The sequence below is a fragment of the Delftia sp. WSY_10 genome (assembly GCF_043104705.1).
In the GTDB taxonomy this organism is placed as follows: domain Bacteria; phylum Pseudomonadota; class Gammaproteobacteria; order Burkholderiales; family Burkholderiaceae_C; genus Comamonas; species Comamonas tsuruhatensis.
Window position 1 is genome coordinate 56,688 of record NZ_JBICKY010000056.1, and the last position, 54,988, is coordinate 111,675.

Annotated in this window: 52 protein-coding genes (1 of these 52 running past the window's edge); 26 read left to right on the forward strand and 26 right to left on the reverse strand. The window is 63.7% G+C overall.

The window, feature by feature from the left end:
* The 3 genes in view from purB to ACF8ML_RS22845 are tightly spaced (at most 27 nt apart) and all read left to right on the forward strand, a layout consistent with a single transcriptional unit that may run on beyond the window.
* A protein-coding gene (gene purB, locus ACF8ML_RS22835) for an adenylosuccinate lyase (RefSeq protein WP_016449379.1) crosses the window boundary here: on the forward strand, positions 1–597 show its end. It extends 783 nt beyond the left edge of the window; only the last 597 of its 1,380 coding nucleotides appear in the window; its start codon lies off the left edge, out of view; it ends in the stop codon at positions 595–597.
* Positions 560–1,681, forward strand: a complete 1,122-nt coding sequence (locus ACF8ML_RS22840) for an acyltransferase (RefSeq protein ID WP_047328053.1) — start codon at positions 560–562, stop codon at positions 1,679–1,681. Before purB ends, ACF8ML_RS22840 begins: the two co-directional genes overlap by 38 nt.
* Positions 1,682–1,708: 27 nt before the next feature.
* Positions 1,709–2,269, forward strand: coding sequence for a YaeQ family protein (locus ACF8ML_RS22845; RefSeq protein WP_017404069.1), 561 nt, complete (start codon positions 1,709–1,711; stop codon positions 2,267–2,269).
* A gap of 29 nt (positions 2,270–2,298) precedes the next feature.
* Here the strand turns inward: ACF8ML_RS22845 and ACF8ML_RS22850 are convergent, their stop codons facing one another.
* The 3 genes from ACF8ML_RS22850 to ACF8ML_RS22860 all read right to left on the reverse strand — a co-directional run bounded on the left by ACF8ML_RS22850 (position 2,299) and on the right by ACF8ML_RS22860 (position 3,797).
* Positions 2,299–2,988, reverse strand: coding sequence for a hypothetical protein (locus ACF8ML_RS22850; RefSeq protein WP_047328054.1), 690 nt, complete (start codon positions 2,986–2,988; stop codon positions 2,299–2,301).
* A 140-nt stretch (positions 2,989–3,128) separates the two neighbouring features.
* Positions 3,129–3,308: a hypothetical protein gene (locus ACF8ML_RS22855; RefSeq protein ID WP_047328055.1), complete on the reverse strand. Its 180-nt coding sequence runs from the start codon at positions 3,306–3,308 to the stop codon at positions 3,129–3,131.
* Between the two features lie 57 nt (positions 3,309–3,365).
* Positions 3,366–3,797 (reverse strand): DUF3717 domain-containing protein, encoded by a 432-nt coding sequence (locus ACF8ML_RS22860; protein ID WP_017404072.1) that lies wholly within the window; start codon positions 3,795–3,797, stop codon positions 3,366–3,368.
* A gap of 508 nt (positions 3,798–4,305) precedes the next feature.
* On the opposite strand from ACF8ML_RS22860, the gene ACF8ML_RS22865 reads away from it, so the two are divergent.
* The 3 genes from ACF8ML_RS22865 to ACF8ML_RS22875 all read left to right on the forward strand — a co-directional run bounded on the left by ACF8ML_RS22865 (position 4,306) and on the right by ACF8ML_RS22875 (position 6,139).
* Complete coding sequence (locus tag ACF8ML_RS22865; protein WP_016449385.1) at positions 4,306–5,046, forward strand: TerC family protein; 741 nt, start codon at positions 4,306–4,308, stop codon at positions 5,044–5,046.
* A 134-nt stretch (positions 5,047–5,180) separates the two neighbouring features.
* Complete coding sequence (locus tag ACF8ML_RS22870) at positions 5,181–5,639, forward strand: hypothetical protein (protein ID WP_016449386.1); 459 nt, start codon at positions 5,181–5,183, stop codon at positions 5,637–5,639.
* A 152-nt stretch (positions 5,640–5,791) separates the two neighbouring features.
* Complete coding sequence (locus ACF8ML_RS22875) at positions 5,792–6,139, forward strand: phage holin family protein (protein WP_012202791.1); 348 nt, start codon at positions 5,792–5,794, stop codon at positions 6,137–6,139.
* Here the strand turns inward: ACF8ML_RS22875 and ACF8ML_RS22880 are convergent.
* The gene (locus tag ACF8ML_RS22880) at positions 6,113–7,738 is read right to left on the reverse strand and encodes a M48 family metalloprotease (RefSeq protein ID WP_047328056.1); all 1,626 of its coding nucleotides are present in this window, start codon (positions 7,736–7,738) and stop codon (positions 6,113–6,115) included. The two genes, ACF8ML_RS22875 and ACF8ML_RS22880, sit on opposite strands and share 27 nt — an antisense overlap.
* Before the next feature lie 152 nt (positions 7,739–7,890).
* On the opposite strand from ACF8ML_RS22880, the gene moaC reads away from it, so the two are divergent.
* The gene (gene moaC, locus ACF8ML_RS22885) at positions 7,891–8,379 is read left to right on the forward strand and encodes a cyclic pyranopterin monophosphate synthase MoaC (protein ID WP_043790898.1); all 489 of its coding nucleotides are present in this window, start codon (positions 7,891–7,893) and stop codon (positions 8,377–8,379) included.
* Between the two features lie 14 nt (positions 8,380–8,393).
* Here moaC and ACF8ML_RS22890 read toward each other — a convergent pair whose 3' ends face one another.
* Both ACF8ML_RS22890 and ACF8ML_RS22895 read right to left on the reverse strand, forming a co-directional pair.
* Entirely contained in the window at positions 8,394–8,810 is a 417-nt protein-coding gene (locus ACF8ML_RS22890; RefSeq protein WP_043790895.1) for a divergent PAP2 family protein, read from the reverse strand.
* On the reverse strand, positions 8,807–9,700 hold the full coding sequence (locus ACF8ML_RS22895; protein WP_392408099.1) for a decaprenyl-phosphate phosphoribosyltransferase: 894 nt from the start codon (positions 9,698–9,700) through the stop codon (positions 8,807–8,809). The genes ACF8ML_RS22890 and ACF8ML_RS22895 overlap by 4 nt, the downstream gene beginning before the upstream one ends.
* Positions 9,701–9,723: 23 nt before the next feature.
* Here ACF8ML_RS22895 and ACF8ML_RS22900 point away from each other — a divergent pair, with 23 nt between their 5' ends.
* From ACF8ML_RS22900 to ACF8ML_RS22910, 3 genes are read left to right on the forward strand one after another with little or no spacing between them, the layout of a single operon-like run.
* Positions 9,724–10,137, forward strand: coding sequence for a GtrA family protein (locus tag ACF8ML_RS22900; RefSeq protein WP_043790892.1), 414 nt, complete (start codon positions 9,724–9,726; stop codon positions 10,135–10,137).
* Positions 10,134–11,441 (forward strand): FAD-dependent oxidoreductase, encoded by a 1,308-nt coding sequence (locus tag ACF8ML_RS22905; RefSeq protein ID WP_392408101.1) that lies wholly within the window; start codon positions 10,134–10,136, stop codon positions 11,439–11,441. The genes ACF8ML_RS22900 and ACF8ML_RS22905 overlap by 4 nt, the downstream gene beginning before the upstream one ends.
* A gap of 1 nt (position 11,442) precedes the next feature.
* Positions 11,443–12,195: an SDR family NAD(P)-dependent oxidoreductase gene (locus ACF8ML_RS22910; RefSeq protein ID WP_043790887.1), complete on the forward strand. Its 753-nt coding sequence runs from the start codon at positions 11,443–11,445 to the stop codon at positions 12,193–12,195.
* A 678-nt stretch (positions 12,196–12,873) separates the two neighbouring features.
* Here the strand turns inward: ACF8ML_RS22910 and ACF8ML_RS22915 are convergent.
* The 7 genes from ACF8ML_RS22915 to sucC all read right to left on the reverse strand — a co-directional run bounded on the left by ACF8ML_RS22915 (position 12,874) and on the right by sucC (position 20,540).
* Positions 12,874–14,766 (reverse strand): hypothetical protein, encoded by a 1,893-nt coding sequence (locus ACF8ML_RS22915; protein WP_392408102.1) that lies wholly within the window; start codon positions 14,764–14,766, stop codon positions 12,874–12,876.
* A gap of 55 nt (positions 14,767–14,821) precedes the next feature.
* Positions 14,822–15,349 (reverse strand): pilin, encoded by a 528-nt coding sequence (locus tag ACF8ML_RS22920; RefSeq protein WP_392408104.1) that lies wholly within the window; start codon positions 15,347–15,349, stop codon positions 14,822–14,824.
* A gap of 222 nt (positions 15,350–15,571) precedes the next feature.
* The gene (locus ACF8ML_RS22925) at positions 15,572–16,282 is read right to left on the reverse strand and encodes an FHA domain-containing protein (RefSeq protein ID WP_392408105.1); all 711 of its coding nucleotides are present in this window, start codon (positions 16,280–16,282) and stop codon (positions 15,572–15,574) included.
* A gap of 248 nt (positions 16,283–16,530) precedes the next feature.
* Complete coding sequence (locus ACF8ML_RS22930) at positions 16,531–17,313, reverse strand: PP2C family serine/threonine-protein phosphatase (protein WP_017405117.1); 783 nt, start codon at positions 17,311–17,313, stop codon at positions 16,531–16,533.
* A gap of 294 nt (positions 17,314–17,607) precedes the next feature.
* The gene (locus tag ACF8ML_RS22935; RefSeq protein WP_046238649.1) at positions 17,608–18,300 is read right to left on the reverse strand and encodes a TerC family protein; all 693 of its coding nucleotides are present in this window, start codon (positions 18,298–18,300) and stop codon (positions 17,608–17,610) included.
* 165 nt (positions 18,301–18,465) lie between these two features.
* Positions 18,466–19,359, reverse strand: a complete 894-nt coding sequence (gene sucD / locus ACF8ML_RS22940; protein ID WP_016449394.1) for a succinate--CoA ligase subunit alpha — start codon at positions 19,357–19,359, stop codon at positions 18,466–18,468.
* 20 nt (positions 19,360–19,379) lie between these two features.
* A complete protein-coding gene (gene sucC, locus ACF8ML_RS22945) occupies positions 19,380–20,540 on the reverse strand; it encodes an ADP-forming succinate--CoA ligase subunit beta (RefSeq protein ID WP_016449395.1) in 1,161 nt (386 codons plus the stop codon).
* Positions 20,541–20,975: 435 nt separating this feature from the next.
* Between sucC and argC the strand changes: the two genes are divergently transcribed.
* The 3 genes from argC (at position 20,976) to yddG (ending at position 24,731) form a co-directional block, all read left to right on the forward strand.
* Positions 20,976–21,908: an N-acetyl-gamma-glutamyl-phosphate reductase gene (gene argC, locus ACF8ML_RS22950; protein WP_338498906.1), complete on the forward strand. Its 933-nt coding sequence runs from the start codon at positions 20,976–20,978 to the stop codon at positions 21,906–21,908.
* Positions 21,909–21,976: 68 nt separating this feature from the next.
* Positions 21,977–23,788 carry a hypothetical protein gene (locus ACF8ML_RS22955; protein WP_392408107.1) on the forward strand — a complete coding sequence of 604 codons (1,812 nt, stop codon included), beginning with the start codon at positions 21,977–21,979 and terminating at the stop codon, positions 23,786–23,788.
* 22 nt (positions 23,789–23,810) lie between these two features.
* Positions 23,811–24,731, forward strand: a complete 921-nt coding sequence (gene yddG, locus ACF8ML_RS22960) for an aromatic amino acid DMT transporter YddG (RefSeq protein ID WP_392408108.1) — start codon at positions 23,811–23,813, stop codon at positions 24,729–24,731.
* On the opposite strand, the gene recX is transcribed toward yddG, so the two are convergent.
* Positions 24,728–25,207, reverse strand: a complete 480-nt coding sequence (recX, locus tag ACF8ML_RS22965) for a recombination regulator RecX (protein ID WP_047218927.1) — start codon at positions 25,205–25,207, stop codon at positions 24,728–24,730. The two genes, yddG and recX, sit on opposite strands and share 4 nt — an antisense overlap.
* Positions 25,208–25,409: 202 nt before the next feature.
* Positions 25,410–26,513 carry a recombinase RecA gene (gene recA, locus ACF8ML_RS22970; protein WP_016449400.1) on the reverse strand — a complete coding sequence of 368 codons (1,104 nt, stop codon included), beginning with the start codon at positions 26,511–26,513 and terminating at the stop codon, positions 25,410–25,412.
* A gap of 147 nt (positions 26,514–26,660) precedes the next feature.
* Between recA and ACF8ML_RS22975 the strand changes: the two genes are divergently transcribed.
* From ACF8ML_RS22975 to ACF8ML_RS22985, 3 genes are all read left to right on the forward strand, one after another.
* Positions 26,661–27,161, forward strand: a complete 501-nt coding sequence (locus tag ACF8ML_RS22975) for a MarR family winged helix-turn-helix transcriptional regulator (protein ID WP_016449401.1) — start codon at positions 26,661–26,663, stop codon at positions 27,159–27,161.
* Between the two features lie 100 nt (positions 27,162–27,261).
* Entirely contained in the window at positions 27,262–27,936 is a 675-nt protein-coding gene (locus ACF8ML_RS22980; RefSeq protein WP_012202808.1) for a response regulator transcription factor, read from the forward strand.
* Positions 27,937–28,031: 95 nt separating this feature from the next.
* On the forward strand, positions 28,032–29,531 hold the full coding sequence (locus ACF8ML_RS22985; RefSeq protein ID WP_016449402.1) for a sensor histidine kinase: 1,500 nt from the start codon (positions 28,032–28,034) through the stop codon (positions 29,529–29,531).
* Here ACF8ML_RS22985 and ACF8ML_RS22990 read toward each other — a convergent pair.
* Positions 29,515–30,495, reverse strand: coding sequence for a LysR substrate-binding domain-containing protein (locus tag ACF8ML_RS22990; RefSeq protein WP_016454232.1), 981 nt, complete (start codon positions 30,493–30,495; stop codon positions 29,515–29,517). The genes ACF8ML_RS22985 and ACF8ML_RS22990 overlap by 17 nt on opposite strands.
* A 109-nt stretch (positions 30,496–30,604) precedes the next feature.
* Here ACF8ML_RS22990 and ACF8ML_RS22995 point away from each other — a divergent pair, with 109 nt between their 5' ends.
* Entirely contained in the window at positions 30,605–31,573 is a 969-nt protein-coding gene (locus tag ACF8ML_RS22995; protein WP_026062916.1) for a tripartite tricarboxylate transporter substrate binding protein, read from the forward strand.
* 175 nt (positions 31,574–31,748) lie between these two features.
* Positions 31,749–32,681 carry an N-formylglutamate amidohydrolase gene (locus tag ACF8ML_RS23000; protein WP_017407048.1) on the forward strand — a complete coding sequence of 311 codons (933 nt, stop codon included), beginning with the start codon at positions 31,749–31,751 and terminating at the stop codon, positions 32,679–32,681.
* Between the two features lie 74 nt (positions 32,682–32,755).
* Here the strand turns inward: ACF8ML_RS23000 and ACF8ML_RS23005 are convergent, their stop codons facing one another.
* From ACF8ML_RS23005 to ACF8ML_RS23015, 3 genes are read right to left on the reverse strand one after another with little or no spacing between them, the layout of a single operon-like run.
* On the reverse strand, positions 32,756–33,487 hold the full coding sequence (locus ACF8ML_RS23005; protein ID WP_047218929.1) for a hypothetical protein: 732 nt from the start codon (positions 33,485–33,487) through the stop codon (positions 32,756–32,758).
* A 34-nt stretch (positions 33,488–33,521) separates the two neighbouring features.
* Positions 33,522–34,352, reverse strand: coding sequence for a biotin--[acetyl-CoA-carboxylase] ligase (locus ACF8ML_RS23010; RefSeq protein WP_016449407.1), 831 nt, complete (start codon positions 34,350–34,352; stop codon positions 33,522–33,524).
* Complete coding sequence (locus ACF8ML_RS23015) at positions 34,349–34,999, reverse strand: SET domain-containing protein (protein WP_016449408.1); 651 nt, start codon at positions 34,997–34,999, stop codon at positions 34,349–34,351. Before ACF8ML_RS23015 ends, ACF8ML_RS23010 begins: the two co-directional genes overlap by 4 nt.
* 128 nt (positions 35,000–35,127) lie before the next feature.
* Between ACF8ML_RS23015 and ACF8ML_RS23020 the strand changes: the two genes are divergently transcribed.
* Together ACF8ML_RS23020 and ACF8ML_RS23025 are read left to right on the forward strand one after the other, a co-directional pair.
* Positions 35,128–38,043: a DNA topoisomerase III gene (locus tag ACF8ML_RS23020; protein ID WP_392408109.1), complete on the forward strand. Its 2,916-nt coding sequence runs from the start codon at positions 35,128–35,130 to the stop codon at positions 38,041–38,043.
* A gap of 218 nt (positions 38,044–38,261) precedes the next feature.
* Entirely contained in the window at positions 38,262–39,041 is a 780-nt protein-coding gene (locus ACF8ML_RS23025) for a tyrosine-protein phosphatase (RefSeq protein WP_392408111.1), read from the forward strand.
* 626 nt (positions 39,042–39,667) lie between these two features.
* Here the strand turns inward: ACF8ML_RS23025 and ACF8ML_RS23030 are convergent.
* Together ACF8ML_RS23030 and ACF8ML_RS23035 are read right to left on the reverse strand one after the other, a co-directional pair.
* Complete coding sequence (locus ACF8ML_RS23030; RefSeq protein WP_392408112.1) at positions 39,668–42,193, reverse strand: penicillin-binding protein 1A; 2,526 nt, start codon at positions 42,191–42,193, stop codon at positions 39,668–39,670.
* A 163-nt stretch (positions 42,194–42,356) separates the two neighbouring features.
* Complete coding sequence (locus ACF8ML_RS23035) at positions 42,357–42,926, reverse strand: bacterioferritin (RefSeq protein WP_016449875.1); 570 nt, start codon at positions 42,924–42,926, stop codon at positions 42,357–42,359.
* Positions 42,927–43,158: 232 nt separating this feature from the next.
* On the opposite strand from ACF8ML_RS23035, the gene ACF8ML_RS23040 reads away from it, so the two are divergent.
* From ACF8ML_RS23040 to ACF8ML_RS23050, 3 genes are all read left to right on the forward strand, one after another.
* A complete protein-coding gene (locus ACF8ML_RS23040; RefSeq protein WP_013804566.1) occupies positions 43,159–43,665 on the forward strand; it encodes a glutathione peroxidase in 507 nt (168 codons plus the stop codon).
* A 109-nt stretch (positions 43,666–43,774) separates the two neighbouring features.
* On the forward strand, positions 43,775–44,839 hold the full coding sequence (locus ACF8ML_RS23045; RefSeq protein WP_016449874.1) for an asparaginase: 1,065 nt from the start codon (positions 43,775–43,777) through the stop codon (positions 44,837–44,839).
* A gap of 113 nt (positions 44,840–44,952) precedes the next feature.
* Positions 44,953–45,411 (forward strand): RDD family protein, encoded by a 459-nt coding sequence (locus ACF8ML_RS23050; protein ID WP_392408113.1) that lies wholly within the window; start codon positions 44,953–44,955, stop codon positions 45,409–45,411.
* Positions 45,412–45,513: 102 nt separating this feature from the next.
* On the opposite strand, the gene ACF8ML_RS23055 is transcribed toward ACF8ML_RS23050, so the two are convergent.
* From ACF8ML_RS23055 to sbcD, 3 genes are all read right to left on the reverse strand, one after another.
* Positions 45,514–46,122 (reverse strand): hypothetical protein, encoded by a 609-nt coding sequence (locus ACF8ML_RS23055; protein WP_392408114.1) that lies wholly within the window; start codon positions 46,120–46,122, stop codon positions 45,514–45,516.
* A 94-nt stretch (positions 46,123–46,216) separates the two neighbouring features.
* Complete coding sequence (locus ACF8ML_RS23060) at positions 46,217–49,714, reverse strand: AAA family ATPase (protein ID WP_392408115.1); 3,498 nt, start codon at positions 49,712–49,714, stop codon at positions 46,217–46,219.
* Positions 49,711–50,988: an exonuclease subunit SbcD gene (sbcD, locus tag ACF8ML_RS23065; protein ID WP_252653481.1), complete on the reverse strand. Its 1,278-nt coding sequence runs from the start codon at positions 50,986–50,988 to the stop codon at positions 49,711–49,713. Before sbcD ends, ACF8ML_RS23060 begins: the two co-directional genes overlap by 4 nt.
* 139 nt (positions 50,989–51,127) lie before the next feature.
* On the opposite strand from sbcD, the gene ACF8ML_RS23070 reads away from it, so the two are divergent.
* Positions 51,128–51,514, forward strand: a complete 387-nt coding sequence (locus ACF8ML_RS23070; protein WP_012202828.1) for a VOC family protein — start codon at positions 51,128–51,130, stop codon at positions 51,512–51,514.
* 139 nt (positions 51,515–51,653) lie between these two features.
* On the opposite strand, the gene ACF8ML_RS23075 is transcribed toward ACF8ML_RS23070, so the two are convergent.
* Positions 51,654–52,055, reverse strand: a complete 402-nt coding sequence (locus tag ACF8ML_RS23075) for a hypothetical protein (RefSeq protein WP_392408116.1) — start codon at positions 52,053–52,055, stop codon at positions 51,654–51,656.
* 32 nt (positions 52,056–52,087) lie between these two features.
* Positions 52,088–52,729, reverse strand: a complete 642-nt coding sequence (locus ACF8ML_RS23080) for an N-acetylmuramoyl-L-alanine amidase (protein WP_392408117.1) — start codon at positions 52,727–52,729, stop codon at positions 52,088–52,090.
* A gap of 368 nt (positions 52,730–53,097) precedes the next feature.
* Between ACF8ML_RS23080 and ACF8ML_RS23085 the strand changes: the two genes are divergently transcribed.
* Complete coding sequence (locus tag ACF8ML_RS23085) at positions 53,098–53,709, forward strand: class I SAM-dependent methyltransferase (protein WP_016449866.1); 612 nt, start codon at positions 53,098–53,100, stop codon at positions 53,707–53,709.
* The gene (locus ACF8ML_RS23090; protein WP_392408119.1) at positions 53,706–54,563 is read left to right on the forward strand and encodes a tRNA-uridine aminocarboxypropyltransferase; all 858 of its coding nucleotides are present in this window, start codon (positions 53,706–53,708) and stop codon (positions 54,561–54,563) included. The genes ACF8ML_RS23085 and ACF8ML_RS23090 overlap by 4 nt, the downstream gene beginning before the upstream one ends.
* The last annotated feature ends 425 nt before the right edge of the window (positions 54,564–54,988 follow it).

The window sequence follows — 54,988 nt, forward strand, 5'->3', positions numbered from 1 at the left end:
TTCGACGCCATCGCGCGCGCCAACACCATCCTCATCGACTTCTCGCGCGATGTCTGGGGCTATGTGTCCCTGGGCTACTTCAAGCAGCGCCTGAAGGCCGGCGAGATCGGCTCCTCGACCATGCCGCACAAGGTCAACCCCATCGACTTCGAGAATGCCGAAGGCAACCTGGGCCTGGCCAACGCCCTGCTCAAGCACCTGGCCGAAAAGCTGCCCATCTCGCGCTGGCAGCGTGACCTGACCGATTCGACCGTGCTGCGCAATATCGGCGTGGCCATGGGCTATGCCACGCTGGCCTACAGCTCGCTGATGACCGGCCTGAACAAGCTCGAACTCAACGAAGAGCGCCTGCAGGAAGACCTGGACAACGCCTGGGAAGTCCTGGCCGAGCCCATCCAGACCGTCATGCGCCGCTACGGCGTGCAGGGCGCCTACGAAAAGCTCAAGGAAGTCACGCGCGGCAAGACCGTGCAGGCCGAAGACCTGCACCGCCTGATCAACGGCCTGGAAATCCCCCAGGCCGACAAGGACCGCCTGCTGGCCATGACGCCTGCCTCCTATGTGGGCAAGGCGGCTGAGCTGGCGCGCCGCGTCTGAGTTGGTGCAAGTGGCCCTAGGGGCTGGGACTGCCCTGCGCTCCAATAATTTCGACGCATTCAGGCTGCTGGCAGCCTTGCTGGTCATCTGGAGCCACCAGTTCGCGGTCCTTGGGTTACCGATCCCAAAGCTGCTTTACGACGAGCCTGGGGCCGTGGGCGTCGTCATCTTTTTTGCCATCAGCGGCTATCTGGTGACGCTATCCTGGCTGGCAGATCCCCATCTGGGTCGATTCGCTACTCGCAGGGTGCTGCGTATATGGCCGGGTCTGACCGTGGCTGTGGCCCTGTGTGCCCTGGTGCTGGGGCCGCTGGTGAGTTCGATCCCCTTGAGGGTGTATCTGGAGCAGCCGCTGACCTGGGGATATTTCAGCAATCTCTGGCTGCAGATTCGATATGAGCTGCCTGGCGTATTCGAGATGAATGTGATCCGCGCCGCAGTCAACGGGCCGCTGTGGACCATTCCACTGGAGGTCGGCTGCTATGTGATGCTGGCTGTGGCGGGCGCTCTGGGCTTGCTGCGTTGGCGCTATACCGCACCCTTGGTCTTTGTGGCATTGATGGTGGCGCTGTGGCGGCGTTACAGCATCGAGCCTGGCGAGCCCATTCCTGAATGGTCGTTCGCGCTGCAGTATGCGATGGTGTTCTCGCTTGGCGCCACGCTGGCGTGCTGGCGCCATCTCTGGATCTCCCGGCGGATGCTGGCCCTTGCCTTATTGCTGGCCGGCTGCGTGCTGCTGCATGCCAAAGGACCTCTGATCCTGGTGCTGCAAGCGCCTTTGCTGGCAATGGCCGTGCTCGCGGTGATACTGGGCTCCGCCAGCACACCCCTGCTGCGACAAGCTGGTCGCTTTGGTGATTTGTCTTACGGCCTGTACATTTACGCCTTTCCCGTTCAACAGACAGTGGTCTGGTACTTTTCAGGCCGGATCGGTTTTGGAGCGGCGCTGGCCTGCAGTCTTGTGGGGGCTGGCCTATTGGCGATGCTGTCCTGGCACCTTGTTGAAAAGAAGGCGCTGGTCTTCAAGCCACGCAAGCCGGCTGTCTCATCCTCCCTCGATATTCCTGCGCATCTGTCCTCCTGATGGCCATGCGCTGTCCCTGGTTTTCTCATGGCCCTCAAATCCACCATCTTCAAGGCGAACCTGTCCATCGCCGACATTGACCACGGCTACTACGCCGACCATGCGCTGACCCTGGCTCGCCATCCCAGCGAAACGGACGAGCGCATGATGGTGCGCCTTGTGGCCCTGGCCCTCAATGCCCACCAGCTCAGCGACATGTGCAACGGCGACGGCACGCTGGCCTTTGGCGCGGGCCTGTCCGATCCCGAGGACCCCGATGTCTCGCTGACCGACTTCACGGGAGCCAAGCGCCTGTGGATCGAGGTCGGCCAGCCCGAGGAAAAGCCCATCGCCAAGGCATGCAACAAGTCCGATGCCGTAGTGCTCTACGCCTTCCACCATGCGGCGGAAGTCTGGTGGAAAGGCCTGGAAGGCAAGCTGGCACGACTGAACAAGCTGCAGGTCTGGCGGATTCCCTCCGAAACCTCCCAGTCGCTGGCGGAGCTGGCCGAGCGCAGCATGCAACTGCAGGCCACCATCCAGGAAGGCGCATTGACGCTCAGCAGCAATCTAGGCACGGTCTTCATCGAGCCGCTGCGCTGGAAGTAGCCGGGCACTGGCCCAAGCAAGCCACTGTCTCAGTCAGGCAACTGCATCCGGACGGCCTGGGCGAAGGACTCCACCGTCCAGCCCGCGCCCAGCAGCATGCGGCGAGTGGACAGCCGGTCCATGACATCGTCGGGCACATTGCAGCCCAGATGGATCAGCGACTTGCTCTCCGTGATGCCCACATAGCGGCCGTCATAGCTGCGCGCCAGATGGTTCCACAGGCCGTGGGCACCCGGCGACTGGCGTGCGCCGCTGACGAGGCAGGTGCCCGTATCGAGCACGCTGCGGTAGACGGCGCTGGCGATGCCGCGCCGCTGGTAGTCCGGCGCAAAGCGCGAATGGGGCGAGCGCACGCGGCGGTCGGTGCGCTTGTCCACTTCGACCAGGCGATTGAACACCGTGTAGCCGGCCAGGCAGCGCCGCTCCATATCCTCCACGTAGGCAAACCATTCGCCGTCGGCCTCCCGCCAGTGCAGCTGGAACTGCGGATCGTGAAGCGGACGTCGCTCCAGGCCGTGCAGCTTGTTGCCGGGCTGGTACAGGCGCTCATGAATGGCTTCGAGCTCGCCCTCCACCAGCGGCTGCATCACGTCGATGCGCAGTTCGGTGACGTGGTGCGGCCGCAAGCGGGCCGAGGCGCGATGCGCCACGGCATCACGCAGATGGCGCCAGAGGGAGGAAAACGAGGGCCCGGCTGGGGCAAAGGCTAGACAGGTCACGGCAAAGCTCGTTTTGTCGGCAGGCCTTGTGGCCCGGCAGACGCGTGAAAACCCAACCGCCTTCAGTTTCAAGGTGAAGGCGGCGCAAGAAGAGCGGATTCAGTGAAGCGACGCTGCCCGGTTCCGCGCAGGGCAGCGCATCAAGACCGTGCGGCCTGTCTGGGGCCGATGTTCAGCCGCGCTGCATCGCGCTCGCGCAGGCGAGCGGCCGTGGCAGGCCAGGCCTTGCCGGCCGGCACGCGCGCGCTCCCCGCATCACTTGCCGTGAGGCGCATGCAGGGGCGGGGGCGGCGGTGGCTGGAAGCGGCGGTCTGCAGCATGGGGACTGATGTTAGGCCGCCTGCAACATCGCACTGGTTCGGTGCGATATACGGCAATCAGCCGGGTTTGCGCGATATGTCCGCGCGCTCGGCCGCACGCTCTGCATAGCGGGTAAAGCGCCAGGAGTCGCCTTCTGTCGTGATCCTGCGCCATACGGCACGCTTCTGTGGTGGCTCCATGGCGGTCCACATCTGCACTTCGTCGAAGCTGCGGCCACAACCCTTGCATTTCTCGTCGCCCTGGCTGGTGGAGCAGATGGCGATGCAGGGCGTATCGGGGGTCGTGTCGTACCAGGCCAGCCAGGCTGCCATGGCGTGCGAGGGAAAGCCCTCAACCTGCACTTCGGTCTCATGCCAGAAGATCATCAGCGCGTACACCTCGGCCAGGGCCCGTACTTCGGGCTGCAGCAACACACCATCCGGGGACGGGTGGCGCTCTCGCCAGTAGTTGATGGCGGCTTCGATATCGGTGATGTGCAGTGCGGTCATGGACGGGCAAGGGGAAGGGACAGCGATGATAAGGCGCATGCCAGTCCTCGGCCGGGCACTGCTGCAACACTCCATCAGCTTCAGGGTTGCTATGAATAGTGAAGCGTTAGGGGCAGATGTATAAAAGGAGTGCGGGATATGTTGCTTGTGCTTTCCGTGGAATTGAAGGGTTTTTTCACTTGCGCGCCGCAGCGGCTTTGTGTTGCAATCCGCAGGTTCGAAGGGGAGTAGCTCTCTGCCGGCAGGGGTGGTTGCAAAGCCACCGCGCCGACATCGGAATGGTCGTCAATACGAAGCGCAAGCTTCCGGCCTTCCGGGCTGCGGTGCATACCGCAGCCGAGCAAGACCTTTGATGGACCTGATGACGGTCGATCAAGGTGTTCTCCCCTGAGCCAGGCATGTCCTTGCCCGGGTAGGCGCTGTGTCGTCGCATCGGTCTTTCTGTGCTGGTGGGTGTTTCTCCAGGAGGGAGGAGTTCTCGCCGGCCGTACTCAACAGCGAGGACCTTATGGACTTGGACTTTCTGACTCACGCCCCGTTCTGGGTGGCCCTGGGCCAAATCATCATCATCGACATCCTGCTGGGCGGGGACAACGCGGTCGTGATCGCGCTGGCCTGCCGCAAGCTGCCGCCCGCGCAGCGCAAGAAGGGCATCATCTGGGGCACGGCTGGCGCCATCATCCTGCGCGTCATCCTGATCGCCTTCGCGATGACGCTGCTGGCGCTGCCCTTCCTGAAGTTTGTCGGCGCACTGCTGCTGGTGTGGATCGGTATCAAGCTGATTGCGCCTGATGAAGATGGCCATGACAACATCCAGGGCAGCGACAAGCTGCTGGCGGCCATCAAGACCATCATCGTTGCCGACCTGGTGATGAGCGTGGACAACGTGATCGCCATCGCCGGCGCCGCACAGAGCTCGGGCGAGCACCAGCTGCTGCTGGTCGTGCTGGGTCTGTTGATCTCCATCCCCATCATCGTCTGGGGCTCGCAGCTCGTGATCAAGCTGATGGAACGCTTCCCCATCATCATCGTGGCCGGCGGCATGCTGCTGGGCTGGATTGCCGGCGGCATGCTGGTCACCGACCCCGTCTTCGCCAATACGGAGAAGTGGGACTGGATGGTCAAGCTGCCCCAGACCGACATGCTCAAGTACGGTGCCAGCGTGTTCGGAGCCCTGCTGGTGCTGGCACTGGGCAAGTACATCGCTTCGCGCCGTCCTGCTCCCAAGGCGGATGCCCACGGAGCTTGATTTCCTGAAAAGTTGAGGTTGGCGCCGGGTTGGCCTGTCTGGCCTCCCGCGCCGATTCGCGACAATCCAGTGCAAGGGCGGCTTTGACCGCCCGCCTGTCCCACCCCGCAAACCCAGTTCGACAAGGACTTGCTTTGAACCCCATCATCGTCTACGTGGATGACGCTTCCTACGCTCTGCCTCTGGTCCAGGCCCTGGCCGCCTCGCCGCAGGCCCAGTCCTCGCACTGGTTGCTGGTGGCCTGCGCACCGCGCATAACCCACCGTGTCAGCAAATGGGTGAGCCACAGCGCACGCGAAAGCTGGCGCGGCAAGTGGGCCGACAAGCTGTTTGCCCAGTTGCTGCCGGTGTTCGGTGACAGTGCAGGCCGAATCACGCCGGTGCTGGCCAAGGGGCCGCTGGCCGAACTGGTGGCCCAGCTCCAGCAGGAGCATGGCGCGGCCCAGATCGTCGATGCGCGCCGCCCCAAGCAGGAAGCCACGGCCCCAGCCGTGGCGCCTGCAGCCCCGCTGGGCCGGCGCTGGAATCTTCCGGGAACGCTGGCGGCCATCGGCGCGCTGATGGGCCTGGTGTTCGAGGAAGCGATGGTCTAAAGGCTGGCATCTGCCTGGCTGCTCTGGTCAGGCGATCACTGTCAGGACGGCATCCCGGAAAACGGGATGCCGTTTTTCATGGAGTTCTCCGGTCCACGGTTCCCAGTGCGCCGCCTCAACCCGGATCTGCTGGCTGCTGCTATGCTGCCCGCATGAAAATCCTGATCAAATGGCTGCTCAGCGCCGGTGCCCTGCTGGTCGTGGCCTATCTCTATGGTGGCGTGCAGGTCAACAGCTTCAGCTCGGCCATGATCGCGGCGCTGGTCATCGGCCTGCTCAACGCGGTGCTGCGGCCCATCCTCGTGGTGCTGACGCTGCCCGTGACCATCGTGACGGTCGGGCTGTTTCTCTTCGTGGTCAACGGACTGATGTTCTGGGCAGCCTCGGGCCTGCTCAGCGGCTTTCATGTCGCGGGCTTTTGGGCGGCCATGCTGGGCGCGCTCATCTACTCGCTGCTGGGCCTGGCCATCGAGTCACTTCTCGCGCGCCTGTTCCCTTAGCAGCTCCTCCACGGCACGCAGCCGCGTGTCCACGATGGAGGCTTCGATGAAATCCACCTTGGGCCCGCCCTTGCGGGCCAGTTCCTGCGCTGCCTTGAAGCGATCCACCGCGGCCGCATAGTCGTAGTGCGCGACCTGGGCCTCGGCCTCGGCGCGCAGCGCGCGCAGCTCCTGGCCCTGAGAGCGCTGAACCTGGGCCAGCAGTTGCCAGGCGCTGGCATCGCGCGGGTGGTCCGTCACCCAGGTCTGCAGCGGGCCTGCCATGCTGGCGGCGCCCTGCTCGCGCAGCAGGATCTGCGTGCGCATCAGCAATTCCGGCCTGCGCACGGCGCGGTTTTCGACCACATTGACGGTGGCCAGGCTGGGGCCGCTTTCCGTTGTCTTGGCGGGGACGGATACCGTGGGACTAGCCTGGGCAGGTGCGGCTGCAGGCAGGTAGAGCGGTGGCAACGCCTGCAACGCGGCGCCGGGCTTGCCGGCTGTCAGCTCCAGTTCGGCCTGCAGCAGCTTGGCCTGCCGCAGGGCGCCGGGATCGGCGGCCGTGGCCGCTTGAAGGCGCTCGGACATTTCCCGCGCCTCGGCCCAATCGCGCAATTGCACGGCGCTCAGCGTGGCGGCATACAACTGTGCCACCTGCTGGGTCGGGGTTTGGCTGCCAAAGCTGGTGGAGCGCGGCAGCTCGGCCCACTGGCGCAGCACGTCCACGCCCGGGCGCGACAGCACGCGGGCCCGTGCGGCCATCATCACGTGTTCCAGGGAAGGGGCGGGCGCGGGCGCAACGCCGCGCGGCAGGCGTGAATGCATGTCGGCCATGCGCTCCGTGGTCAGCGGATGGCTGCGCAGATAGGGCCAGCTGCCGTTGTCATTGAGCCGATTGGCCTGCTGCAGCTTGTCGAACATGGTGACAAAGCCCTGCGGCGCAAAGCCCGCAGGCGCCATCAAGCCATAACCCATGCGATCGGCCTCGCGCTCCATGTCGCGAGAGAAGTTCAGCTGGTTCTGCACGGCCAGCGCCTGGCCGCCCATCATCATCGCCATGGCGGCATCGGGGCTGCGGCTGGCGGCCAGGGCGCCCAGGATCATCGATCCGATCATCAGCGGCGTCTGCTTGCCCTGCTGGGCAATGAGCCGCGCAATGTGGCGCTGCGTGACGTGGCTCAGCTCATGCGCCAGCACCGACGCCAGCTCGTCGCGCGTGCTGACCACTCCGATCAGTCCCAGGTGCACTCCCAGATAGCCGCCGGGCAGCGCAAAGGCGTTGACCGAGCGGTCCCGCCCCAGCAGGATCTCCCAGGCAAAGCGCTCTTCCAGCTCGTCCGACAGCTCGCCCCGCGTGCGCGCCGCATCGACCAGGTGCTGCCAGATGCCTTCCACATACTCCTGCAGTACCGCATCGTCGATGTAGTCCGGATCGCGGTACAGCGAGCGGATGATGCGGTCACCCAGGCGCCGCTCGTCACTGGTCGTCGTGGCTGCGCCATCGCCCAGAGTGGGCAGGCGCAACTGGGCCTGTGCGGGTGCATGCGTTGCGATGGTGAGAGAGGCCGCCAGCAGCTGCAGGCCGACGGCGATACGTGTCTTCAGGCGTGATGGGCGCATGGGCAGGTAAGAACCAAGGGGCCGGGCCCGTGCATAGTCACGGGGCGGTGGAACACCCCACTATGATGCCTCGGTTCGCCGAACGTTCATGGCAGGACTGACCAGCGTGTCGGGACTGGCGTAGACCGGCCCGTGCATTTTCAGGAGTTTCCATGTCTTCCCTCACCCACTTCGATGCCCAGGGCCAGGCCCACATGGTCGATGTCGGCGCCAAGCCCGCAACCCACCGCATCGCGGTCGCCGAGGGCCGCATCACCATGCAGCCCGAAACCCTGGCCATCATCCAGAGCGGCACGGCCAAGAAGGGCGACGTGCTGGGCATCGCGCGCATTGCTGGCATCATGGCAGCGAAGAAGACCAGTGACCTGATACCGCTGTGCCATCCGCTGGCGTTGACGCGGGTGGCAGTGGATTTCGAGCTGTTGCCCGAAACGTTGTCCGTCCGCTGTCTTGCCACCGTCGAGACCGTTGGCCCGACCGGGGTGGAGATGGAGGCGCTCACAGCCGTGCAGGTGGCCTTGCTCACGGTCTATGACATGTGCAAGGCGGTGGACAAGGGCATGGTGATGGAGGGAATCAGGGTGCTGGAGAAGCACGGAGGCAAGACGGGGAGCTTTATTGCATACGCCCCTGATCAGTGAACAGCTTTGAAACCTCAACCCAGCAATTTCTTTACGGCAATTGCAATGACGATCCCTACCAGGATGCCCGCTGAAATCTCTAGCCGCGTGTGACCCATACGCTCCCGCAGGGGCTTATGGGAGGCATCTTTTGCAGCAAGTCTGTTGATAGTCTGCGCATGATTGCCAACCTGGCGGCGCAAACTGTTGGCATCCAGAACGACAATGCAAGCAAGCGTGAAGGCTACGCCGAAAGCTGGGTGGTCAAGGCCTTCCTTCAGGGCGATCAGGGTCGCCATGCTGCTCACGATGGCGCTATGGTTGCTAGGAAGCCCGCCGTAACCGATGAGACTGAACGCGAGTCGCCGAGCCTTGATGCTGTTGATCATGAACTTCATGGAACCGGCCACCAGCCAGGCGAGAAATGGGGTTAGCACGTAGGCGTAGTTCATGACAGGCCGGCCGTAGGCCAAAGGGCCCATCCACACGTAAAGACCCACACCAAGACAGTCAGCAGCAGTTGCCAGTCAACCAGCAGTGCATCGGTGGGAGACTCGCCCCCGTTCAGCGCCTCCACCACAAACCAGTAACGGAACAGTCCAAACAGCACGAGCGGGATGGTGATCACGAGCTCAGGTCTCTCTGATATGACAAACATACTGTAAAACAGTAGTGCCCCAGTGGCTGACATCTCTGCGTAGCGGTCGACCAGGGCAACAGAGTATTTCTCCAGAACCTGCCGGCCCTTGCTGCCGCTGTGGCTCAATTCCTGCCGCCGTTTGATGGCAGCCAGGTAGAGGGCCAAGCACAGGGTCGTGATGAACATCCAGGAAGATACAGGTACTTCGAGTGCCATGGCTCCTGCATACACCCTTAGCACGAAACCAATGGCAATGGTGAAGATGTCTACTACCGGCTGATGCTTGAGAGCGAAGGTGTAGGCCAGATTGAGAATCAAGTACGAAGCGATGACCAAGCCAACTTTCGGTACAACGATCAGGCCATAGAGCAGCGCTGCATAAAGGGTGGCAAGCAACATCAGGGCCATGCGTACGGACACGATGCCAGCCGCCAAGGGGCGCGTTTTCGACTTCGAGGGGTGAAGGCGATCACGCTCGATGTCATGGATGTCGTTGATGATGTAGGTGGCAGAAGACGCCAGACAGAACAGTGCTGCCGCAAGCAGCGCGCTGAGGATGGCGTATGGTTCCAGAAATTTTCCGACGAAAACCAGCGGGGCCAGTACAAAACTGTTCTTGATCCACTGCTTGGGCCTCATCAGTCTCAACAGTCCGAGCAGTTGGGCCTGAGGCGAGCGGGATGCTACGGTATCATGGATCATTTCAAATGCCGGTAATATGTTCAATGCGTTCCTCAACCAAGCTGGCGCTTAGCTACGGCATTTTCGCACTAGTAGCCACTGTGGCGAACATTGGCGCCCAGGATATTATTGTTCAAATCTATGATGGTGTATTCCATGTGTGGGTTTCCATCATCGGCGGAACAGGCGTTGGGCTTTTGGTCAAATATTTTCTTGACAAGCACTACATTTTCCGATTTCGACCGAAGGATGTGGTCCATGATGCCCAGGTATTTCTGCTCTACATCGGGATGGGATTGATTACCACCATCCTGTTTTGGGCATCCGAACTGGGATTTCACGCAGTTTTCGAGACAAAGGAAATGCGCTATCTAGGTGGGTGTGTTGGATTAGCAATCGGCTATCTCGTAAAATACCATTTGGACAAGAGATTTGTTTTTCGTTCGGACGCTTTATGAAATCTGTATCTTCCTGGGGGCGTTTGAGTGCATCTCCACACCATGTAGTGGAGCTACACAATGCGGAACATGCGAGGGGCGCAGTGCTGAATAGCCCGCTTCCCGGCCTGGCTTATGGTATGGGGCGCAGTTATGGCGATGTTTGTCTGAATTCTGGAGGAACACTTTGGAATACGGGAAAAATGGACCATTTTATCGCTTTTGATCAGGGGAGCGGTCGTTTGATCTGTGAGTCCGGTGTTCTCTTGCGTGATATTCAAAGGCTGATGGTTCCACGCGGATGGATGCTGGCAGTCACACCGGGAACGCAGATGGTGACCGTAGGCGGTGCGGTAGCCAATGATGTCCATGGCAAGAATCATCATGTACATGGGAGTTTTGGTGATCATGTACTATCCATGACGCTGCTGCGCACCGATGGCGAAATCATCCACTGTGGACCATTCGAACGAAAGGAATGGTTTGCTGCAACGGTTGGTGGCATGGGTCTTACAGGATTGATCACTCAAGTGGAAATACAGCTGCATCGCATACCTGGTCCCTGGGTGGATGCTGAAACAATTCCATATTCTCATCTGGATGAATTTTTCTGTATTGCAGATGATTCTGAGGACCATTGGGAGCATACGGTTTCATGGATTGATTGCTTGTCTGGCGTACAAGGAAGGGGCTTGTTCATGAGAGGTAACTTCCAGAATTCCCAGTTATCTCATCAGGCACAGTACGCGGCCCGCAGCATAAAAATGCCTGTTACGCCGCCAATTTCCCTGGTCAATCAATGCTCTTTAAGGCTATTCAACAACCTTTACTACCATTTGAAGAAAATCCGTGCTGGTCGTAACGTAGTTCACTATGAGCCATTCCTCTATCCGCTGGATAACCTGCTGGAATGGAACAGAATATATGGACGGAGTGGGTTTTTTCAGTACCAAAGCGTGGTGCCCAGAAGTGTCGCGCTTGATTCAGTCAAGGCCATGCTCAGGGAGATCACGGCCTTTGGTGGAGGATCATTTCTGGCGGTGCTGAAAACATTCACCAAAAGAGAGGCTGTGGGTATGATGAGTTTTCCGCGTGAGGGAGCGACTCTGGCATTGGATTTCCCAGATCAAGGAAAGCGTACTGCCGATCTTTTCACACGGCTTGATCACATTGTTAGAGAGGCTGGTGGCCGTATCTATATGGCAAAGGATGCGCGTATGCCACGTGAACTTTTCGAGGTTGGATACCCGCGTCTCCAGGAATTTTTGAAATATCGAGATCCAGGCATAAGTTCCGTTCTCTCGCGCAGACTGATGGGAGGTTGAATTGTCTAATAAAAAGAGAATTGTAATTGTCGGTGCTACCTCAGCTATTGCACAGCACTGTGCCAGATTATGGCTTCAGGGTTCTGAAGTTGATCTCGTACTGATTGGTCGGGAGCAGCAGCGTCTTGAGAGTATTGCGGCCGATTTCAAAGTAAGGAACACCGGCGTCCACATTGTGATTGAGCAGGCGAGTTTCACCGATGTTGCGAGCATTGCTGAGGTTGCAAGAAAAGTAATGGATCATGGTGACGTCGATATCTTGTTGATTGCGCATGGTGCATTGCCATTGCAGCGTGATTGTCAAGAGGATCTGATGCTTTGCGAGAGGATGCTGGAAATCAATGCAATATCTCCTGTGCTTTTTGCGGAGGCTTTTGCAAAGTACATGGAGAGGCAAGCTCATGGCACCATTGCCCTGATCGGCTCTGTTGCAGGAGATAGAGGGCGCAGATCAAACTATGTGTATGGCGCAGCAAAGGGTCTGGTTGATCGATATGCCCAAGGGCTACGTCACCGATTTGCCGGGAAGGCGCTGAAAATCGTACTTGTCAAGCCAGGCCCTACAGATACCCCCATGACGGAAAGCATGAAAGGTAAGGGCCCTCGGCTGGCACCTGTCGGGGATGTGGCCAAGGATATTGTAGATGGCATACACCATGGGCGCGCTGTGATCTATACGCCTCGCAAGTGGAGGCTGATCATGTGGGTGATTGAAAGGATGCCTGATTTTATTTTTAATAAGATGAGTATATGATGCTCCGCTTTTGATGGTTGATTTCCTGTTTGGTCTGCCGTCAACAACTTGCAATCTATTGATATATTTCGCGTTCCTTCAGGGGGAGCATTTGCAATATATGATTTTGCTAGGACTTCCTTTCTTGCTAATTTCTTGGAGTAGTTCAATTGGGTCGAAGCGCTGCCAATCGAAAATGACCAAGTTGTGTCTTCCGTGACTAAATGAGTCGATCAGCATGTGCTTGTAAATCACATCCAAGTACAAAGCTAGGCTTGCAACTCTGACAGCCTTTTTAGCAGGTTAGTGGGGCTTGAGGTGTTCAGGCGTACTTCCTTCGTGATGACCAGGTTCCAAAAGTAAACACTTGCAGCAGCTGGTGGTGCAGGCCATCCACAGGAAGAAGCAGGGGGCCCACGATGGCCTCTTGTGCTGGCTAGAGTACTCTCTACAGCCTATGGGAGCGGGTATCCTTGAAGACCTCTCACGCATTCTCCCATTTGTGACCGTCGCGGTACCTGTGCGCTGACTGTCCGGCGTCTTAGCGCGCACGGCCGCCCGGCAGGCGTTCTTCTGCAGGGCAACCAACATGGCTTGGCACCGGGTTTTGTCGCAGGGACTCATCAACTTTTGCAGAATGGCTCGAGCCAAATATGGATAGCGCTTGGAGGCTATCCAATCATCCGCATGTGACAGTCATCACCTGTACGCGCTTTTCAGATCGACGGAGTTGTCGACTCTAAATTGACTACAGACCTGTGGCGTAGAATTTTCAGGATTCTTGCAGAGGTTGGATAAAAATATAGATCTAGATTGTGCCGCCTCCTCTACTCCCGCTGGTACAAAGTATCTTGTTGATTCTTTGTAAAGGTGCTCGCCTTCCGACCATTTGTCCATCCCATACTTGGCATATGAGGAAAATAGTAGTGCAGAGGCATTGTGCGGATCAGATAGGATCAACATGTCACTCACCATTTCTGCTTTAGAGAATTCTTCTTGATAAATGTATCCTCTTGCCAATATTGCATAGAGCCCCTTCATTTTTGAAGAATCCTTGCTTTTTTCATCTATTGAGTAATCTGATGCGGATTTTATTCCTTGCTGCAGTAGATACTCCTCCAGTAATTTGGTTCCGATTTTTGCATTGCCTTTCCTTATTTGGAGATCTGCCTTGGTTAAGAGTACAAATATGGCATCTTTGGGGCTGTATTGAATGCTCTCGTTCTTTTCCAGCATTTTTTCCGCCGATTCATAGTCGCCCTCTCGGATTGCAGCAATGCTGTAGTTTAGCGCTGCATATGGCAATCCCGGGTTAACTTTCAGAACCCATGACCACAAGCTTAGGTCGCTCTGCCATAGTGGTGTGGTTATTTTAATGACGGCAGATGAGTATATTGTCCAAGAGAAAATAAATGTAGCAAAAGTAAACGTTGTCACTTTTTTTGATTTTTTATCTCCCCAAAGGAATATTGAATAGATTAATTGAGCAAGAAATATGGAAAACCAAACCAGTGGGTATGCTAAAAACCTTTCATGGCCAATATTGCCGCCAATAGTTAATGGTAAAATGTGAGAGACTGGGAGTAAAGAGATGGCAAAGCATGAGAGAAGTATCAGGCTTCTTGCTTTGAATCGAAGGCTGATGATTGTCAGCAATATTAACCCTACGCACGCCAAACATCCTAGGATGACGTCCAGCTTTGTCATATCCAATGGATCCAGTGGATGTTGAGGGTTTAAGCTGGAAAATGGCCAGAACACCATTTTGAAATAGAAAATAAAAGCCCACCCCACATAAGAAATGTGGTGTGGTATATCGTAAAATTTTCTGGCCAGATTTTCATCGGTATGCAATATCTCGGGCATGTAGTGCATACGAATCGCTATATATGCGGCCAAAGATAGAGTCAGGCTGCCCCATAATGGTAGGCCATCAGACTTGAAAGCCTTTTTAACTGAGTAATAAAAAGAATCTCTATCCTGGGAAAATTTTAGCAGGAAAATGGCTATGGGTAATGTAATGGCCATTTCCTTGCAAAGTAGAGCAAAGAAGAAGAATAAAGAAGTAAGAAAAGCCTGAGTCCAACCTGTATACCTGAGGAAGCTGTATACTGCTGCCAAGCTAAATGTTGTGACAAGAAGATCAAAGCGGCCTGCGGCCCATGCTACTGGCTCTACTAATGCAGGGTGCAAGCTATATACAATGCTTCCTGTAATGATAATTATTGACTTATTATTCGATTTTCTTGAATAAACGAACAAAATTGCACACAGCAAAGCTGTGTTAGTCAAATGGATTAATAGATTTACTATATGTGATACTGTTGGATTTGCATTATTCTGAGTCAAGAATTCTATGCAGAAAGTAAGAAGAGGGAGAGGTCTGAAATAGGTTGTTCCTTCGAGTATTGGGCGAAATATTCCTTGCCAAATGAGCTCGGGATCTCTTAAATACGGATTAAATATGAATAACTGCAAATCATCCCAAACGTAATCAAGTTTGGTAATGCTGGGATAATATGCATATATTAATAGAGTGCACAAAATAATGGGATAAGAGACAAGGATTTTTTTTCTGAGATTTGTCTGCATATGGATCCAATAATAAAAATACCCGCCGTAAAGGCGGGTATTTTTCTAGAGATTATTAGCGGCACTCAGACGGAGCATACTTCTCCGGCAAATCGCCAGCAACTGCAGACTTCAGACCGCGATTTCCTGCGCTCACCTTGGTAGCAGAAGCACACGCCCAGTCAATTGCGCCCATGGAGGATGCCGTCGGGGCAGAGCTTTGCACATTGGGAGTAAAGGTGATGAACTTTCCATCCACTCCAGTTGGAATGCCGTTGCCGGCGTTAGCTGCTACGTACACCTTGATGTCCCAAGGGTCGGTGGTTGTTACGGTGATATTTTTGACATACTTGGAAGTTTTTTCATTCTGCGGCTTGTTATTGAATGCCACGGCGGCGGCTGTCAGGCCGCCAGTACTATCGGTCTGAAAGGCTTCGCTCATCATGGATTTCACCGAAGAGCCGGCAATTACCGCTTCAGAAATCTTGGCGCGGACTGTGTAATCCTGATAAGCCGGCAGCGCAACGGCTGCCAAAATGCCGATGATCGCCACAACGATCATCAATTCGATCAAGGTAAAACCTTGCTGGATGGAACGCTTCATGAACTTCTCCTCATAGGGGTTGATTGCATGCTCTACTGAGCAAGAGCCGTGCCAGTCGCTCCAGGGGGCCAAGGTCCACGTCTATGTATGGTTTGGTTGCAACTGACACGGTTGGACGCCATTCTCTGACAAATTGATCCACTTGTTGTGACGTTTTTGTCAGAGATCGTGCGCTTGCTACAGACGTCACGCGAAGCTTGTCGGCGGGGTCGAGCTGGTTCCTCACGCCACCAGGAACTGCATCTGCGTGCCTGCCAGCTCCACCGTGTCTCCGTGCTGCAGTGGCATGGGGCGGCGGCCGATTTCCTGGCCGTTGAGCTTGAGGCTGAGGGCATCACCTTCCAGCTGGGCGAGCACGAAGCCGTGGTGCTTCTGGGTGATGGATGCGACGGCCACGCCGGGCTTGCCCAGGGTAGTGACGACTTTGACCAGCGGGACTTCGCGGCCAGCGGCGTTGCCGTTGAGCATGCGGATGGCAGCCTGGCGCGTGGCCAGGCCGGCCATCGAAGGCGGCAGGGTGTGGTCGAAGCCTGAGGGGGTCTGGGTGCTGAACTGCGATGGCAGGTCTTCCGCCAAGGGGGCTGGGCGGGTTGCCTCCACTGCTGCGGCAATGGCCGCCAGTGCCGAGCGCGAGGAGGCGCTGACCTGCTGCTGCACGAAGCGGATCTTGTACTTGCCGATGTCCAGCAGGTCGCCGTGGTTCAGGGTCTGGCGCAGTATGGGCTGGCCGTTGACATAGGTGCCATTGGTGCTGCGCAGGTCTTCGATGATGACGGCACCGTCGGCGATGCTGAGCACGGCATGCTCCCCGCTGACCGCGAGGTTGTCGATGACGATGTCGTTGTAGGGGCGGCGTCCCAGCGTGGTGCGCTCCTTGGTCAGCTGCACTTCCTTGATGACGGCGCCGTCGATGGAGATGACCAGGGTCGGCATGCTCAAAATTCCTTTGTTATGCCCGGCTTGCACTGCACTGGGTGATCCGGAGCTGGGGTCTATCCAACTATTATGTCTGCGGCCCGGGCACGCCGGAGTCCGTCATCGTATTTGATACAGGCTATGGCTTGTCTTTGACCGATTGTTGGGTGCGCAATCATTTTTGACAATTGGAACCTGGGGTTTCTGCGCACGCAAGCGCGTCCATCGGATGGGTTCTGCCGTCGATCCCTGCGCTCTGTCTGGGCTCAATCGATGGCAGCGCAGGCGGTAGAGGGCGGATTGGCCTGGAGTTCGATGAGCGCTGCGCTGATGTTGTCGTTTCCGCCTGCTTCATTGGCGGCCGTGAGCAGCGAGGTCAGCAGCACGGGCAGCGGGCTGGACTGCTTGAACAGTGCGGCAATGGCGTCGTCATCGAGCATGTCGGTTAGGCCGTCGGAGCACAGCAGGATGCGGTCGCCAGGCTGCAGCGGCCATTCATTGAAGTCGGGTGTGACGTCCTGGGTCACGCCCAGGGCCTGGGTGAGCAGGTGGCCCAGGCCGGATTGCCGGGCTTCGTGGTCCTGGATGCGGCCTGCATCGATTTCTTCCTGGAGCCAGGTGTGGTCCCGGGTCAGGCGCAGCAGTTGGCCATCGCGCCATCCATAGGCCCGCGAGTCGCCGAGGTGGGCCAGCATCAGCAGGCCGGGCAGCAAAGCGGCTGCGATGACGGTGGTGCCCATGCCGCGGCAGCCGGGTGTTTCCTGGGCGGCGGTGAGGATGGCGGCGTTGGCCAGGTTCAGGGCATTGGCAAGTGACTGCTGCAATTCCTGGCGGGCCTGCGGCGTGTTGGCCACGGGCGCCTCGGTGGTGGTGCTTTGCAGCGCCACGGATACCAGGCTGATGGCCATGGCGCTGGCGACTTCGCCGGCGTTGTAGCCGCCCATGCCATCGGCCAGCACGGCAATGGGCCAGGGCTGGGCGCTGGGGTGGATGGTGACGGCGTCCTCGTTGTTGTCACGGCGCCGGCCCACATCGGTGCGTGCAACCATGGCGCAGTACTGGGCAGGAGCTTGCTGCCGGGTGGGTTGGTCCGGGATTTTGGGGGCGCTGGGCATGGTGGCAAAGGACGGATTCGGCGGTGGTGCCATCAGTCCCTGGTGTGCAGATGCAATGGTGAAGACCGGTGCACAGCGTAAATGAAAACAGTGCGCGCAAGTGCCCGGAATGCGCGGGCGCAACGGCTCGTCAGCTTGACGCCACATCAAGAAGGGTCCTCGCAAAGCAAAAACGCACTGCCGGGGCAGTGCGTTCGTGATGCGGCGAAGGTGCTGCCTGCGGCAGCGTCAGGCCTGGGCTGCGTGCTTTGCGCCTGAGCGCGCCTGCAGGAACTTGCCAATGCCCACGACCAGCAAGGCGCCGGCTGCGGCCGCCACATAGTGCAGCCAGGGGTGGCTGATGGCGTAGCCGTGCAGCAGGCGGTCGTTGACGATGGTTTCTCCGCCGACCCAGCCGATCAGGGCGGCGCCCAGCGTGATGATGACGGGGAAGCGCTCCATGAGCTTGATCATCAGCGTGGAGCCGAAGATCACCAGCGGGATGCTGATGGCCAGGCCCAGGATCAGCAGGACCATGTTGCCCTGCGCAGTGGCGGCCACGGCGATCACGTTGTCCAGGCTCATCACCAGGTCGGCGATCAGGATGGTGCGGATGGCGACCATCATGCTGCCATGGCCCTTGGATTCGCCTTCATCATCTTCTTCGCCGGTCAGCAGCTGCAGGCCGATCCACAGCAGCAGGCAGCCGCCCACGATCTGCAGGAACGACAGCTCCAGCAGCTTGGCCGCGACCACGGTCAGGATGATCCGCAGCACCACGGCGGCGCCGGAGCCGAACATGACGGCTTTCTTTTGCTGTGCGGGGGGCAGCGAGCGTGCTGCGAGGGCGATGACGACGGCGTTGTCGCCAGACAGGATGATGTTGATCCAGACGATCTTCAACAGGCCGATCCAGAAATCGGCGCTTTGCAGGTATTCCATGGTTTCTCCGCTGTTATGAGTTGAAAAGCGCCAGGGCGGTTGCCTCTGGCGCTTTTTCTTTTTTGGAGTCGTCAGTGTAGGGCGGACTTGCCGCCTTACCGATTCGTAATTCTGCGTAATTTCTTCCTGGAGCGAACCCTGGATATCACGCAGAACCGGTGCCGCTTAGATCAGGCCCTTGAGCAGGCGGCCCATTTCGGAGGGATTGCGGGTGATGACGAAACCGCACTCTTCCATGATGGCCAGCTTGGCGTCGGCCGTGTCGGCACCGCCGGAGATCAGCGCGCCGGCGTGGCCCATGCGCTTGCCGGGAGGGGCGGTGACACCAGCGATGAAGCCGACGATGGGCTTTTTCATGTTGTCCTTGCACCAGCGGGCAGCTTCGGCTTCGTCGGGACCGCCGATTTCGCCGATCATGATGACGGCGTCGGTGTCGGGATCGTCGTTGAAGGCCTTCATCACGTCGATGTGCTTGAGGCCGTTGATCGGGTCACCGCCGATGCCCACGGCCGACGACTGGCCAATGCCCAGTTCGGTCAGCTGAGCCACGGCTTCGTAGGTCAGCGTGCCGGAGCGGCTGACCACGCCGACGCGGCCCTTCTTGTGGATGTGGCCGGGCATGATGCCGATCTTGATCTCGTCGGGCGTGATCAGGCCGGGGCAGTTGGGGCCCAGCAGCAGGGTGCGCTTGCCGCCTGCAGCTTCCTTGGCGCGCATCTTGTTGCGCACTTCCAGCATGTCACGGACGGGGATGCCTTCGGTGATGCAGATGGCCAGGTCCAGGTCGGCTTCCACGGCCTCCCAGATCGCGGCGGCAGCGCCTGCGGGGGGAACGTAGATCACGGAGACCGTGGCGCCCGTGCCTTGTGCGGCTTCCTTGACGGAGGCGTAGATTGGCACGTCGAAGATCTTTTCGCCGGCCTTCTTGGGGTTCACACCGGCCACGAAGCAGTTCTTGCCGTTCGCGTACTCGATGCATTTTTCCGTGTGGAACTGGCCCGTCTTGCCCGTGATGCCTTGGGTGATGACCTTGGTGTCTTTATTGATGTAGATAGACATGGTGTGTTCTCCGGGCCTGCTTACTTGACGGCTTCGACGATCTTCGTGGCCGCTTCGGCCATGGTGTCGGCGCTGATGATGGGCAGGCCGGACTCGGCCAGCATCTTCTTGCCCAGTTCTTCGTTCGTGCCCTTCATGCGCACGACCAGGGGCACTTGCAGGTTCACGGCCTTGCAGGCAGTGATCACGCCGGTGGCGATGGTGTCGCACTTCATGATGCCGCCGAAGATGTTGACCAGAATGCCTTCGACCTTGGGGTTCTTCAGCATGATCTTGAAGGCTTCGGTGACCTTCTCGGGGGTGGCGCCGCCGCCCACGTCCAGGAAGTTGGCCGGCTCGCCGCCGAACAGCTTGATGGTGTCCATGGTGGCCATGGCCAGGCCGGCACCGTTGACCAGGCAGCCGATGTTGCCGTCCAGCGAGATGTAGGCCAGATCGAACTTGGAGGCTTCGACTTCGGCGGGATCTTCTTCGTCCAGGTCGCGCAGTGCCACGATTTCGGGCAGGCGGAACAGGGCGTTGGCGTCGAAGTTGAACTTGGCGTCCAGGGCAATGACATTGCCCTTGCTGTCACGGTTCAGGGGGTTGATCTCGACCAGCGAGGCATCCGTGTCCATGTAGCACTTGTAGAGCTTCTGGCAGATGTCGATGAACTGGGCAGTGGAGTCGGCAGGCATGCCGATGCCCTTGGCCAGCTCTTCGCCCTGGGCCTGGGTCAGACCGACCAGGGGATCGACGAAGATGGTGATGATCTTCTCGGGCGTGGAGTGGGCCACTTCCTCGATGTCCATGCCGCCTTCGCTCGAAGCGATGAAGGCCACCTTCTGCGTGGCGCGGTCGGTCACGCACGACAGGTAGTATTCCTTCTGGATGTCGGCGCCGTCTTCGATGTACAGGCGGCGGACCTTCTGGCCTTCGGGGCCGGTCTGGTGCGTGACCAGCTGCATGCCCAGGATCTGGCCAGCCAGTGCCTTGACGTCGTCGATGCTCTTGGCAACCTTCACGCCGCCGCCCTTGCCGCGACCACCAGCGTGGATCTGGGCCTTCACGACCCACACGGGGCCGCCGAGCTTCTGGGCGGCCTCGACGGCCTCTTGCACTGTGAACGCAGGGATACCGCGAGGTACAGGCACACCAAACTGACGCAAGATGTCCTTGCCTTGGTATTCATGAATCTTCATGATGTCTCTCTCAAACAAATAGGGGGGGATTGACCCGGTAGCCCTGGGGTGCTGCCTCAAGGCGGAGTGACCTGGCAATCGCCGAATGTACCATGCTGCACTGCGCCATCCGACACGCCCCCATGCGCAGAATCCACAATTTCCTGCGGGCCAAGCAGCATGCCAGGAACTGTGCAATGCATTGATATGTCAGGGAAAAGACGGTTTCCCGACATTTCTTTCAGGCGCCACAGCTCTTTTGTCTTATAGAGGATCTGCAGGCGGCCCTGCCCGCCGTTTGTAACAGGCGCATGTCAGCGGCCCTGGATCGCCGCTGCCAACCGTTTTGCGACAACGGGCGCAGGGGGACCCGGTTTCGGTGAGAATCCGCAGCTGGAACGCGGCAATGGTGCCGCAGCGGCTCCAGGAGGGCCGCGCAGCAGGAGAAATACAGCGATGGCAAAAGTCTTTATCGATGGCGAAGCAGGCACGACAGGGCTGCAGATCCGTGAGCGTCTGGTCGATCTGTCCGGCGTGGAGCTGGTCAGCATTGCGCCCGAGCTGCGAAAGGATCCTGCTGCCAAGCGTGCGCTGATCGCCGGCGTGGACCTGGTCATCCTGTGCCTGCATGACGATGCCGCGCGCGAGACCGTGGCCATGGTCGATTCCATCGAGGCCGAGACCGGCCGCACCATCAAGATCATCGATGCATCCACGGCCCACCGCGTGGCGCCCGACTGGGTGTATGGCTTTCCGGAGCTGCGTGCCGGCCAGCTTGAGGCGGTCAAGACGGCCAAGCGCGTGTCCAACCCCGGCTGCTATGCGACGGGAGCCATCGCGCTGCTGCACCCGCTGGTTGCCGCGGGCCTCATCCCTGCCGACCACGGCCTGAGCCTGCCCTCGGTGTCCGGCTATTCGGGCGGCGGCCGCAGCATGATCGAAGCCTATGAGGCTGGCACGGCCGCGCCTTACGAGGCCTATGCGCTGGGCCTGTCGCACAAGCACATTCCCGAAATCCTGCACTACACGGGCATGACGCGCCGCCCGGTCTTCATTCCTGCCGTGGGCAATTTCCGCCAGGGCATGCTGGTGCAACTGCCCCTGCATCTGGACCTGCTGCCGGGCGCGCCCAAGGCCGCCGATCTGCACGATGCGCTGGCCGCCCACTACGCGGCGACCAACACGCCCGAGCAATGGGTGTCGGTGCTGCCGCCCACCGAAGACATGAAGCTGGCTGCCGATACGCTGACCGACACGAACAAGCTGGAGCTGCGTGTGTTCGCCAATGAGCAGTACCGCCAGGCCGTGCTGATCGCCCGTCTGGACAACCTGGGCAAGGGCGCCAGCGGCGCCGCCGTGCAGAACCTGCAGATCATGCTGGGCCTGTGAGGCCCCCCGCGCCCCCGTCCTTGCCGGGCCGGCGCGGTCCGGTCTGGGGCCATGTCCTGGCCCTGGCCATGCTGTGTCTGCTGATCGTTGTGTTCGCCTGGAAGCTGCGGCCGGCATTGCCTTCCTCATCGCGCCTGCTGCTGAGTCCGCTGCTGGGCAATATGGAAGCCTGCCTGGTGCAGGACGGGCTGCGCGAGGATTTTCCCAAGGAATTCCAGCAGGTGCCTGCCAGTTGCCTGGGCCCTCAGGGCTCGGCCGCGGAAATGGTGAAAGCCACGCTGCAGCGCTTGGGCCGGCCGCAGGGCGAGGGGCTGGAGCTGGGCTATACGCTCAGCGTGCCTCTGCTGCGCTATGTGCAGTGGAACGGCCGGGCCTGGGAAGTCCGGGGCGAGGCGCTGGACCGCGTGGTGCGCACGGTGGCGCAGGCGCAGCGGCCCGTGGTGCTCTACCTGTTCGCCACGCATTTCGAGGTCCACTCCCAGGCCGAGGAGCGCCTGGCCGCCGATCCCGCCAATCTGGCCTGGACGCCCAAGGGACCGCTGCCGCTGGACACCTATCTGGGCGCGCGCATCTTCCCGTGGTCGGTTGCGCGGCAGGACAATGAAATCACGCGCGTGCGCAAGCTGGTGGTCGATGCCCTGGCCGAGCGCATGTGCGCTGCGGGCGATGCCGCCATGCATCCGCTGCGTGCGCTCACCGTGCTGGGCGAGACGCACCAGCTGTTCCCGGGTTTCGAGGCCGGCATGGGGTTCGCGGCCGAAGGCTATGCGGTCACCGACTACAGCCCTGCATCCGTGGCGGGCTTCCATGCATTCCTGCGCCAGCGCTATGGCGACATTGCGCGGCTCAATGCCCATCTGAAGTCGGAGTTCGCCAGCTTCGATGCGGTGGAGCCTCCGTCGCGCAACATCCGCAGCGAGCCGCTGCAGAACTTCTTCCAGCACATCGACAGCTATGCGGCTGGCACGGTCCCGGTGTCCGGCTGGGTCCACTCGCCCGACGCGAAGCTGCAAAAGCAACTGGCCGTGGCCGTCTTCGTGGACGGGCGCCCCTACTCGCACGCCCCCGTGCACATGCACCGCCAGGATGTGGCCCAGGCCAAGCCTGATTACCTCACGCCCGATGTGGGCTGGCGTGCCGACATCCGCTATCCGGCGCTGGGCGAGGGCCTGCACCGCATCGACGTGGTGCTGCAGGCCGGCGGGCGCAGCCTGGGCCTGCTGGCCACGCGCCAGATCGCCGTGATGGACCGCCACCAGGGCGAGCCCAGGCCCCATGCCGCCGAGGCCTTGCCTGACTTCGGCAAGCTGCCGGACGGCGTGGAATTCTGGGTGGACAGCCCGCAGGACCGGCTGGCGCTGTTCTACAACCCGCTGGTGACGGACTGGAACGATTTTCGCGAGCAGCAGGTGGCCGACTACATCCAGGGCTTTTCCGAGCACATCGGGCACGGCTGCCTGGGCCGGGTGCCTCGCTTTGCCCACCAGCTCAACCCCCATGCGAATCCGAGCTGGGACGCCAGCCGCTACGCCGTGGAGCGCAGCCTGCAGCGCATGCCGGGGCTGTCCCTGGGTGTCAGCCTGTATGGCGAAGACACCTATGGGCCGCTGGTCGGCCAGATGCTGCGCCGCTATGGCCACACCGCCTATGGCGTGACGGAGTTCCATCCGCTGGTGGCACTGTCGCCGCAGCGGCTGGAGAAAGTGCTGACCATGCACCGCCGCCAGGGCGCGCGCTTCCTGTCCTTCTTCATGGAGGCGCGTCCCGAGGACGCGACCGGCACGCAGTCCAGCAACGAGTTCTCCTTCGATGCGGACAACCGCGCGCACGGCTCGGACGCGCTTTACCGCTCGCTGCGCCAGGTGCTGCAGCCGCACTGACCTGCCGCGCGCTGCCTTTTCCATGTCTTCCGCGCACAGCAGTTCCCCTGCAGCCGCAGGCCGGGCCACCGCCATCGGCCTGCTGGCCGTGGTGTGCTGGAGCTGCACCGTGGGCCTGATGCGCTCAGTGGCCGAGCCGCTGGGCGCCGTGGGCGGCGCTGCCATGCTCTATACGGTCAGCGCCCTGTGCGTGGCCGCCGTGCGCGGCCTGCCCAGGCCTTCGCAATGGCGAACCATGCCCCCGGCCTATTTCTGGGGCTGCGGGCTGCTGTTTGCGGTCTATGAAATCTGTCTGTCGCTGGCGATCGGTCTGGCGCAGGACCGTGCTCAGGCACTGGAGCTGGGGCTGATCAACTACCTGTGGCCCAGCCTGACCATCGTTTTGGCCGTGCTGCTGCGCCAGCAGCATGCGCGCTGGTGGCTGTGGCCCGGCGTGCTGCTGTGCCTGTGGGGGCTGACGCGCGTGCTGGGCGGCGACTCGCTGCAACTGCGGGGCATTGCGGACCACATGCTGGCCAATCCGCTGGCCTATGGACTCGCCTTTGGCGCGGCCCTGCTGTGGCCCTGCTATTCGCTGGCTGCTCGGCGCTGGGGTGGGGGGCACAATGCCGTGGGGTTGTTCCTGATCTGGACTGCGCTGGCGCTGTGGATCAAGTGGTTGTGGCTGGGTGGCGAAGGCGGCATGCACTGGTCAGGCACCGTGGTGCTGCAGCTGCTGGCCGTGGGCGGGCTCACGGCCATGGGCTACAGCTGCTGGGAGCACGGCATACAGCACGGGCATCTGGCCGTGATGGCGGCGGCCTCGTACTTCACGCCCGTGTTCTCTGCCTTGCTGGCCAGTGCCTGGCTGCAGGTGCAGCCGGGCTGGGGCTTCTGGCAGGGCGTGGCGCTGGTGACCGTGGGGTCGCTGGTGTGCTGGGGCGCAACCCGGCGCGTGGATTAGTTGCCTTCGTCTGCAGCTCCGTCATCCCAGTCTTCGCTGCGTCCGCGCAGCACCTTGCTCGCTATTTCTCCGCCAAAGCCGCGCGCGGCCAGAAAGCGCATCTGCTTGAGGCGTTCCTGCGGGGTGGCCGGCGGTGCGCCGAAGCGCTGGCGCCATACGGCATGGGCGCGCTGCAATTCGGTGGCGCGCAACTGTTCTGCGGCGGCGCGCACCAGGCCATCGTCCAGCCCCTTGCTGCGCAGCTCCTGCACCACGCGCGATGTGCCAAAGCGCGCGGCCTTGCGATGCAGCACGGACTCGGCCACGCGCTCGGCGCTGATGAAGCCGCGCTGCTCCAGCGCGTCGAGCATGGCGCCCAGGTCCTCGCCTTCCTCCACATGGGGGGCGAGCTTGCGTTCCAGCTCCAGCCGTGAATGTTCGCGCTGGCCCAGCAGCTTGAGCGCCCGGCCTTTGAGCGACAGCTTGGCGAATCCCATGCGGCAATGTCTCCTGAATCATCCCGAATAAAAAAGGCCCCCACGCTCCCCTTGCTGCGCAAGGTCCGCTGCCCCCCAAGGGGGCCGCTTTTTTGCCTTGGGGCGTCCCGGCGATAAAAAAGGCGCAGACGTGAGCCTGCGCCAAGATGGCAAACACAGTGTGTGCAGGCGCTGCGGCGCCTGCTGTGAGGGGGCTGGGCGCTCAGGCTTCGATCACGCCGTCCTTGTCGGCCTTGGCCTTGGCGCCCTTGGCGGCCTTGGCTTCGGGCGCATCGCCGCCGGCCGTGGGCAGCAGGGCGATGCCCAGGCTGTCGCGCACCTTGTTTTCGATCTCCACGGCCAGGCCGCTGTTCTCGCGCAGGAATTCGCGGGCGTTGTCGCGACCCTGGCCGATCTTTTCGCCGTTGTAGGCGTACCAGGCCCCCGACTTGTCGAGGATCTTGGCGTTGACGCCCATGTCCAGGATTTCACCTTCGCGCGAGATGCCTTCGCCGAAGAGGATGTCGAACTCGGCGGTCTTGAACGGGGGCGAGACCTTGTTCTTGACGACCTTGACCTTGGTTTCGTTGCCGATGGCTTCGTCGCCCTTCTTGATGGTGCCGGTGCGGCGGATGTCCAGGCGGACCGAGGCGTAGAACTTCAGCGCATTGCCGCCCGTGGTGGTTTCGGGGCTGCCGAACATCACGCCGATCTTCATGCGGATCTGGTTGATGAAGATGACCATGCAATTGGTCTTCTTGATGGTGGAGGTCAGCTTGCGCAGCGCCTGGCTCATCAGGCGGGCCTGCAGGCCGGGCAGCTGGTCGCCCATCTCGCCTTCGATTTCGGCGCGCGGTGTCAGTGCGGCCACCGAGTCCACGACGATCATGTCCACGGCGCCCGAGCGCACCAGGCTGTCCACGATTTCCAGGGCCTGCTCGCCGGTGTCGGGCTGGCTGATCAGCACTTCGTTGAGGTTCACGCCCAGCTTCTGGGCATAGCTGGTGTCCAGCGCGTGTTCTGCGTCGATGAAGGCGCAGGTGCCGCCCTGCTTTTGCATTTCGGCGATGACCTGCAGCGTCAGCGTGGTCTTGCCCGAGGATTCAGGGCCGTAGATCTCGATCACGCGGCCACGGGGCAGGCCGCCCACACCCAGGGCGATGTCCAGGCCCAGCGAGCCGGTGGAGACGACCTGGATGTCCTGGATGGCTTCGCCTTCACCCAGGCGCATGATCGTGCCCTTGCCGAACTGCTTTTCGATCTGGGCGAGTGCGGCCTGCAGGGCCTTGGCTTTTTCACTGTTGGCGGTGGTGACGGCGGTGTTCATGCGGACTCCTGGGTTGGGTATGGATTCAGCTCTGTATTTGCATTCAGGCTGGATGCTTGAACAGTAGTTTATGGGCTTGCTGTCTTGATTTGTTGGTGTTTTTGGTCAGTTTTCCTGACTTGTTGGATTTGCCTCCACAATGCATCCATGAGTGAGCTTTCCCCTGTCACGCCGCCCGCCGACGCCTGGCGCCAGACCCACCTGGGCCGCCTGCTCGGCCATGCCATGCGGCGGTTCGACGCGCGTGTACTGCAGCTCATGGCGCGCGATGTGGAGGTGCCGCTGGCACTGTCCAACCTCGCTGCGCGCGACAAGGTGGGGGCGGCCCATATCCACATCACGCGGCATCTGTCGCTGGCTGGCGACCGGCTGACGGACCTGGCAGAGCGCGCAGGCATGACCAAGCAGTCCATGGGCGACCTGGTGGCCCAGTGCGAGGCCTGGGGCCTGGTCACGCGCGAGAGCGACGAGCGCGATGCGCGCGCGCGCCGCATCCGCTTCACGCCAGCGGGCCTGGCCTGGCTGCAGGCTTTCCATGACGCCGTCTCCCAGGCCGAGGCCGAATTCCGCGAGGAAGTCGGCGACGACATCGCCACCGTGGTGGCGCTGGGGCTGGAGGCCTACGCGGGTGGCGGCTCACTCGGGTAAGGTCCCTGCCCGCACTGCGGGGCGCATCCTAGAATCCTGGGAATTAAAGGCGCGCATTTCCAACTCCCAGAGCGCGCCTGCATTACAGGAGACATCCCCCATGCGCATTCTGATTGCCGAAGACGACCAGGTCCTGGCCGATGGCCTGCTGCGCAGCCTGCGCGGCTCGGGCGCCGTGGTCAGCCATGTGGCCAATGGCAGCGAGGCCGACACCGCGCTGATGACCAGCAGCGAATTCGATTTGCTGATTCTGGACCTGGGCCTGCCCAAGATGCACGGTCTCGAAGTGCTCAAGAAGCTGCGCGGCCGCGGCGATGCGCTGCCGGTGCTCATCCTCACGGCGGCCGACAGCGTGGAGGAGCGCGTGCAGGGGCTGGACTACGGTGCCGACGACTACATGGCCAAGCCGTTTGCGCTGTCCGAGCTGGAGGCGCGCGTGCGCGCCCTCACGCGGCGCGGCATGGGCGGCGCCAGCAGCACCATCAAGCACGGCCCGCTGGTCTACGACCAGGCCGGCCGCGTGGCCACCATCGACGGCAAGATGGTCGAGCTGTCGGCGCGCGAGCTGGGCCTGCTGGAAGTGCTGCTGCAGCGGGCCGGCCGGCTGGTCAGCAAGGACCAGTTGGTCGAGCGCCTGTGCGAGTGGGGCGACGAAGTCAGCAACAACGCCATCGAGGTCTACATCCACCGGCTGCGCAAGAAGATAGAGCGCGGCCCCATCCGCATCGCCACCGTGCGCGGCCTGGGCTACTGCCTTGAGAAGATCGCGTCTTGAGGCCGCTGCCGTGGCTGTCAGGCCCGGGTTGGCTTGCCTGCGCATAGTGGTGGTTGCCGCGGGGCCGTGAACCCGTCGTAAGGGGCTGCCCGCCGATGAAAATCTTCCAGCGTGAACAGCGCTCCCTGTTCGGCGAGATCCTTGACTGGATGCTCACGCCGCTGCTGCTGCTGTGGCCCGTGAGCCTGGCGCTGACCTGGCTGGTGGCCCAGGGCCTGGCCAACAAACCCTTCGACCGCGCGCTGGAATACAACGCCCAGGCGCTGGCCCAGCTGGTGATGGTGCAGCACGGCAAGGTGCTGTTCAACCTGCCGCAGTCGGCCAGCGAGATCCTGCGTGCCGACGAGTCGGACACCGTGTATTTCCAGGTGCTGGGCGTGAAGGGCGAATACCTGGCCGGCGAGCGCGACCTGCCGCCGCCGCCCGAGCCCGACGAGGCTCTGACTGGCGCGGCGCCTCCAGGCTTGCCGTCCGGCGGCACCGTGCAGCTGCGCGATGCGGAATTTCGCGGCATCGATCTGCGCGTGGCCCATGTCTGGGTGCGCATGCCCCTGCCGGGCGAACCGCAGGCCCTGGTTCAGGTGGCCGAGACGCGCGAAAAGCGCAGCGTGCTGGCCACGGAAATCATCAAGGGCGTGATGCTGCCCCAGTTCGTCATCCTGCCGCTGGCCGCCTTGCTGGTGTGGCTGGCGCTGGCGCGCGGCATCAAGCCGCTGCACCGGCTGGAGGAGCGCATCCGCGCGCGCCGGCCCGAGGACCTTTCGCCCATCAACCACAAGGACGTGCCGCTGGAAGTCGTGCCGCTGGTGGATTCGGTCAATGACCTGCTGGGCCGCCTGGGCGACTCGCTGGCCACGCAAAAGCGCTTCCTGGCCGACGCGGCCCACCAGCTCAAGACGCCGCTGGCCGGGCTGCGCATGCAGGCCGAACTGGCCCAGCGCGAAGGCGTGAGTACGGGCGAGCTGCGTCAGTCCCTGGCCCAGATCGCGCGCTCCAGCATCCGTGCCACGCACACCGTCAACCAGTTGCTGGCGCTGGCGCGTGCCGAGAGCGCGGGCCTGGGGCGGGGCCTGGCCATGCAGCCGTGCAACCTGGTGCGCATCGTCACCGACGTGGTGCGCGACTGCCTGCCGCGCGCCATGGACAAGCATGTGGACCTGGGCTATGACGGCGCCGAGTCCTCGGCCGCCGGCGTCTGGCTGCAGGGCAATGCCACGCTGCTGACCGAGCTGGTGCGCAACCTCGTGGACAACGCCATCAACTACACGCCTTCCACCAGCAGCCGGCCGGGCATGGTCACCGTGCGTGTGCTGGCCGATCCTTTTGGTCAGGTCCTGCTGCTGCAGGTGGAGGATTCGGGGCCGGGCGTGCCCGAGGCCGAACGCGAGCTGGTGTTCCAGCCGTTCTACCGCGTGCTGGGCTCGGAGGCCGATGGCTCGGGCCTGGGCCTGCCCATCGTGCTGGAGATTGCGCGCCAGCATGGCGGGCAGGTGGTGCTGGAGGATGCGCATCCGGGCCAGCAGCCACCGGGCGCACGCTTCAGCGTGCGCTTCACGGCACTGCGCTCGCCGCCGCCGCCTAAGCCTGCGGCATAGGTGGCGCCTGACCGGCTGCCGCAGGGGCATCGGGGGCTACAGGGGCCATCGCCACCCGTCCCGGTGTCTGCGCCGCATGGTCCACCAACCAGTTGCGGAAGATGCCCAGCGTGCCATGGTTGGCACGGTCGGCCGGATAGCACAGCCAGTAGCCCAGGGCGCTCTGGTAGCCGTGCTGGGGCAGGGGCTCGTTCACCAGGCCGGCGGCAAGCTCGTCAAGCACCAGGCAGCGTGGCACCAGTGCGATGCCCATGCCCGCCATCACGGCGCGGATGATGGTCTGGAACTGGTCGAACTGCGGGCCCGCCAGCGGGCTGATGCCGTGGATGCCGTGGGCCTCGCTCCAGCGCGCCCAGGCGTCGGCAATGGTCACGTGGCGCAGCCGCGTGCAGCGCGCCACGTCCTGGGGCGTGGTGATGCGCGCCTCGGGGCCCGTGCCATGTGGCGGTGCGATCAGCGCCACCTGGCGGCCCACCAGATAGTGGGCGTGCGCGCCGCTCCAATGCCCGTCCCCGAACAAAATCGCGCAGTCCAGACCCGGACTGTCAAATTGGTAGCTGTGTACGTAGGGTACAAAGTGCAGCGTGATCTGTGGATAGCGCTGCTGAAACTGGGGCAGCCTGGGGATCAGCCACTTGGCCGCGAAAGTCGGCAGCGATGACAGGTGCAGCGCGCCTCGGCTGTCATCGCTGGTGATGAGTTCGAGGGTGGCAGCCTCCAGCTGGCCCAGCAGGGCGCGCACGGCGCGCTCGTAGCGTTCGCCCGCAGGCGTCAGGCTCAAGCGCTTGCGCTCGCGTTCGAACAGCGGCACGCCCACCCACTTCTCCAGCTCTTGGATCTGCTTGCTGACTGCGCTTTGCGTCAAGTGCAAGGCTTCGGCCGCGCGCGAGACACCTCCGAAGCGCACCACGGTGGAGAAGGCGCGCAGCAGATGTATGGGCGGGTTGAGGCGGCGCAAACTCATGACAGGGATATGATGAAACTATTCCTGTTCGGAATATTAACAGGCACAGTATTTGCTTTTTTTGTGAGCAGATTTCTTTTAATCTGACCTTGTTTGTAAGAAAGATCCTATGCAACGACGCCATTTCCTTGCTTCCATCGCCGCTTCTTCTGTCGTTCCTGGAATGTCCTTCGCCCAGGAAACCACCCGTCCCCTGCGCATCGTCGTTCCGTTCCCTGCTGGTGGCTCCACCGACATGGTCCCGCGCAACATGCAGGACGTGCTGCCCAAGTTGCTGGGCGGCCAGGCGGTGGTGATCGAGAACAAGGCCGGCGCCGGCGGCTCCATCGGCATGGCCGAAGTGGCACGTGCCACCGACGGCGTGACCTTCGGCATTGCCACGCTGTCCACCCATGGCGTGAACCCTGCCGTGTTCAAGAAGCTGCCCTATGACGCCATCAACGACTTTGTCGGCGTGACCGAGATCGTCAAGGCGCCCGGCGTGATCGTGATCAACCCCAAGCTGGTGCCTGCCAACAACTTTGCCGAGTTCGTGAAGTACCTGAAGGCCAACCCCGGCAAGGTCAGTTTCGCCACGCCCGGCAACGGCACCATCGGCCACATGTGGGGCGCCCAGTTCATGAAGAGCACGGGCACCGAGATGCAGCACATTCCCTACCGTGGTGCAGGCCCGGCCATCAACGACGTGCTCGGCGGCCAGGTGCCCGTGTACTTCGACCAGGTCGCGTCCTCGCTGCCCCACATCAAGGGCGGCAAGGTCAAGGCCCTGGCCGTATCCTGGCATGAGCGCCTGGACGTGCTGCCCGATGTGCAGACCTACGCCGAAGCCGGCCACGCCGACCTGAACGATCCTTCCTGGTTCGGCCTCGTGGCCCCCAAGAGCACGCCGCCCGAGCAGATCGCCCGCGTGCAAAAGGCCATCGCGGCCGCGCTCAAGGACCCGGCCGTGCAAAAGCGCATGGCTGCCCAGGGCCTGTACATCTCCGGCACCAGCAGCGATGCTTTCACCAAGCAGATCGCCAGCGAAGTGGCCAAGATGAAGAAGATTGCCGCCACGGCCCAGATCCAGCTGGATTAAAGGCTCCCCCTGAGGCGCTTCGCGCCTTCCCCCTCTCTCGCTTCGCGGGAGGGGGACGACGCCCTCGCTGCGGGGCGGCCCTTGCTCGGCGTCCCTGGCCTGGGACGCGCCAGTTTCATGGCGGGCTGGCCGCAGCGCAGCGGTGCAATGCGTAACCGAGATAGACCACTTCCTCATGCATCCCGTCCTGCGACTGATCAGTCAGAACTTCCTGCAATCCCTGCCCGGTGCGGCAGGCTCCGGCGCGGCCGATGCCGCGCAGCCCATGGTGACCAGCGTGGCCGGCACCAGCGCCGTGGTGCTGGACTCGCCGCACAGCGGCACGGTCTACCCGCAGGACTTCGGCTCCTGCCTGCCGCTGGCCACGCTGCGCCAGGCCGAGGACACGCATGTGGAGAAGATCTATGCCTTTGCGCCAGGCATGGGCGTGGGCTGGGTGGAGGCGCATTTCCCGCGCATCTACCTGGATGCCAACCGCGACACCACCGAGATCGACACCACCATGATCGAAGGCGACTGGCCGCTGCCCGTCACCACCGACCAGGTCGTGCTGCAGAAGGTTCGCCTGGGCAAGGGCCTGATCTGGAAGTTCACCGACGAGGGCGTGCCCATCTACGACCGCCAGTTGCCGGCCTCCGAGCTGCTGCAGCGCATCGAGCGCTGCTGGAAGCCCTACCACGCCGCCGTGGAGCGCGCCATTGACGCCGCCCATGCGCGCCATGGCTACAGCATCCACATCAACTGCCATTCCATGCCTTCCATCGCCGCCAGCCATGCCACGCTGCACCCGGGCCTGGTGCATGCCGACTTCGTCATCGGCGACCGCGACGGCAGCACGGCCAGCCCCGCGCTGTCCGAGCGCATCTGCGCCTTCCTGCGCGAGCGCGGCTACAGCGTGGACTACAACCATCCCTACAAGGGCGTGGAGCTGGTGCGCCGCTACGGCAAGCCTGCCGAGCACCGCCACAGCATCCAGATCGAGATCAACCGCAAGCTCTACATGAACGAGCAGACCCTGGAACTGGACCAGGCCGGCTACCTGCGCCTGACCACCGATCTGAAGGTATTGGTCGAGCAGCTCATGGCCACCGACCCGCGCGCGCTCTGACCCGCGGCGGCTGAAATGAAAAAGGCCCGCGATCCTGTGATCGCGGGCCTTTTTGCATAGCGTGCCCAACGGGTTCAGCAGGGTTTGAACGGCTTGCCCTCGAAGGCCTTGCCGCCCATGGCCTCGACCTGGCTGCGCAGTGCGGCCGTGGCCTGGGGCAGGCGCAGGGTGTAGAGCGTGATGTCGGGGCGCTCCTGCACCACGCGGGCCGTGCGCACGCCCTGGCGCGCGAAGTTGGTCAGCTCGCGCGTGGCCGCTTCCTCGGTGGAAAAGCGGCCCAGCGACAGGCCCGGCTCCAGCGCGCCGCCCGCACGGTCGAAATCGATCTTGCGGGCGCGCAGTTCGGCGCGCTTGCGTTCCAGGAATTCGGCGTCGGGGAACTTGCCCATGTAAACCATCCAGCGGCCCGGCTGGTGCGTGCTGCTCAGGTCCCATTGGTCGCTGGCGACCTGGGCGATGAGGCCGCGGCGCAGCGCCTCGGCATGGCGGTCTTCGATGCCCGTGGCCACCAGGCAGCTGGTGGGCTGGCCTGCAGCCTGGGCGGGCCTGGGTGCAGGGGCGGGCTCCTCGCCGCCTGCTGGGGTGGGGGCCGGCGCTGGCGTGGACGGGGCGGCGGCCGGCGAGGGCGTGGTGGATGCGTTGTCCACGCTCAGCAGGCTCAGCGCCTCGGGGCGCACCTGCTGGGCCAGGCGCTCGGGCTCGGTCGTGGACGGGGGGGCCAGGCCCAGGGCCTGGAGCTGGCCGTGGCTCCAGAGGTAGTAGCCGGCATTGGCCAGCACCAGCAGCAGAAAGGCAATTCGCAGCATGTCGTTTCTCGGCGGGCCTAGTGCATCAATCGCTCTAGCCTACAGCAGCCGGCCGCACGCTGATTTCCGAGCTGGTGATGGCCTGCAGGCCGCGCGCCGTGCGCACCAGCAGCGCGCCATCGCGGCCCACGCCTTCGGCCATGCCGCTTTCGCCGTCGCTGAGATTGACGGCGCGCCCGCGCAGCAGGTCGCGCTGGGCAAAGCGGTCCACCAGCGGCGCAAAGCCCTGGGCGGCAAAGGCCTGGATGTCGGACACCAGTCCCGGCAGCACGCAGGCCAGGGCGGTGGGCGCGTCCAGGCGCTCGTCCAGTTCCAGCAGGCTGGCCGGCGGCGTGCGCATGCCGTCGCCGGGGCGGGGGCGCACATTCAGGCCGATGCCCACGACCACGTAGCGCGGCGTGCCGGGCTCATGCGCGGCGCTGCCGACAAAGCTGGCGGTCTCGATCAGGATGCCGCCGAGCTTGCGGTCGCCGTCGATCCACAGGTCGTTGGGCCATTTGAGGCCGATGCGCGGGCGCTGCGAGCCCGGGGCGGGCAATTGCGGCTGCAGGCTTTGCGCCACGCTCAGGCCCACGGCCAGCGACAGGCCGGACCAGTCGGCAGGCGCCAGCGGCATGCCCAGCGAGAAGGTCAGCGAATCGCCCACGCCGCTGGTCCACTGGCGGCCCAGCCGGCCCCGGCCGGCGGTCTGCACTTCGGTCACCAGCAGCACGGGTTCGTTGCGGCCATCGCGGGCGCGTGCCATCAGTTCGGTGTTGGTCGAGCCGATGCTGGGCACGATCTCCACGGAAAAGCCCGGCAGTTGCGGCTCGATGGCCTGCCACAGCGACTCCGCAGGCCAGTGGATGGGGGACGAAGCCATCATGCGCCCGCCTTTGTCGAGGATGTGCCGGATTTCTTCTTCGGCTCTTGGGTGGGTTTGCCCAAAGGCTTTGGCGCTTGGGCCTGCTGTTTTTGGGGCCGCTTTGCCTTTTCAGACTTTTCCGATTTCGGCTTTGCGCCGGCCGGCAACGCATCGCCGGGCATGGGCGGGCGCCAGCCGCGCTTGGGCGCCAGCAGCGTGCCGCGGCAGGTGGCCGCACCGCACCAGCAGGGATACTCGGCCTTCAGCTTCCTGGTGTAGGGTTCGTCGATGATCAGGCCGTAGTCGTAGCTCAGCTCCTCGCCGGCGGCGATGTTGCGCAGTGCGACGATGAAGATGCGGCCATCGCGCTCGTCGGTGTAGCAGTTGGGCGCGCAGCTGTGGTTGATCCAGCGCGAGGAATTGCCGCCGTAGTTGGCATCGATCACGCGGTCTTCGTCGATGTGGAAGTAGAAGGTATGGTTGGGCTGGCTGGGGTCGTGCGGGTGCCTGTCCTGGGCTTCCTGCCAGCTGACGATTTCCCCTACGTACTCGACAAGGACCTCGCCTTCGGCAAGATCCTGCACGGCGAAGACGCCCTTGCCATGGACACCCGAGCGGCGGGTCTGGATACGGCGGCCGCCGGAAGGGGCCAAAGCTGTGCGGGGCATGTTTTCTCTGATAACTTGAATAGGCACACATGCGCGTGCGCGTACACGTACGTACACGCGTGAGCCATGGATTGTAGAAGCGCAGGCATGCGACATGCAGCTCCTGCGGGGAATGACGAGTACACACAATGACAAAGACCCTGGTGATTGCTGAGAAGCCTTCGGTCGCGCAGGACATCGTCCGCGCGTTGACTCCGGTGGCGGGCAAATTCGACAAGCACGATGAATACTTCGAGAGCGAGCACTACGTCGTGACCAGCGCCGTGGGCCACCTGGTGGAAATCCAGGCGCCCGAGGAATTCGACGTCAAGCGCGGCAAATGGAGTTTTGCCAACCTGCCGGTGATTCCGCCGTATTTCGACCTCAAGCCCGTGGACAAGACCAAGAGCCGGCTCAATGCCGTGGTCAAGCTGGCCAAGCGCAAGGACGTCACCGAACTCATCAACGCCTGCGACGCGGGCCGCGAGGGTGAGCTGATCTTCCGCCTGATCGAGCAGTACGCTGCAGGTGCCAAGCCGGACGGCAAGGGCCTGGGCAAGCCGGTCAAGCGTCTGTGGCTGCAGTCCATGACGCCGCAGGCCATCCGCGACGGCTTCCAGAACCTGCGCAGCGACAGCCAGATGCAGGGCCTTGCCAGCGCGGCGCGCAGCCGCTCCGAGGCCGACTGGCTGGTGGGCATCAACGGCACGCGCGCCATGACGGCCTTCAATTCGCGCGACGGCGGCTTCTTCTTGACCACCGTGGGCCGCGTGCAGACGCCCACGCTGTCCCTGGTGGTGGAGCGCGAGGAAAAGATCCGCAAGTTCGTCAGCCGCGACTACTGGGAAGTGCATGCCGCCTTCGACGCGCAGGCCGGCCAGTACCTGGGCAAGTGGTTCGATCCCCAATGGAAGAAGAGCGAGGATGCGGAAGCCCGCGCCGACCGCATCTGGAACCAGCGCGACGCCCAGGCCATCGCCGACGCCGTGCGCGGCAAGCCGGCCCAGGTCACCGAGGAGTCCAAGCCCACGTCCCAGGCCAGCCCGCTGCTGTTCGACCTGACCAGCCTGCAGCGCGAGGCCAACGGCAAGTTCGGCTTCTCGGCCAAGACCACGCTGGCGCTGGCGCAAAGCCTGTACGAGCGCCACAAGGCCCTGACCTACCCGCGTACCGACTCGCGCGCCCTGCCCGAGGACTACGTGCCCGTGGCGCACCAGACCTTCGCCATGCTGGCCGGCAGCGGCATGCGCCACCTGGCGCCCTTTGCCCAGCAGGCGCTGGACGAGAACTATGTGCGCCCGACCAAGCGCATCTTCGACAACAGCAAGGTGTCGGATCACTTTGCCATCATCCCGACCACGCAGGCGCCCAGCGGCCTGTCCGAGGCCGAGCAAAAGCTCTATGACCTCGTCGTGCGCCGCTTCATGGCCGTGTTCTTCCCGAGTGCCGAGCACCAGGTGACCACGCGCATCAGCAAGGTCGAGCAGCACAGCTTCAAGACCGAAGGCAAGATCCTGGTCAAGCCCGGTTGGCTGGCCATCTACGGCAAGGAGGCCGCCAACGAGGTCGAAGGCGGCAAGGACGGCGACAAGGGCCAGCCCCTGGTCGCGGTGCAGCCCGGCGAGCAGCCGCGCGCCGGCCAGGTCGATCCCAAGGGCCTCAAGACCAAGCCGCCCGCGCGCTACTCCGAAGCCACGCTGCTGGGCGCCATGGAAAGCGCGGGCAAGCAGGTGGAGGACGACGAGCTGCGCGAGGCCATGCAGGAAAAGGGCCTGGGCACGCCTGCCACGCGCGCGGCCATCATCGAAGGCCTGCTGACCGAAAAGTACATGCTGCGCGAAGGCCGCGAGCTGATTCCCACGGCCAAGGCCTTCCAGCTCATGACGCTGCTGCGCGGCCTGGGCGTGGAAGAGCTCTCGCGCGCCGACCTCACCGGTGAATGGGAATACAAGCTGGCCCAGATGGAAAAGGGCCAGCTCTCGCGCGATGCCTTCATGCAGCAGATCCAGGCCATGACGGAAAAGCTGGTCAAGAAGGCCAAGGAATACGACCGAGACACCGTGCCCGGCGACTACGCCACCCTGTCCACGCCTTGCCCCAACTGCGGCGGCGTGGTCAAGGAGAACTACCGCCGCTACGGCTGCACGGGCAGCGACGGCCAGGGCGCGGGCTGCGGCTTCTCGTTCACCAAGTCGCCTGCAGGACGCACCTTCGAGACGGCCGAGGCCGAGCAACTGCTGCGCGACCGCCGCCTGGGCCCGCTGGACGGCTTTCGCTCCAAGGCAGGCTGGCCCTTCGTGGCCGAAGTCACCATCGTGCGCGACGAGGAAGGCGGCAACTACAAGCTCGAGTTCGACTTTGGCGACGACGCCGCTTCCGAAGACACGGGCGAGTTGGTGGACTTCGCCAGCCAGCAATCGCTGGGCCCCTGCCCCAAGTGCGGCGCGCCCGTCTTCGAGCACGGCAGCAACTACGTCTGCGCCAAGGCCGTGCCCACGCTGGCCCAGGCCACGCCCAGCTGCGACTTCAAGAGCGGGCAGATCATCCTGCAGCAGCCCATAGAGCGCGAGCAGATGCAAAAGCTGCTGCAGACCGGCAAGACCGACCTGCTGGACAAGTTCGTCTCCAACCGCACGCGGCGCAGCTTCAAGGCCTTCCTGGTCTGGGATGGCGCGGCCGGCAAGGTGAACTTCGAGTTCGAGCAGCGCGGCAGCAAATACCCGCCGCGCAAGACGGCGGCCGCCAAGAGCGCGCCGGCCAAGAAGGCACCTGCCAAGAAGGCCGCGGCCAAGACCACGGCAAAGACCGCCACCAAGACTGCGCGCAAGCCGGCTGCCGGCACGCTGCAGCCCAGCGCGGCCCTGGCCGCCGTCATCGGCGAAGGCACGGTGGCGCGTACCGAAGTGGTCAAGAAGCTGTGGGAATACGTCAAGGCCCAGAACCTGCAGGACCCCAAGGACAAGCGCGTCATCCGCGCCGATGACAAGCTGCGGCCCGTCTTCGGCAAGGACAGCGTGAACATGTTCGAGCTGGCCGGCATCGTGGGCAAGCATCTCACCCCCTGAGGCGCTTACGCGCCTTCCCCCTCTCTACTCGCTCCGCGAGGGAGGGGGACGACACCCTCGGTGCGGGGCGGCGCGGCCGGCTTAGGCCCTTCTTCGGTGTCCCTGGCTTTGGGGCGCGCCAGTTTTGAGGGCAGTGTTTGAGCTCTACACCAGCGGGTCGCCGGCCTGACATGGGGGCAACACATGCTTGGGCTAATCTAGCGGGCATGGATACCGAAATGCTCACCCCGGCAGCGGCTGCCGCCGCTGCTTCCTCCCCGGCGCCCTCGCGCTCCATCCGCCTGGACGGCGCCTCCAACTTCCGAGACCTCGGTGGCTACGCGGGCCTGGATGGCCGGCGCGTGCGCTGGCGCACGCTGTTCCGTGCCGACCACCTGGCCGGCCTCAGCCCAGCGGACCTGGACGTGCTGCAGGGCCTGAAGCTCGCGCGCAGCGCGGACTTCCGGGGCAAGATGGAAAGCGCCCACCTGGCCTACGAATGGCCGGGCATTGCCCGCCATGCGCTCATCGTCGAGCCCACCGTGGTGCAGCGCGCCAGTGCCCTGATCGCCGCAGGCAACGACCTCACGGCCGCCCATGCCGAGGAGCTGATGCAGGACACCTACCGCAGCTTCGTGCACGCCTACGCACCGCGCTTTGCACAGTTGTTCCAGCTGCTGCTGGACAGCCAGGATCCGCTGGTCTTCCACTGCACGGCCGGCAAGGACCGCACGGGCTGGGCTGCCGCCTTGCTGCTCACCGCGCTGGGCGTGGACGAGGACACCGTGATGCAGGACTACCTGCTGACCAACCAGCTCTACCAGCGGCCCGCCACCACCTTCGCCCCCATGCCAGCCGAAGTGATGGATGTGCTGTGGCGCGTGCAGGCCTCCTACCTTGCGGCCGCCACCGACATGGTGCGGGCCGACTTCGGGGGGATGGAAGGGTATCTGCGGGATGCGCTGGGCATCGACAGTGCGGCACGCGAGCGGCTGGCCGCGCTTTACCTCGAAGGGTGATTACCTTCGCTCACGGGGCGGCAGGGTGGCGCGGCTAACATGGGCTGTGCCGGTCGGTTGCGCCGGAGATGAAGGAGATTGCGATGAAGTACGGCATGCGTGGGCTGGCCGCGATGGTGCTGGTGGCCTTGAGTGTGGGGCTGGCTGGTTGCGCGGGCGGGGTGCCTGGGGATGTTTCGGGGAGCCAGGCGTCCAGTGGCAGTGGGGTGACGGTGTTTGGGACTGTGGATGCCAATGTGAGTCATACGCGGACTTCGCGGTGACTTGTTGTCTTGCCTGATCTGGGCTGATCTTCTGGACTGATTTTTGCTGCTTGCCTTTGCGGCGGGCAGGAGCCGGGTTTCGGCCCGGCGGCCGACTCCCTTTCTTATCGCGCGATAAGAAAGGAAGCAAAGAAGCGCGCCCCGAACTGCCCACGACCCTTCGCTTCGCTGCGGGCGACCTGCGTTGTGCGGGATGCGGGGTGCGCCGTGAAACTCGTTGCGCGCTGCGCGCTTCACTCAAACATCACGGCGAGCTAGACAACGAAGCAAGCCTGTCCTTCGGCAGGCTTGCCACCCCGCATCCCGCCCAACGCAGGCGTGGGCAGAAGGGAGAGGCTGGGGAACAGCCAACAGCCAGCCGGGTCAGGGCTGGATCGGCGTGATCACCACGCCGGTGCCTGCGGGGGCGTCTTCGCCGCCGGGCAGGGCGGGTGTGGCGGGGGTGGCTTCCTGCACTGCGCGCTGGTCCGTGGGGCCCAGCGTGCCCTGGGTGAGGGGGATGCTGGGGGCGGGCAGGGCGGGGGTGCTTTCTATGATTTCCTCGCCGGGCGACAGGCCCGGGCCGGGTGGCTCCGTGGGCTCGGGTGCGGGTTCAGGGGTCGGCGCCGGCTCCGGGGTGGCGGGTTGGCCGGGCTGTGCGGGCGGCTGCTGGTCGGGCCACCAGCCCTGCATGCGTTCGCGCAGGCGGCCGACCATGTCGGACCACCAGTGGCTTTGTTCGGGTGGCTCGAAGCGGGCCTTGGCGTCGATGACGGGGCTGCGCAGGGCGCGGGACATGAAGTCTCCCACCATGGGCAGGGCGCTGCGCGAGCCCTGGCCCCAGCGGTCGCTGCGCAGGGTGATGCGCGGGTCGTTGAAGCCGGCCCAGGCGCCGGTGACGATTTCCGGGTGCATAAGGATGAACCAACCGTCGGCATTGCCCTGGGTGGTGCCGGTCTTGCCGGCCACGTCGGCGTGGATGCCGTAGCGCTGGCGCACGGCCACGGCCGTGCCTTTGTCCACCACGGCGCGCAGCATGTCCACCAGGGCGTAGGCGTGGTCTTCGTCCAGCGCGCGCTCGGGCTTGGGCGGGCTGAATTCGGCAATGACTTTGCCCTCGGCGTCCTCGATGCGCGTGACCATCATGGGCGGCAGCCAGCGGCCACCGTGGGCCAGGCTGGCATAGGCGTTGACCATCTCCAGCAGTGACACCGGGCTGCTGCCCAGGGCCAGGGCGGGCACTTCGTCCAGCGGGCTCTGGCGCACACCCAGGGCGCGCGCCAGGCGCGCCACGCGGGCGGGGCCCACGGACTGCATGACTTCGGCGGTGATGGTGTTCTTGGAGTAGGCCAGGGCGTCGCGCAGCGTCATCTCGCGGCCCGTGGGTGGCGTGGCGTCGGTGGGGCGCCAGACTTCGCCGCCGGGCAGCTTGATTTCCACGGGGCCGTCCACGCGCTTGTCGTCGGGGGTGGCGCCCTGCTGCAGCGCGGCGCCATAGACAAAGGGCTTGAAGGTGGATCCGGGCTGTCGCCGTGCCTGCTGCACATGGTCGTAGGCGTCCTGCGTGAAGTCGCGGCTGCCCACCCAGGCCAGCACTTCGGAGGTGGCCGGGTTCAGCGCCACAAAGCCTGCCTGCACGCGCGTCTTGTCCTCGCGCAGCTGCTTCATGAAGGCCTTGTCGGCCAGCAGGGCCTTGAGGGTGTCTTCCTCGCTGTCCTTGTCCGTTGCCTTGTCCTTGCCTTGGCCGTCCGCGCGTTTGCGCGCCGCGCGCCAGGCGGGGGTCTCTCGCACCAGCTGTTGCACCAGCGGATTGGCGGCATTCCAGCCGTCGCGCTGGCTCCAGGCGCCATTGGCCACGCCCTGCAGCGTGCGCGTCTGGCGCGCCACGGCCTGGTTGGCCCAGTTCTGCAGGCGCGAGTCGATGGTGGTGTGCACCACCAGGCCGTCGGTGTAGATGTTGTAGTCGTTGCGGTCGGCCCAGTCGATCAGCCACTTGCGCAGCTGCTGCGCGAAGTGGGGCGCCATGCCCAGGGGCTCTTCCTGGCGCTCGAAATTGATGCGCATGGGGCGCTTCTTGAGCTGGGCAAACTCGGCCTCCTGCAACACGCCGCGCTTGACCATTTGCGACAGCACCGTGTTGCGGCGGTACAGCGCGCGGTCGGGGTTGAGCACGGGGTTGTAGTAGCTCGTGCCCTTGAGCATGCCCACCAGCGTGGCGCTTTCCAGCACCGTCAGCCGCGCGGCCGGCTTGTCGAAATAGGTGCGCGCCGCTATCTCTATGCCGAAGGCGTTGTAGAGAAAGGGCACGGTGTTCAGATAGGTCTCGAGGATCTCGTCCTTGGTGTAGAGCGCCTCGATCTTGAAGGCCGTGATCGCCTCCTTGAGCTTGCGGTTGAGCGTGGGCGCGCGGCCGATCTCGGTCGGGTACAGGTTGCGTGCGAGCTGCTGGGTGAGGGTGGAGCCGCCCTGCGGATCGCCGCGCAGCGTGTGCACCACCGAGCCCAGCGTGCGGCGCCAGTCCATGCCGTGGTGCTCGTAGAAGCGGTGGTCCTCCGTGGCGATCAGCGCCTTGATCACCGAGGGCGACATCTCGTCGAGCTTCACCCACTGCCGGTTGCTGCGCTTGAACTGCGCGAGCTGCTTGCCATCCGCGCTCATGATCTGGGCGGGCTGCTCCAGCTTGGCCTTGCGTATGTCGCGGATGCCGGGCGTGAACGGGATCAGGGCCAGCACATACAGCGCGAACAGCAGCGGCAGCGCAGCGGCGAACAGCAGCCATTCGCGCCGCGTGGGCCAGCGGTGCCACCAGGGCAGGGCCGCCACGCGCTGGCCGATGCGGCTGGCCAGCAGCCTTTGCCAGGCTGCGAGCACAGCGTCGGGCAGCTTCAAGTCATTGAAAGAAAAGCGCATATTGCAAGACGGCCCTGATGACAGGACATCAGGGCCGATAGGGCGGGACCATTCCGCGAAGGCTAGAGAATGCCCAAAAAAGCGGCACCCCGCTCGCGCGGGGTGCCTTGCCTATGGGCCAAGCCCCGGTATTGTCGGGCTGGCGTGTACTGGCGGGAAGTGCTTATTTCTCCAGCCAGTCGGACAGCTCGTCCGCGTGTTCCTGCTCCTGCTCCAGGATGGATTCGATCAGCCGGCGCGTAGTGGGGTCCTTGTCGCCGATCAGGTCGATCATCTGGCTGTAGGCCTCGATGGCCACGCGCTCGGCGATCAGGTTGGTGCGGATCATGGCCTTCAGGTCCGTCTCGCCGTTGTAGTCGGCATGGCTGCGCTGGGTCAGCGTCTGGGGGTTGAAGTCGGGCTCGCCGCCCAGCTGCACGATGCGCTGGGCCAGCTTGTCGGCGTGGGCCATTTCCTCGTTGGCATGGACCAGGAACTCGTCGGCGATGGCCGGCGAGGCCAGACCCACGGCGGTGAAGTGATGGCGCTTGTAGCGCATCACGCACACCAGCTCGGTGGCCAGCGAGTCATTGAGCAGCTTGATGATGTCCTCGCGCCAGGGCCCGAAATGCGGGGTCACGGCGCCATCGTCCAGGCTGCGCTTGGCAGCCTCCAGGGCCTTGGGGTCCAGCGCCAGGTGGCCGTTGCCGGGGTTGGATTTGGCTTGCTTCGTGGGGGTGCTGTTGGTGTTCATACAGGTGGTCTCTTCATCGTGGGACGGAAACTACGGCAGGCATGCGCCTATGCGGCTTGTAAACACCTGCCAGCGAAACGGGACCAGGCGGGCCGCTGTGCCCGCCTGTTGCCTTCCAAGGTAAGTTTTTGGCCGCCTGCTGTCTGTGAGACAAGTCCGCATCCCCATGCCCGGCCAGCGCGCCCCCGGGTGTCCCGGCGCTACCATGGATGCTCCACTTCAGGAGCACCGCATGAATGACACCGCCGCCGCGCCCCGCTCGGCCTACGACTTCGAGGCCACCTCCATCACGGGCCAGGCCGTTCCCCTGTCGGACTACCGTGGCAAGGTGCTGCTCATCGTCAACACCGCCAGCGCCTGCGGCTTCACGCCGCAGTACGCGGGACTGCAGGCGCTGCATGAGCAGTACGGCGAGCGCGGCCTGGTGGTGCTGGGCTTTCCGTGCAACCAGTTCGGTTCCCAGGAAAAGGGCAGCGAATCGGAAATCGCCAGTTTCTGCGACCTGAACTTTGGCGTGCGCTTCCCGCTCATGGGCAAGATCGACGTCAACGGCGCCAACGCCCACCCGCTGTACCGCTGGCTCACGGCCGAGGCGCCGGGCGTGCTCGGCACCAAGGCCATCAAGTGGAACTTCACCAAATTCCTCGTCGGCCGCGACGGCCAGGTCATCCGCCGCTATGCGCCCCAGGATGCGCCGGCCAAGCTGTCCACGGACATCGAGGCCGCGCTGGCGCTTTGATGCACTGACCGCGCCTGTCCATCAGGGTTTCACGCAGGGCCGGCAGCGCGGGCCGGCCGCACGCCATGGTTAGCATGCTCCTTGACATCACAACAAGGAGACAACACCCGTGAAAGCCTTCCGCCGCACCGCCCTCGCCCTGCTCACTGCCTGCACCCTGCCCATGATTGCTACCAGCGCCGCCGCCCAGGACAAGCCCGTGGTCCAGTTCATCGCCACGGGCGGCACCATCGCCATGAAGATCGACCCGGTCAAGAACGCGCCCGTGCCCGCGATCTCGGGCGACGACCTGCTGGCCACCGTGCCCGACGTGGGCAAGTACGCGCGTATCCAGGTCAACAACCTGTCCAACGTGCCCTCCGACTACATGGACCCGGCCCGCTGGGTGCAGCTCACCCAGGCCGTACAGGCCGCGCTGGCCCGCCCTGAGGTGGCTGGCGCCATCGTCTCGCACGGCACGGACACGCTGGAGGAAACCGCCTTCTGGCTGGACCTGACCGTGCAGTCGTCCAAGCCCGTCGTGCTCATCGGCGCGCAGCGCAATGCCTCGGTGTCCGACTTCGACGGCCCGCGCAACCTGCTCAACGCCGTGCGCATCGCCGTGGACCCCAAGGCGCGCGACAAGGGCGCCATGCTGGCCATGAACAACCAGATCAACGCCGCGCGCTACGTTACCAAGACACACACGGCCAACGTGGAGACCTTCCGCTCGGGTGAATTCGGCTTCCTGGGCGAGGTCTACCCGGACCGCGTGAACTTCGCCTCCGCCCCCGCGCGCCGCCAGCACCTGCCCATCCAGGCGCAGACCATGCCCGAGGTGGAAATCTTCCCCATGTACGGCGGCGCCAACGGCCAGGCCGTGCGCCAGGCGGTGGACCGTGGCGTCAAGGGCATCGTCATCGACGCCCTGGGCATGGGCAACATGAACGTCGCCATGCTCGATGCCGCCAAGTACGCCATCGGCAAGAACGTGCCCGTGGTCGTCAGCACGCGCGTGCACAACGGCCGCGTCATGCCCAGCTACGGCTTCGAGGGCGGCGGCAAGACCTCGTTCGAGGCCGGCGCCGTCATGGCCGACGACCTGCGCGCGCCCAAGGCGCGGATCCTGCTGATGCTGGCGCTGCAGTCCGGCGTGACGGGGCAGAAGGACCTGCAGGCGGTATTCGATCGATAGTTCGACCGACAGGCCGCCGCAACGCTGCCGCGCAGGCCCTGGCCTTGCGCGGCATTTCTGGCGGGGCACCGAGGTGGCACACTGGCAGCCCCATATGCCAACCAGGGCGCACCATGCAGGATGACGATCTCGAATACGTGGGCTTCTGGGCCCGCACCGGCGCCGCGCTGATCGACACCGTGATCCTGCTCGTGCTCATGCTTCCGGCCCTGATCTCCATCTATGGCTGGGAATACCTGGAATCCGAAAAACTGCTGCACGGCCCGGCCGATTTCGTCATCTCCTGGGTGCTGCCTGCCATTGCCGTCGTCATCTTCTGGATCAAGAAACAGGCCACGCCGGGCAAGATGATCATCTCCGCCAGGATCGTGGACGCGCAGACCGGCGCGGACATGAGCACACAGCAGGCCGTCATTCGCTACCTGGCCTATTTCGTGTCCATCATCCCGCTGTGCCTGGGGCTGATCTGGGTGGCCTTTGACCCGCGCAAGCAGGGCTGGCACGACAAGATTGCGGGCACCGTGGTGGTCAGGACCAAGCACCGGGGGGTGCAGCCGGTGAAGTTCCACTGATATCCACATCGCACTGCTCCAGCGCGCTGGCCTTTTGTGCCTCGGCCTGCTTCAACGCCTTCTGGCTGTCTGCCAGGTTGCGGGCAAGGCCCGCCCCGTGGCTCAATCCTCGTCCAGCCCCGGCTCGTCCACCACGAAGCCCGAGCCGTCCTCGTCGCAGAACACGCATTGCTGCAAGAAGCTGTCCATGCTGCTGGCGTGGAACCAGATCAGGCCCTGGTCTTCGTCGCAAAGCATGTCGGTCTGTTCGTCCACGCTGGCGGCGGCAAAGCCGTTCAGTTCCATTTCTTCGAGGAACTGCTCCAGGTCCTCGCAGCCCGCAAACAGCTCATGGTCCAGGCTGCCGATGCGGCCCTTGAAGGCGCCGTGCAGCACTTCCACGAAGGGGTTGCCGCCGGGGTCATGGCCAATGACCATGAAGTGCGCGGCAAACAGGTTCTCGCGCTGGTGGTCCTCCACGTCGCAGTGCTCCGAGCCTGCGCGGAAGTGGTGCAGGGTGCGCAGCCAGGCGTGGTTGTCGCCGGTCTCGTCGTCGGCCTGCAGGTAGTCCTCGCGGTCGGGCGCCGCTTCGAGCCGGTCGAAGTCCAGGCCGTTCTGCGTGATCAGGAACTGCGCGTAGGCGTCGGAGAAGCCTTGCTCGGCCTGGTATTCGCGCACCGCCTGGGCGTCGGGCAGGGCCAGGCCGAAGGGATTGGGAAAGCGCACTTGCATGGAACGGTCCTTGAAAAGGAGTGAACGGCGGCCACGCAGGCCGTGCCCGCAGGATGGTGCAGGCGTTGGGAGGCAGTTTGGTGACAGTTCCGCATCACGAAGAAACCACCAGCCTCGAATGCCCCACGCCACCGCCTTTCTCCACCCGCACCTGCACGGCGATGCGTTCCTTGAGCGCCTCCACGTGGCTGATGATGCCGATCATCTTGCCGCTGTCGTTGAGCCGGTCCAGCGCGGTGAGTGCGATCTCCAGCGTGTCGGCATCGAGCGTGCCGAAGCCTTCGTCGAGGAACAGGGAGTCGATGGAGGTCTTGTGGCTGACCAGGTCGGACAGGGCCAGGGCCAGGGCCAGGCTGACGAGGAAGGCCTCGCCGCCCGATAGCGTGCGCGTGTCGCGCGGGGTGTCGCCCTGCCAGCTGTCGACGATGTCCAGTTCCAGCTCGCCCTCGGGCTTGCGGCGCAGCAGGTAGCGGCCGTGCAGGCGCGACAGGTGGAGGTTGGCCAGGTGCAGCAGGTGGTCCAGCGTGAGGCCTTGGGCAAAGCGCCGGTATTTGTCCCCCTTGGCCGAGCCGATGAGGCCGTCCAGGTGCTGCCACAGCTCGCTGTCGCTGGCCTGGGCCGCAATGCGCTCGAACAGGGCCTGCTGGCCCTGGCGGCGGCGCTGATCGTCGGCCAGCTGGGTGCGGACGCCGCCCAGTTGTTCGCTGAGTGCGTTGCGGCGTTCCTCCAGCGTTTGCAGGCGGGCCTGGATTTCTTCGGGCGCCGCCTCGGTCAGGGCCTGGGCCTGCAGTTGCGCGTGCTCGCGCTGTGCGGCTTCGAGCAGGGTGGCAGCGCGCTGTTGTGCCGCCTGCAGTTGCTGGCGCAGCGCGACCAGGCGCTGGCGTTCGGGTGCGGGCAGCAGGGCCTGCAGGTAGGCGGGTTCGTCGGCAAAGGGGCTGGTGCTCAGGGCGGCCTGCCATGCGGATTCGGCCTGGGCCGCTTCCTCGCGCTGGCGGGCCAGCGTGGCCTGGGCCTGTTGCTGCTGGCCTTGCAGGGCATCCTGACGCCGCGTGAGAGCGGCGATGTCGCTGGCGCATTCGGCCAGGGCCTGCGGCAGCTGTTCCAGGGGCGGCAAGGGCAGGGAAGGCGGCTCTGCCACAGCCGTATCGACGGGATGGTGCTGCGCCGTTCTCTGCACCTCGCACTGTGCCTCCCACTGTGTTTCCGACTGCTTTTTCCAGCGCTGCGCATCGGCCTCGGCCGCCTCGCATTCCTTGCGCTGCAAGGCCATCGATTGGGCCAGTTGCTGCAGGTCGTGCCGGGCCTGCTGCCAGTGCTGCCATTCGGCTTCGCGCGCTTCAAGCCAGGGCTGGGCGTCGTCGGGCAGGGTGTGGCCGGCCTCGCCGAGTGAAGCCTGCAACTGCGCGTTCAGCGCCTGGGCTTCGGCCTGCAGGCTGGCGATGGATTGCTGCAGTTCTTCGCGGCGTGCGCTGTGGTCGGCCAGGGCCTGCTGCTGCAGCGCAAGCTGGCCTTGCGCGGTCTGCAGTGACTGGCGGCTGTGCTGGGCAGCGTCCTTGGCCTGTTGCACGGCCTGCTCGCCTTGCTCGGCGGCCTGCACGGCGCGCTTGAGCGTGTCCAGCTGGCGGGCGCAGGCCTGGGCCGATGCGGCGAGGGTGTCGGCCTGTTGCCAACTGTCTGGCGCGAGTTGCAGGGGTTGCGTGAGGCCCTGCCATGTGTCGTTCCATGTGTCGTGCCAGCGTGCGATGTCCTGTTCCAGTTCGTCGGCCTGGCGCTGGCGCGCCGCCTGCGCGGCCGTGGTGGCGGCCAGCGTGGCGCGGGCGGTTTCGCCCTGGGTTTGCAGGGCGTCGAGTTCCTCCTGCTTGCGGCGCAGCGCGGCTTCGGTGGCCGAGGCGTCCAGCGCTTCGTAGGCGGCCACGGCCGGGTGCTCTTGCGCGCCGCACAGCGGGCAGGGCTGGCCGGGCTGCAGGGCGTGGCGGTGCTCGGACAGGCTTTGGATGCGCTGCTCCTGGGCCAGCAGTTTTTGCTTGTCACGGACCTGTTCTCGCACGTCTATGTAGCGCGTGCGCAGGGCTTGCCAAGTGTCCGTCTGCTGCTGCGCCAGTGCTGTTCCTTCGCGCAATTCCCGGGCCAGTGTCTGTTGCTGGCGCGCAAGTTCGCGGCGCTGCGCGGCCTGGGTTTCTGCCTGGCGCCACAGGTGCAGGCGGTCCTGCTCTGCCTGCTCGCGCGCGCGCAGCTCGGCCATGCCGCCGCTGCCTTGAAGGCGCTGCGCCTGTTCGTCCTGCGCGTGCTGGAGTGCGGCGCTGGCGCGGGCCTGGGCATCGGTGGCGGCTTGGACCTGGGCCGCGCCGGCTTCGACGCTTTGCGCCATGCGGGCCTGTTCGGCATCCAGCTTGCGCAGGGCCTGCTGCTGGTGGGCAGCCTGCTGTTGCTGGCTGGCGCGCAGCTTGAACTGCTGGCGCCAGCTGCCCAGGCGCTCGCCCAGCAGGGCATGGGCTGCATGGTGGGTGCAGAACTGTTCCAGCGTTTGGTGCTCGGCCTGCTGGCGGGCCAGGGTGTCTTGCGCAGCCTGGGCCAGGCGGGCGGACAGGGCCTGGGCATGGCGGTGCTGCAGCAGCAGGCGGGTCTGGGTCTGCTGTTCGTGCTCGCGCAGTTGCTGCAGTTGCTGGCGGCTGTCATCGCAGGCGGCGGTGCTGCGCTGCCAGGCCTGGTGCAGCGGCTGCAGCGCCTGCGCGGGCTCGTCATGGGCCAGGCTTTCCAGTTCTGGCGCGGCCTGCTCCAGTGCCTGTGCGGCGTCTGCGCAGCCGGTGCGGGCGGCCTGCAGTGTCTGGGTGGCCTGGGCCAGTTGCTGATGCCATTGGTGCTGGGCCTGGGTGCGCAGGTAGTCGGCCTGCAGCGTGGCCTGCTCCGTCACCAGGCTGTCGGCCTGGGCCTGCAGGGCATCGCGCGCTTCGGGTGTCAGCAGCTCCACGCCATCGGCCTGGGCCTTGAGCTGGTCCAGGCGCTGGCGGGCGTCGCGGGCGCGTTCGAAGACTTTCTGCGAGATCAGGCCGTAGATTTCCGTGCCGGTCAGCTCCTCGAGCAGGGCTGCGCGGTCGTTGGCATTGGCTTCGAGAAAGGCCGCAAAGCCGCCCTGGGCCAGCAGCATGGACTTGGTGAAGCGATCGAAGTCCAGCCCCGTGATGGCGGCGGTCTGCTCCAGCTTGTCGCGCGTCTGGCTGCTGAGGATGCTGCCGTCGCCCCGGGCCAGTTCCACCTTGGGCGCCTGCAGCGCGCCATCCACCCTGTCGCGTGCGCGGCGCTGGCTCCAGAAGGCGCGGTAGACCTGTCCCTTGACCTCGAATTCGACCTCGGCCAGACAGTCGGCCGTGTGGCGCGTCATGAGGTCGTTGGCGGATGCCGAGATGGTCTTCAGGCGCGGTGTCTCGTGGTACAGCGCCAGGCAGATGGCATCGAGCAGGGTGGACTTGCCCGCGCCCGTGGCCCCGGTGATGGCGAACAGGCCGTTGCCCGCGAACGGTGCCTGCGTGAAGTCGATGCGCCATTCGCCCTTGAGCGAGTTGAGGTTCTTGAGCCGCAGCGTAAGGATCTTCATGCGCGGGCCTCCTCGCCGTGTTCGCCGGCGCCTGGGTGGGGCGCATCAAGCCCGGCCACCACCTCCTGGTAGCGCCGGGTGAGGGCCTGGGCCAAGCCAGGCTCCAGTGTTTCCAGCGCCAGGCGGCGCTCGAAGACGTCGGCGGGGCTGATCTCGTGCAGCGACTCGCCAGCGGCGGCGGCCATGCCGGCCACCGCCCGGCCGCGCTGGCGCCGCACGCGCAGCAGTTCCACGGGCAGCTCGTCGGCCAAGGCCTGCACGCGGTCGGTGAGCTGGGGCAGGTAGTCGTCCTGCTCCACCACCACCTCCAACCACACGGGCCGTGCAGGGCTGCCGGCCTGGGCGGCGGCGCGCATCAGATCCGGCAAGGCGGTCAGGCTGCCTGCCACCGAGGCCATGGGCTGAAAGCAGGGAACGGGCAGCGGCGTGACGGCCTGCAGCCCTTCGGGGCCCAAGTCCACCAGCAGCATCTGCTTGGACTGGCGGGCCTCGTCAAAGCTCAGCGCAATGGGCGAGCCGCTGTAGCGGATGTGCTCCAGGCCGCCCACTTTCTGCGGCTGGTGGATGTGGCCCAGGGCCACGTAGTCGGCGGGCGGAAAGGCCGAAGTGGGAAACGCGTCCAGCGAGCCCACATAGATTTCGCGCACGGACTCGCTGCTGCTGGCGCCCACGGTGGTGAGGTGGCCCGTGGCGACGATGGGCAGGCGCTCGCCGCGTGTGGCGGCCAGCGCATCACGGCGAGCGATGGCGGCGTCGTGCACGTTGCGGTAGCAGGCCTCGATGGCGGCCTGCAGCGCCTGCTGTTTTTGCTCGGCGCTTTGGCCCGCCTGGCTCAGCATCACGTCGCGCGGGCGCATGAAGGGCAGGGCGCAGACGATGCAGCCAGGCATGGCAGGCTGGCCCGGCCGGCGCCGCAGCGGCAACTCCACCACGTGGCTGGCCGTCTCGCCCACGGCGGCCACCACGGTGGTGTCCAGGCAGGCCAGCAGCTCGCGGCTTTCGGCCAGCGTGGCCACGGAGTCATGGTTGCCGCCCAGCAGCAGCAGGGCCACGCCCGCCGCGTGCAGGCGCACCACGAGCTGGCTGTACAGCTCGCGCGCATAGCTGGGCGGCGCGCCGGTGTCGAAGATATCGCCCGCGATGAGCACGGCATCCACCGCCTGGGCATCGACCTGCTCCAGCAGCCAGTCGATGAGCGCAGCGTGCTCTGCCTGGCGGCTCTTGCCCATGAAGTGCTGGCCCAGATGCCAGTCGGAAGTGTGAAGAAGGCGCATGGTTTCGGTATCGCGGTATCGGTCCAATGTCCGCCGGCTCTGGCGGGGGCGACAGTATGGTCGCTGGCGCGCATGGGTGACAGCAGGACGGCTTGCCGCAGCTAACATCCCGGTTCGCATCAACCAAGGAGACACAGGCATGTTCAGCCACGTCATGGTCGGGGTCAACGACCTCGAAAAATCCAAGCAGTTCTACGACGCATTCCTGGGCGCGCTCGGCATTGCGCCGGGCATGGCCAACAAGAACCGCTATTTCTACCGCAGCGCGGGCGGCACGTTTGCCATTTCCACACCGATCAACGGCGAGGCCGCCTGCCACGGCAATGGCGCGACCATCGGCTTTGCGACGCAGTCGCCCGAGCAGGCCGACGCGGCCCATGCCGCCGCCGTGGCAGCCGGGGGCGTGACCTGCGAGGATCCGCCCGGCTGGCGCGAGGCTTCGCCCGGTGGCCGGCTGTACCTGGCCTATGTGCGGGATCTGGATGGCAACAAGCTGTGCCTGTTGCATCGGCCGCCGAAGGCCTAAGTTTCTGACCGTGCCGGACGGTGTTTTTTCGGGGCTGGAGCCCTGACGTCGAAACGCCAAAATGCAAATAGCCGATGTGCCATAGCTGCACTCGGCTGTTTTTATTGCGATTGGCCAACGTGGTGCCGCGCCAGAACAATCACCATTGAAATGGCTTGAACTTGCATTTTGGGCAGTGCAATACCGTCTTGTCCCTGCCCTCCAGGAACAGCGCACCGCCCCGGAACTGGTTGATGCTCCAACTTCCACGGCTGCCATCGCTGAATGCGATTTCGCCGCTTGCATAGCAGGGCGACCAGTCTAGCGTGTAGTGTGCGTCGTTTTCGTTGGTGGTTTTTGCCTGTTGAAAATAACGGCGCACCTGGGAGATGGTCAGGACAAAGTTGGCGCAACTCATCGCTGGGTCTTTTTCGACGGGCGATTTGGCCGCGTTTTCCTGGATGGTGATCTGGCTGATCTTGGGAAGTATCAGTGGGCACAGTGGCGGCTCGAACTCTGAGCCTTTTGTGCATTGATTGGCGGCGGAGGCGGTGCTAGCCATAACAACTAGCAGGGGTAAGGTTAATAGTGATCTCACCATTTTGCTGAAATCGCTTCCGTAGGATTTTTTCTAGAGACTTCTGGGTGCCTGAAAACTTCGCTCATAGATATTCTTAGTGTCAGCGTTAATTCCGCGATAAGCCACTGTAGTGCATTGTTCTGCTCGCTTGTAACGGCCTGATAAGTTTTCTTTTCGTCTGGTATGTTCCCGCCACGAGGAAGTGCTTCACCTACCAATTCAATGCCAATGCTGTCTTGGTTGGCCGGAAATCGTGCTGGAACCTTTTTCAGCATCTCGCGCTTGTTCTCTTGGGCTGGATTGAAGCGTTGTAACGATTTTAATTCAACTGGCGTGCATCGCTTTTCCAGTAAACAACGCGCTTTTATTTTGCCAATGTGCCATGTTTGTTTGTAAAGGGAAGCGGTTTGATATATTGTTCCATCTTTCTCTATCAGGAAATGTGCTCCATTTGCTGATGGGTTTTTGTAACTATCAATTGAAGACTGTGCTGTCGATCCTCCAGTTTGATGAACAATGATGCCATGAATTTCCTTCATTTCACCACGTTCAATGGTGGGTGCGATGGCTCGCTTTATAAGGGAGTGGATTGCTATTCCATTTCTATCAATTATTAGCATTTTAGTACCAATGATGTAGGCCTGCCGATGGCCCATGGGTGTTAATTTGGTATTTTGCTGGATATCGTAATTGCCGTTGATATGTTAGCCATGATGGGTATTGAGTGGTTGGGTTGAATTTGTAAAATTATGCAATCCTGATCTTTTTGTCATATCTCGCAGTTTTTTAGATGTTTGGGCGGCTGTTGTTGTGATCTGATATGCAAATCAGTCTGTCTTGCGGAGTAGCAACTGTCTTGGCTTATGCGGGCGATCAAGAAATTGGTCGACAACCGGACAGGTCCGGCCTCGGAAAAAAGCATCACCCGGCAGGGGCAAAAAACACGCGTTCCCATACCCACTGCCCTCTGCGCCATACTCCCGCCCGAACGCGCCCACCGGGCGCTCACTCCCAAGGAGAATGCGTGCAATCAGCAAGTGACCAGTGGTTCGACGAGGCGTACTACCAGCGCTACTACTTCGACAAGAAGACCAGCGTGGTCGACACCGAGCATGTGAACCGGCTGGGCGCTTTCGTGTGTTCCTATCTGAACTATGTGCGGGTGCCGGTGCGCCGCGTGCTGGATGTGGGCTGCGGCATCGGTCTGTGGCGCGAGGCGGTGCAGCGCCACTTCCCCGGTGCCAGCTACCACGGCGTGGAGTTCAGCGAGTACCTGTGCGGACGCTTCGGCTGGGAGCGCGGCTCGGTGGTGGACTATGCGGCGCATGATCCTGCAGAGCCCTTCGATCTGGTGATCTGCCAGGGCGTGCTGCCCTATCTGAGCCCGCCGGATCTAAAGCGCGCGCTGGCCAATCTGGGGCGGTTGAGCCGAGGCGGCCTGTATGTGGAGGCGGTGGCGCGCGAGGATTACGAACGCGGCGTGATCGATGAGGATCTGACCGATCCGCGCCTGTTCCGCCACCGGGCCGATCTGTACCGGCGCGGGCTGGCCGAGCATTTCAAGGAACTGGGCGGCGGCGTGTGGCTGAGCCGCCGCGCCGAGCTGCCGCTGTTCGAGCTGGAAAGCGTGGGATGAGCATGGAGCTGCCTGACCAGGCTCCGGCGTCTCCGGTGCCCCTGTCCTATTTGCGTGGCGTGGATTCGGGCGTGGCACCGCATGCGGTGTCGCGCCTGCGCACGCAGCGGCTGGCGCGCAGCACGCGGCCGTTCCTGTCGCGCGGCGGGCCGCGCGGCGAGCGCTGCGAGGGTTGCCGGCTGCGGCCTTCGCACTGCATCTGCGCGCTGCGGCCCATGCTGCCGACGCGGGCGGGTTTTTGCCTGCTGATGCACGATGCAGAGCCGCTCAAGCCCAGCAACACGGGCTGGCTGATCGCCGATGTGGTGGAGCAGACGCACGCCTTCGGCTGGGCGCGCACCGAGGCCGATGCGGGCCTGCTGGCGCTGCTGGCCGATCCGCAGTGGCAGCCCTATGTGGTGTTTCCGGGCGAGTTCGTACAGCCGCCGCATCGCGTGGTGCACACGCTGCCGGTGCCCCAGGCCGCGGTCGTGCCGGGCCAGGAGCGGCGCCCGCTGTTCATCCTGCTGGATGCGACCTGGCCCGAGGCGCGCAAGATGTTCCGCAAGAGCCCTTACCTGGACCGCTTTCCGGTGCTGAGCCTGCACCCGGATCAGGTCTCGCAGTACCGCCTGCGCCGCTCCCAGCGCGAAGACCACTTCTGCACCAGCGAGGTGGCCGCCCTGTGCCTGGAGCTGACGGGCGATGCGGGCGACCGGCGCGCGGGCCGCGCGCTGGAGAGCTACCTGGCGCTGTTCACCGAGCACTATCTGCGCGCCAAGAACCAGCAGCCGGTGCAGGCAGACAGTGCCGCGCACCGGGGTCTGCAGGACGCCGTCTTATCCCGCTGTACGCCTGAAGAAAAAAAACGATAGCGGTAAACGCTTGTGTTCATTGGGATTGGCGTCGTTTTGTTCCAAATTGTTGACGGCACATCCATCGCACCGGCCCGGTGTGCGCCGGTGGCTTCACGGGGTGGAATGGGCCAGGGTGCAGCGGCGCCAGCACAAACCTCCTGTTACGTTCTGGCTGCAGGGCGCCTCCCATACTCGCGGCGTGCGAAGAAAGGCGGGTGGACGGCAGGGCGGGGGCATAGGATCCCGGGCTGAATGTCCATCGAACCTCGTCCCCGGGCGGTGATGGCTAGAATCGGATTTCGCTGAAATTCATCGGCCTGGCCCCGCTCAAGCGGGGCTTGTTCGTGCACGCAGGGCTGCCCGTCGAGGTGGCCCGCATCCTCAGGGCGCGCCGCACCGCGGCACGCGGATTGCTGTTCACCGCATCCGCCGGGAACCTTGGG

Coding starts and splice junctions, on each gene's coding strand:
- ACF8ML_RS22840 (WP_047328053.1), top strand. CDS start 560: ATGTGGGCAAGGCGGCTGAGCTGGCGCGCCGCGTCTGAGTTGGTGCAA.
- ACF8ML_RS22845 (WP_017404069.1), top strand. CDS start 1,709: ATGGCCCTCAAATCCACCATCTTCAAGGCGAACCTGTCCATCGCCGAC.
- ACF8ML_RS22855 (WP_047328055.1), bottom strand. CDS start 3,308: ATGCTGCAGACCGCCGCTTCCAGCCACCGCCGCCCCCGCCCCTGCATG.
- ACF8ML_RS22860 (WP_017404072.1), bottom strand. CDS start 3,797: ATGACCGCACTGCACATCACCGATATCGAAGCCGCCATCAACTACTGG.
- ACF8ML_RS22865 (WP_016449385.1), top strand. CDS start 4,306: ATGGACTTGGACTTTCTGACTCACGCCCCGTTCTGGGTGGCCCTGGGC.
- ACF8ML_RS22875 (WP_012202791.1), top strand. CDS start 5,792: ATGAAAATCCTGATCAAATGGCTGCTCAGCGCCGGTGCCCTGCTGGTC.
- ACF8ML_RS22880 (WP_047328056.1), bottom strand. CDS start 7,738: ATGCGCCCATCACGCCTGAAGACACGTATCGCCGTCGGCCTGCAGCTG.
- moaC (WP_043790898.1), top strand. CDS start 7,891: ATGTCTTCCCTCACCCACTTCGATGCCCAGGGCCAGGCCCACATGGTC.
- ACF8ML_RS22890 (WP_043790895.1), bottom strand. CDS start 8,810: ATGAACTACGCCTACGTGCTAACCCCATTTCTCGCCTGGCTGGTGGCC.
- ACF8ML_RS22895 (WP_392408099.1), bottom strand. CDS start 9,700: ATGATCCATGATACCGTAGCATCCCGCTCGCCTCAGGCCCAACTGCTC.
- ACF8ML_RS22900 (WP_043790892.1), top strand. CDS start 9,724: ATGCGTTCCTCAACCAAGCTGGCGCTTAGCTACGGCATTTTCGCACTA.
- ACF8ML_RS22905 (WP_392408101.1), top strand. CDS start 10,134: ATGAAATCTGTATCTTCCTGGGGGCGTTTGAGTGCATCTCCACACCAT.
- ACF8ML_RS22915 (WP_392408102.1), bottom strand. CDS start 14,766: ATGCAGACAAATCTCAGAAAAAAAATCCTTGTCTCTTATCCCATTATT.
- ACF8ML_RS22920 (WP_392408104.1), bottom strand. CDS start 15,349: ATGAAGCGTTCCATCCAGCAAGGTTTTACCTTGATCGAATTGATGATC.
- ACF8ML_RS22925 (WP_392408105.1), bottom strand. CDS start 16,282: ATGCCGACCCTGGTCATCTCCATCGACGGCGCCGTCATCAAGGAAGTG.
- ACF8ML_RS22930 (WP_017405117.1), bottom strand. CDS start 17,313: ATGGTTGCACGCACCGATGTGGGCCGGCGCCGTGACAACAACGAGGAC.
- ACF8ML_RS22935 (WP_046238649.1), bottom strand. CDS start 18,300: ATGGAATACCTGCAAAGCGCCGATTTCTGGATCGGCCTGTTGAAGATC.
- sucD (WP_016449394.1), bottom strand. CDS start 19,359: ATGTCTATCTACATCAATAAAGACACCAAGGTCATCACCCAAGGCATC.
- sucC (WP_016449395.1), bottom strand. CDS start 20,540: ATGAAGATTCATGAATACCAAGGCAAGGACATCTTGCGTCAGTTTGGT.
- argC (WP_338498906.1), top strand. CDS start 20,976: ATGGCAAAAGTCTTTATCGATGGCGAAGCAGGCACGACAGGGCTGCAG.
- ACF8ML_RS22955 (WP_392408107.1), top strand. CDS start 21,977: ATGCTGTGTCTGCTGATCGTTGTGTTCGCCTGGAAGCTGCGGCCGGCA.
- yddG (WP_392408108.1), top strand. CDS start 23,811: ATGTCTTCCGCGCACAGCAGTTCCCCTGCAGCCGCAGGCCGGGCCACC.
- recX (WP_047218927.1), bottom strand. CDS start 25,207: ATGGGATTCGCCAAGCTGTCGCTCAAAGGCCGGGCGCTCAAGCTGCTG.
- recA (WP_016449400.1), bottom strand. CDS start 26,513: ATGAACACCGCCGTCACCACCGCCAACAGTGAAAAAGCCAAGGCCCTG.
- ACF8ML_RS22975 (WP_016449401.1), top strand. CDS start 26,661: ATGAGTGAGCTTTCCCCTGTCACGCCGCCCGCCGACGCCTGGCGCCAG.
- ACF8ML_RS22980 (WP_012202808.1), top strand. CDS start 27,262: ATGCGCATTCTGATTGCCGAAGACGACCAGGTCCTGGCCGATGGCCTG.
- ACF8ML_RS22985 (WP_016449402.1), top strand. CDS start 28,032: ATGAAAATCTTCCAGCGTGAACAGCGCTCCCTGTTCGGCGAGATCCTT.
- ACF8ML_RS22990 (WP_016454232.1), bottom strand. CDS start 30,495: ATGAGTTTGCGCCGCCTCAACCCGCCCATACATCTGCTGCGCGCCTTC.
- ACF8ML_RS22995 (WP_026062916.1), top strand. CDS start 30,605: ATGCAACGACGCCATTTCCTTGCTTCCATCGCCGCTTCTTCTGTCGTT.
- ACF8ML_RS23000 (WP_017407048.1), top strand. CDS start 31,749: ATGCATCCCGTCCTGCGACTGATCAGTCAGAACTTCCTGCAATCCCTG.
- ACF8ML_RS23005 (WP_047218929.1), bottom strand. CDS start 33,487: ATGCTGCGAATTGCCTTTCTGCTGCTGGTGCTGGCCAATGCCGGCTAC.
- ACF8ML_RS23010 (WP_016449407.1), bottom strand. CDS start 34,352: ATGATGGCTTCGTCCCCCATCCACTGGCCTGCGGAGTCGCTGTGGCAG.
- ACF8ML_RS23015 (WP_016449408.1), bottom strand. CDS start 34,999: ATGCCCCGCACAGCTTTGGCCCCTTCCGGCGGCCGCCGTATCCAGACC.
- ACF8ML_RS23020 (WP_392408109.1), top strand. CDS start 35,128: ATGACAAAGACCCTGGTGATTGCTGAGAAGCCTTCGGTCGCGCAGGAC.
- ACF8ML_RS23025 (WP_392408111.1), top strand. CDS start 38,262: ATGCTCACCCCGGCAGCGGCTGCCGCCGCTGCTTCCTCCCCGGCGCCC.
- ACF8ML_RS23030 (WP_392408112.1), bottom strand. CDS start 42,193: ATGCGCTTTTCTTTCAATGACTTGAAGCTGCCCGACGCTGTGCTCGCA.
- ACF8ML_RS23035 (WP_016449875.1), bottom strand. CDS start 42,926: ATGAACACCAACAGCACCCCCACGAAGCAAGCCAAATCCAACCCCGGC.
- ACF8ML_RS23040 (WP_013804566.1), top strand. CDS start 43,159: ATGAATGACACCGCCGCCGCGCCCCGCTCGGCCTACGACTTCGAGGCC.
- ACF8ML_RS23050 (WP_392408113.1), top strand. CDS start 44,953: ATGCAGGATGACGATCTCGAATACGTGGGCTTCTGGGCCCGCACCGGC.
- ACF8ML_RS23055 (WP_392408114.1), bottom strand. CDS start 46,122: ATGCAAGTGCGCTTTCCCAATCCCTTCGGCCTGGCCCTGCCCGACGCC.
- ACF8ML_RS23060 (WP_392408115.1), bottom strand. CDS start 49,714: ATGAAGATCCTTACGCTGCGGCTCAAGAACCTCAACTCGCTCAAGGGC.
- sbcD (WP_252653481.1), bottom strand. CDS start 50,988: ATGCGCCTTCTTCACACTTCCGACTGGCATCTGGGCCAGCACTTCATG.
- ACF8ML_RS23070 (WP_012202828.1), top strand. CDS start 51,128: ATGTTCAGCCACGTCATGGTCGGGGTCAACGACCTCGAAAAATCCAAG.
- ACF8ML_RS23075 (WP_392408116.1), bottom strand. CDS start 52,055: ATGGCTAGCACCGCCTCCGCCGCCAATCAATGCACAAAAGGCTCAGAG.
- ACF8ML_RS23080 (WP_392408117.1), bottom strand. CDS start 52,729: ATGGGCCATCGGCAGGCCTACATCATTGGTACTAAAATGCTAATAATT.
- ACF8ML_RS23090 (WP_392408119.1), top strand. CDS start 53,706: ATGAGCATGGAGCTGCCTGACCAGGCTCCGGCGTCTCCGGTGCCCCTG.